Raw genomic sequence first — 57671 nt, forward strand, 5'->3', positions numbered from 1 at the left:
CGTTCGCGTTCATCGGCGCTCGGCAGATCGGGCACTTGGGGCGCTTGTCAACACTCACCCGCTCATATAGGCCCCACCCCTATGGGGAACGCGACTTTACGCGGTCAGATCAACGAAAAGTCCGGGTCGATGCCACACTTCCTTGCCGGTATCCCTGGAATGTCGCTCTTGGTCAAGCACTCATGCACGACATCGCACACTTTGAAATCGCGCTGCGGAATGCCTACGACGCAGCTATAGGAACACGCTGGTCAGGCGGTGTTCATTGGTTGCTGGATTCTAATTCACCGGCGGTGATGCCGATCTGGAGGATCAAGAAGGATAGATCGGGTCTCAAGCGCGGAAGCGACGTGAACTATCGGAATCGTCGTGCCGTTGACGACGCGATACGGAAGTGTGGTGGTGCAAAGGCGACAGCAGGGAAGGTGATGGCAGAGTTGAGCTTCGGTTTTTGGAGACACCTAACTTCTGCATCACATGAGAAGACCGTATGGGTTCCGTATCTCCATCACGCGTACCCACTGCGAACCGACCGTGCCACTATCGACATGATCATTGGCGACATCAATGATGTAAGAAACCGGATTGCTCACCATGAACCGATTTTCGATCGGTGGAAGAAACCTAGTCAGGAGCCGGACATTATTCATGAGAGCCTAATGGAAGTCTTCAAGATGATTGCTCCTGATGCGGCGGACTATGTCAAGCAATCATCAACCGTAACCAAGGTATTCGGACAGCGGCCTTGATTTGAGTGTTGTTCCTCGGATTTGCTGTAGACCGTACTACTCGGTTGGGGCTTTGTAGCCACAGAATACGGCAAGCAGCGACGCACGGCTAAGTTCGGCACGCAGGAGTTTGTCCTTAACTTCGTTGAAGGTTACGACAGCGAGGTTCCCATCTGGGTAGCAACGGAGTTCATGACGATGGGCTGCCTGGTCAGTCTCCTGGATCTCGTGGCTCCTACGGACCAGCGCAGGATCGTTCGCGAGCTGAGCGTGAAAAACCAGGAGGTCCTCTGAGGGTGGCTGCGAGCCTTGAATGTGTTGCGCAATCACTGTGCCCATGGCGATCGCGTGTGGAATCGTAAGGCTGTCTTCCAGTCGGATCGACTCAACCTTGCCATGTTGGAGTTCCCAAATCTTCTTGCACACCTCCAAGCTTCCACGAAAGCGCCGGTGGACCACCGCGTGTGTTTCCATGCGGCTACCTCCGCCTACCTTCTGAGAGCGTTTGACCCGAAGACTTCCTGACCTGCCCGCTTCGTTGATGGCATGGCAACCTTTCCTCAGTCGGTTGAAGCGCTTGGTCTGAGCGCGCAGAGCACGATGGGTTTCTCTAAAGACTGGCGCAGTCAGAATCTCTGGCGATAACGAACTCGCTTATGTTCATCGCTGTTTGAACAGCCCTACTTCTCTGGAGATGGCGAATCTTAGATTTCAAATATGGCGGATTATCGATCTCGCGTGGCAGACAGCGAGTTGCAGCAGCGGATGTCGGCAACTGGTGCCGTACTGATCAACGGACCGAAGGCCGGCGGATAGACGAGAACAGCGCAACGCGTAGCGAAGACCGTCCTTCGGATGGATATAGACCGTGCCGCCCGTGCCACCGCTCAGATCCAGCCCGAGCAACTGTTCATGGAGACTCCGCCGATTGTCTTCGATGAATGGCAGGAGGTCCCAGAGTTGTGGAATCTCGTGCGTCGTGCCGTGGATGACCATGAAGGAAAGGGGCTCTAGATCCTGACGGGCTCTGCGCGCCCACGGGACAACGCACGCATGCACTCAGGGGCCGACCGGATCGGGCGCCTCCGAATGCGGCCGATGAGTCTGTTCGAGACACGACACTCCAGTGGACAGATCAGCCTTAAGAGATTTCTGATTGGTGAGGATCCGAGTGGACGGGCAGAGCGGCTGACAATTCATAATCTGCTTGAACGAATCGTTATTGGTGGTTGGCCGGATCTTCTGGACGCTACTGAACGTGCAGCCCGAACTTGGTTGCGCGACTACCTTCGCAATGTCGCCGAGGTCGATGTGCCTGGAATGGGACTGCGTAGGAATCCCGCCAACATCGAAAGACTCCTGACCTCTCTGGGACGATCCGCGGCGACGCCGCTCAACCTTACGGCCCTAACCCGCGATGTGGGGAGGGCCACGGGGAGCGGTCGCATCAGAAACGCTGTCCAACTACCTCGACGCTTTGGACAGACTGATGCTGGTCGAAGCGATTCCAGCCTGGCAGCCGCACATGAGATCTCGAACCCGACTCCGCACAACACCGGTCAATCACTTCGTGGATCCTTCGCTCGGGGCATCGGCACTCGGTCTGGGAGTTGACGAGTTGTCGAAAGACCTCGAAGCGGCGGGACTGCACTTCGAATCACTCGTCGCCCGAGACCTTCGGGTCTATTCACAACCGCTCGGAGCGGCGCTCTCATCTTGGCGTGACTCTCGGACCGGTGCGAAAGTCGATATCGTCCTCGAGCTTCCCGACGGTACGTGGGCTGGCATTGAGGTCAAACTGGGGGAGAACGCTGCAGATGAAGCCGCTGCCTCCCTGTTACGCATGGCCGCCAAGATCGACCATGACCGACACGGCTACAAGCGAGCGGACGGCGTCTGCGTCGTTCCCATTACCGCATTGGGCCCATGATCGGAGTGAATGACAGGGAAGGTTTCCATGCGGATCATCCCGGACGCGCCTAAGAATGCTGAGACGCCCCGCTGAGACCCTCGTCGTGGTCGGGCATGGAGAATTCCGCTTTTCGACATGAGTGGGCCGATTTCCTGCCATAACTCGCCCTCTTCGGCGTCAGACAGAAGGATGCGGCGAAGGGATGCGATGGTCATGACGGGCATGTGCATACGGCGGACGTTGATGATCATCGTGGAGTCCTGAAAGTAGGTGTTCATACGGTCGAACGCTGCGCTCATCTCATCCAGCCGTGCACGCTCGCAGGACAGGCGCTCGCGATGATTGGACGTGGTGATGCGCAGACCCTCAGGATCACCACGGTTCGCCATGATCTCTCCGATCTCATCGAGCGGAAGCCCCGACGCTTCGACACGGGGCTGGGTTCGATGAGCACGCGTGCTACCGTGACGGCATGATCGCGTGAATCCCCTCGGCCCAGTCCGACACCTTCCCCGTCCGCATCGATGCACCCAGGAGCACCCGTGCCCGCGATCACCCTGACTGACCTCACCTTCTCCTACACCGCTGACCCCCTTCTTGAGGCCGTGTCCTTTTCCGTCGTCAACGGGGAGCGCGCGTGTCTCATCGGGCCGAACGGCTGCGGCAAGTCGACTCTCCTCTCTCTCGTCACCGGCGACCTCGTCCCCAGGTGCGGCAGCGCTGAGATCACGGGAATCAAGGGCGGGGCCGCGGGCCTGCGACGCGCCCCGGACGTCCACGCGATGACCGGTACCGTCGGAGACTGCCTCGATGCGGCGACCGCGCCGATCCGCGCGCTCTCCGCACGATTCGAGGAGGTGAACGCGGCGCTCGCCTCAGGTCCGTCCCCGGCCGAGGAACGGCGCCTCAGCCGTGAGTTCGACGAGCTCCTCGTTCACATGGAGACTGCCGAGGCGTGGAGCCTCGACGTTCGCATCGAAACGACCCTCGCCGGTCTCGGCCTTTCCATCATCGCCGGAAAAACGGGGCGAGCCCGTGATCTTGCGACCCTGTCCCCCGGCCAGCGAGGTCGACTCGAACTCGCCGCCACCCTCCTCGCCTCGCCCTCCGTCCTCGTCCTCGACGAGCCGACGAACCATCTCGACGCCGAAGCGGCCCGGTACCTGTCGGCCCTCCTCAAAGCCTTCGAGGGGCCGATCCTATTCGCGAGCCACGACCGCGCCTTCATCGATGAGACCGCGACCGTCCTCCTCGACCTCGACACCGCACCCTGGCAGGCGCTCCTCACTGCGACCGGTCAGGCTCCGCTTGCGGGCGTGCACCGCTGCGCAGGAGGCTACGCCGACTACCTCGAGCGCAAGGCGAAGGCTCGCGCCGGACATGCCAAGCTCCACGCCGCCCAGCAGGAGGAGAAGAAGTTAATCCGCGTGCACCGGCGTTCCGCCGAGGACATTCAGAAGGGTGGGATCCGACTCAAAGAGGCAACACCCTCCCAAAGGAAATTCTTCGCAGACCGAGCCTCAAAGACGATGACGCGCAGGACCCGAAACGACGACAGGAAGATGGAGGCCCTGGAGTCGCGCGAGGTCCGCAAGCCCCGCGAATACCTCCTCTCAATGGACCTGCCGCCAGTCAGGGAGGCGAACGCTTCCGTCGCTGTCGCGATCCGACACGCAACCGTTCCCGGCAGACTCGCGCCCATCACTTTCGACGTGCGCACGGGCGAGCACCTGCTCCTCACCGGCCCGAACGGCGCCGGCAAATCGACGCTCCTGCGGTGGATCGCAAGAGGCACTGCTCCGACCGCCGATTCGACCGGCTCCATCGACCTCGACGGGCGACTCGCCCTCGTCCCCCAGCGGCTCCCCGAAATGGGTGACCCCGGCCTGGATGCCAAGACCTGGGAGTCGGGCATCGGCGAAATCGGTGCGGGAATCCTCCACCCCTCGATGTGGGCCCGCCCGGTCGGTGAGCTCTCGGCGGGGAATCAGCGGCGCGTTCAGCTCGCCCTTGCTGTGGCCGCAGCTCCCGAAATCCTTATTGTCGACGAGCCGACGAACTACCTCGACCTCGATTCGATCGAAGCCCTGGAAAAGGCTCTCGCCGAATGGAACGGCACGCTCCTCGTCGCGAGCCACGACCGCTGGCTCCTCGAGCATTGGGCAAGGGAGAAGATCGAGTTGGAGCCTGCGGTGGGAACACGGAGTCCCAATCGTTCCGATTCGTGAGACGGCGGGTCGCCGATTTCAGGAATGATGGATCGTCCACTTCGTGTAGTGGACGACACACCGCAGTAGCGCATGTCGTCCATTGGCTCTACTTCTTGTGACCGCACGACAGCTCTTTCAAATGTCAAGCGCTGAATCCACACTGTCGTACAAAGAGGAACCGATGAGCACGGTGGACTGTACATGTGGATGATGAAACGAAGAAGCGTACTGCAACGATCGCTGAGGACTTCGGGTTCGATCTGTCTTCGGTCACTCGGGCGTTTTATCGGCAAATCGTGCGTGAAAACAGGATCCTTCACCTAGAGTTACGGCGAGCTAAATCGGGAATCGCGTGCTGCACTCGCGAAAGCCAGGAGAATCGCTGCGCGGCACATCTCGCTATGCCGACGCCGAGGAGAGGCTCGACGCGCTCGACATCTGAAGTGCCCACGTGTTGCGTCCGGAGCACGCCTCGCAGTTCGAACCTGACATCAAGCGATTGAAGAAGAAGTGCGTTGACCTCACCTGCTCAAGGGTGTTGTGCGTTTGCTCCTCCTATTCCCATTCTCTTTTCGAAACAGGCGAGCCTACACCGCGACTACACCATCAAATTGGAGGAGCGAGTAGCCACAGGTCCACGGCAACTGCCTGAGAGTCCGAGTTTTCGTTTCTGTCCACAGCTTGTGGGAAGTGGTGGAGTTTCTCTGGTGGCTGCTTTAGCGTGTAAAGATGACACGCTCATTCCACGCTGCCCGGCTGCTTGTGTTCGTCTTGGTGTTCTCGGGCCTCGCGATGCTCTCTGGCTGCTCGCTAGTCTCACCCAGCGGTGCTCAGTCAGAGTCTGCCGCACAGTCCGCCGATGTCGTGATGTCGGGCGATTACATCCTCAACGAGGACGGCACCCTGAGGAAACCGCATGTCACTCCCTCAGTGCCGACGATGGACAAGGCGGCTTTGCAGTTCAACGAAATCGGAGCAGCTCAAGCCGCATACCAGTTCGTTGAACTCGTCGAATACGCGTGGACCACGGGGGACACACAACCACTAAGCGACTTTTCCGAAGAGCGCTGCACCTTCTGTCAGTCAACGATCGAGCAGATACAGACTCTCTACGAGCAAGGCGGATGGGTGAACGGAATGAGACTCACCGTCACAGAGAAGACACTCAACGCTCCCATTGACGAGAGCACTCCTAAGGGAAGTGAATACGCGAACTCATATGCCGTCTCTCAGGTCGTCGAGACCAGCGAATTCGACTTCTTTGCTTCCGGACGCCTCAACCACAATCCTGCAGCTCGGAACACGATGGAGCTCTTCATTCATTGGACCGGCTCCGATTGGAAAGTGGCCGCAGGAAGAATCCTGGATGAATCTGAGTGACGCAATGAGCAGAATCCCCAAGCCCCAGCATCTCGCGATAGTCGTGAGTCTCGCATGGATTGTTTTCTCACCTTCAGTGGCATATGCAAACGACGGAATTAATCTCAACGTATGGGGACAAGGCGATGAAATCTCCGCCGAGGGAAACGTTCGACACTATCAAGCGACCCCTGTACCCGATTCCACCCCCGCTGTGCAGGGTCCTGTTTTCAGTGTGGGTGATGGCATTGAGGTGGATGTTTCTTCGGCGGATGAGTGGAATCGGGCTCTTGAAGAGTGCCTCGCCCACGCCGCAAACGGGCCGATCCTTCTTCAACAATGCCGAATCATCCTCGGACTCGAACACCCCCAAACAAGCGAAACCCCAGACTCTGACCCTGCCACGAGTACTACTCCCAGCGTTGAATCCCTCTCCCCCCCCGCCAGATCATCAACTACGCGCACGCCCAACACACCATCAATGGTGCAGGGCTTGCCTGGCAACCCAAAACAAACGCCCTCGTCGGACTACCCACCCTCGTGCACGTCACCTCACCCACACAAAACACCACACTCAGCCTCTTTGGCCAAGCAATCTCCATCGCTTTGGAAGCCTCACACTTCTCCTACGACTTCGGAGATGGCTCCCCCACCCTAGAAACCACCGACCCGTCGGCTCCCTATCCTGTTCAAACCCTCAACCACGTCTACACCCAAACATCACCCGGGCGCATCATCACCCTGACAACAACATGGAATGCGACCATCACCTACCCTTCTGGGCGCAGCGCCTACCTCGCCAACGCCCTGACCAGTACGGAAGCCTCTACCCCCATCACAATCCTTAGAGCGACAATCAACCTCATCCCCTCCGACAAATAACCACACCACACCACCACACCACCAGACACATACCCACACCACAAATAGTCGGGAAGCGCGCTTACTTCTGGAGGAAGGAAACACTTTCACCCGTGATCACCGGAGGCTTCGCGAAAGCACCAGGCACCCCGCGAGGCTGAAGCGACGCCCTCTTCATGGAGAAGGACAAGACCTTAGCGTCGCAAGAAACACCCGAGCGAGCAGAAGCATTGGCTTCGGAAGAGACACTGACCTCAGGAGACGTATGAGCGGGTACATACCTCGGGTTCACCTCTCCACCCCGCACACCCACATTTCCGCTCTGCGCACCCACGCTCTGCCTACCCTCACCACCGCCCAGCACACCCTCACCGCCACCCTGCACGCTCTCATTTCTGATCTGCACACCCCCACCGCTGAGCCACGCGTCCTCGTCTCTGCGCTGCGTGTCCTCGTTTCCGATCCGCGCACCCGTGCCTCCGCCCTGGGCAGCTTCACCGCTGCACTGCTCACTCGGTATCGCCCGACTCTATTCCCAGCTCAGGACTCATTAGATGCGTGTGAATGACTTTTCTCTTCGCGACCCTGGCGACGAGCTATCGCTAGCCCCTCGTGTGCCCGCTGTTCCTTCTTCCGCCCCGAGCCACGCAGGCCCGAGGTCGCAAGACTCTTCAGCATGTCGAGGATCGCGGCCCGCACCTCTGGATCGAGGGCGGCAATGCGATCCCGGACTGCCGGGATGCTCTGCTGCCAGGACTCCACGAGATCGGTGACGGTTTCGACCTCGGGAAGCGTAATGATCGAATAGATCGCGTCGACGAGGAGCTCGCGCTGCTCGGGAGAATGGTCGAGGAGCCAGGACGAGAGGATCGCATCAATGCGGCGCGCATCGAAGCTCAGCCCGTTCGCCCTCGCAAAATCCTTCCCCTCCACGACCCAGGAGAAGGGATCATGCTGGAGAGGTCCCAGATTCGTGGACTTCACGACCGTGTACGCATAGGACTGGTCGAGGAACATCCCGACGATCGAAGACTGCGGAACGGTCCTGTCGACGCGCTCCTCGATCGCGCGAAACCCCGGTTCGGCGAGGATCTCCGGCACAAAGCCCGGTCCGTCGTGGGAGTAGACGCGAAGAAGTCGATCGCCCAGCAGCTCGGCATTGCGAGCTGCCGCATAGATTGCGAGATTCCCGCCCTTCGAATGACCTCCGACCAGGAGCTTCGCATCCGTCCTTGACGCGAGGGCCGTGAGGTAGTCGGCGGCGCATTCCTGGGCGGGCACGGGTGCCGCGAAAGTCATATTGAAGTCTTCCTTCCACCCGACCAGGGTCCGGTCGGTCCCACGGAAGGCGACATACAGAAGATCGGGGCCGAGGACGTAGGCGCAGGCGGCGAACTGCTTCTGCTCCGCATCGTCAATATCGTCAACGCAAAAGCATTGGCGGATCGAGCGGAAGCGTGGGCTCGCCGCCATTGCGAAGAGGAGCCGCTTGCACTTCTCCGGGTCCCACACGGTCCAGAAGAAACGGGGAAAGCACTCGGCGCGCAGGAGATCGCGAAGCTCGACGCCTCTTTCGGTGGCCGCTTCGGGAAGGTCGGGCAGGATGCGGAAGTAGGAAGCCCAGGACAGGATCAGCGAATCCACGGGTGTGAAATCTTCGGCCGCGATGGGCGTGAGGGAGCGTTCCACGTAGTCGACGATGTCTTCGTTCGCAGCCACGGTGTCTCCGATCTTCCTCGGCCGGGTTGATTCTTCAGCCTATCGCCGAGGGCGGGCTGTGAGCGTGGTGAAAGGCCGAGGGCCGGGGGACGGGTGCGGTGAAAGGCCGGGGGTGTGGGTGCGGATGCGGGAAAAACCGAGGCTAGGGAACCGGTGTGGGTTTGGGGAAAGGCCGAAGCTGGGGTTCCGGGCTGCTGAAATGTCGAGGTCAGGATGCGGGGCGTTGAGAGGCTTGAGCCGGGGTGGGGGTAGTGAAAGGCTGGGGTGCGGAGGTGTGGCAAGGAGGAAAGAGCATGAGATTCGCTCCTCCCGATTCAGGTGTTGCCCACAAGCAGTTCCGCGACGATAAGTGAGGACGCCGTCCCGACTAAGGCACCCGCGACCACATCGGAAAACCAATGCGCCCCCAGATACAGGCGCGTGAAAGCAATGAGGACGATCAGAGCGATCGCGCCCGCAATGACGAAGCCTGTGATCACTCGGCCCTTGAGCCTGGGGACGGGCCCGCCCTCGTCGTTCGGAAGACGATTCCCAAGGTGACGAAGTATGAGGATCACCCCCGCAACACAGGCCGCAGCGACAGCAGTTGTATGCCCGGAAGGGAAGGAGTAGGAACCTTCCACAACGAGGCGCTCGGGAATGGCTGGGCGGATGCGTTCGATGAACTCCTTGATGAGCGCAGTGATCGCCGAGGAGGACACCATCGCCGCAGGAATGACGAATCCTTCCCGCCAAGAACCGCTGAGCACACGAATCACACAACCTAAGACGATCGTCCACGAAACCGCAAGCAGTGGTGCGAACACATTCGTCACAACCAGCATCACCTGTGTCAGTGCAGGAGTACGCACGGCGACCAGCGCATCCAGGATGCTCCGGTCGAGATGGGCGACTTGGGGAAAATGAACGACGAAACCGAATAAGGGGACGGTCAGCAGCATGAGGATTCCCCAAAGGAAAAAGCGGGGAGTGGTCGTGCTCGCCGGGACAGCGAAGGACTCCGCAGAGTCCGGGCACTGCTCTTCTGTCTCGTTCATCGGACATCCCCATCGACGTAGACCCATCTGCCCGCGCGACGAAGGAAGCGCGAGCGCTCGCGCATCGACTCCACAGCAAAGGAGGAGAAGACAGGATCGAACGGGGGCTCGTTATCTGAAGGTGAAGAGCCCTTTCCCGAAGCCGAGGAGTCGGATTCGGCGGGCGAAAAGGCAGCACCGGAAGCTGAGGATGCGGTCCCGGCGGTACCCTGCAAAGCCCCGGAAGCCGGCACAACCCGGGAAGAATCCACAGATTTGGCGAAAGAGCGCCACGAGGCGATGAACTCGACAATCCCCTCTGAATCGTTCTCGCCACCCCCGCTGAGGTCCACGATCTGCAAGCCGAGCCACTCAATCTTCGGATCACAAAAGGGCGGGGCCGGCCTCGTCTTCGGATGCCAGGAGCGGAACAGGTGATCCTCGTCGCCAAGCACATACGCCGAATACCGTGACCTCATGAGGGCGAGGGCGCTCGGCGCCGCCTCACCTGCGAGGATCGGAGAACAGCACCCTCCAAACGACGCGCCCGAGCAGCAGGGGCAAGGATCGCGCGGCGAAGGCAGAGTCGTCATGCGTGCCAGGGTATCGCGCCGCTACGAAAGCGGCGGATTCCAGCTCATGACCAGTAATCCTCACAACCATTCGTCTGCACAACTACTCGTCTTCGCAAGCAATGGCCGTTTGCCCTCGTCTTCACAAGCCGTGGCCGTTGGCCCTGCTTTCGCCTTTACCCTCCTCCTCGCCCGGAGCCACCGCCCTTCAAAAAATGCGGCGAGATGCAGCGCGACGCTTCGCGGGCACCTCCAAGGCACCCAAGAGGTCAAAGCCCTGAAGCCGACTCCCCGGTGGAGCCGAAAGAACTCAATCGTTCAAAGCCGCCAGCCAACGCTCCGCATCAAGGGCCGCGCGGCAACCGGAACCCGCCGCCGTGATCGCCTGACGGTAGCTGTGATCAACGGCGTCACCACAGGCGAAAACACCTTCAACGCTCGTGCGGGTCGAAGGCTCCTCAACTGTGATGTACCCGGCCTCGTCCAAGGCGACATCCTCGGCGAGGAAACCCGTACGCGGCAGGTGGCCGATCGCGACGAACACGCCATCAACGCCGATCTCGCGCATCGACTCATCCACAGTCGACTGCAAACGCAGGCCCGTCACGGCCTCGTCACCGAGAACCTCATCGACAACCGCGTTCCACTCGAACTCGATCTTCGGATTCGCCATCGCCCGATCCGCCATCGACTTCGAAGCGCGCAGCGCATCACGGCGGTGCACAACAATGACCTTCGAGGCGAAATTCGTCAGGAAGGTCGCCTCCTCCATCGCAGAGTCGCCTCCGCCGATCACCGCGAGAACCTTGTCTTTGAAGAAGAAGCCATCGCAGGTCGCGCAATAGGAGACGCCGCGGCCAGACAGGCGATCCTCGCCCTCGACATTCATATGACGGTACTCGGAACCGGTCGCGAGGATCACGGAGCGCGCATACAGGAGCTCATCATCAAGGGCGAGGACCTTCACATCCCCCGAAAGGTTCACGGCGGTGACATCCTCGTAGCGGATCTCAGCACCGAACTTCTCGGCCTGCTCGCGCATCTTGTCCATGAGTTCGGGCCCCTGAACACCTTCGGGGAAGCCCGGGAAGTTCTCAACCTCAGTCGTGTTCATGAGGGCACCGCCCGCGCTAATAGCACCCGCGAGGACAAGCGGATTCAAGCCCGCACGCGCCGTGTAGATCGCAGCCGTGTAGCCCGCTGGGCCAGAGCCCACGATGATGACATCGTGGACCTTCGCGCCCTCGGGGAGTTCGGAGGAGGGACGAGGCGCGGGAAGCGAGGCCTCTTCAGAGGGCTCAACGACGGGCGCGGTGACAAGACCGGGAACGAGATTGAAGGACATATCAATCCCTTTCTCCGCCTGAAGGCGGACTACCTGAGGGGCGGGCACCTGAGAAAAAGTGCCTGCCTGCAGGGACTATTGGACGGACAGTTCAGAGACCCACGCCCACTCGTTCCCGTCGACCGAGGTCGGCATGGACCTGAAGGACAATGCGAGCATCGAGGTCTCAACGGGCTGGGGGAGCTTAATCTCCGTTGAAGGAGACAACGCTGAAGTCGTGAGTTGTGTTCCGTTCCGAGGATTCGAAGGGTCAGTGACATTGCGCACGACAAGTTGTCCGCCCGAAGTCGAAGGATCCATCTCAAGGGTCACGGATGAGACTGTCGCAGTGCGTTCAAGCTTCACAACAAGAGTCACAGCAGATTCGTCAAGGAACTGATTGTTCTCGAACCAGCGCGAATGCCAAGAGGTCGAGGAGTCGCCGTCAATCATCGCGACGGCCTGCTCGGGGTGATCCCCCTGATCGTCCGACCAGGACAGGACCGAAACGGAGCTGATCTTCGGAGCGAGTCCCTCTGCAGAATCGCCATCTTCCTCCGAGCCGTCCCCAGCGCCATGAGCCGCCGATTGAGCATCGGCGAGCGACTGTGCGAAATCAATACTGTTCACGGGTGCGAAGGCTGTGGTGAAGGACCAGAACGCGGCAAGGATGGTGAGAACAACGGCAAAAATGAGGGTCGGTTTCGTCGGGTCGATTAAATGTCCCTGCCCGGGAATCTTCGAAGAGCCACCCGACGCACCTGCGATGGTCGGGATGGCGCTCGTCTCTTCGAGGGCACCGGAAATCAGCGTGGGGGTCGTGTTGTGGCGTTTCGAGGACTGCCCCTTCGAGGGATCCTTGCTGCCAGATTCTGTCTCGAAGACCATGGGCTCCTCGAACTTCTCTTCTTGGACGGGCTCTTGCGCAATCGGAGCTGGGATACCAGTGCCCTTCGTTGTGGCGCCGCTGGAAGCGTTTTCCTCGTCTCCTCCGGCAGGGGCGCTGGCGGGGTGGGGAGGGGCAGTGGTGGGATGGGCAGGGGCAGTGTCGGGAGGGGAGAGCGGGTCTCCATCTGCGGTCCCAGCCTGCGAGTTCGCTCCTTGCATCTCAGCTCCCCCATCCTCGGGGGCGGGCGGCATCGGGGGAAGCGAGGAGTCGGGTGGAGGTGGAGGCTGGGGAAGATCCTCAGCAGGCTTGTCCAGTTGCGAGGAGCGAAGCGAGTCCTTCGCCGACACGATCTTCTCGCGCATCTTTGATGTCCAAGCAGAAGCGCTGGAGACCACTGTCGAGGCCCACGCCTCCTTCTTTGACGCAGGAGAAGCAGCCTCCTCAATCCCCTCGTGCACAGGAGAAGAAGACTCCTTCACTTCATCTTCTAAAGAGTGGAGGACCTGTTCAAAGCTCGGCAGGGGTTCTTCAGGGCAGGAGCCTTCCCCTGCGCTGTGCATCGCGTCCTCGTCCATGAATCCCCCAATGTCGTTGCGGTGGTCGTCAGCCATTATCCTCGACCTTCCTCGGACTCGTCTGAAGCGGCGCGGCGAGGAGGATGCGCACCCCGTTGGGAACCTTGAAGCGGGCGAGCAATGGGGCGATCGTGCGAGCCGACTCACCTGGGGCGATGAAGCGAAGCGCGATCAGATATCCGAAGGAGGCGATCAGGGTCACGAGAAGCATCTTCCCGCTCGCAATGCCGATGCGCGCCGAGGTCGATTCCACGATCGTGTGAACGCCCACAGCCCACAAAGCCCCAAACGCGAGCAAACCGGCGATAAGAGCGGAAGCGAAGAAGGAGGAGTACGAGCGCAGCAGTGACGCCTTGTCGACGAATGCGTTGCGCTTCGACACCCAAGCCACGGCGATGACACCCTGCACGAGGCGGCATGCCGTTTCACCGAGGGCGGCGCCGACAACCCACCAGGTGGCGCCCGTCATGAAATACATGCCCCAGCCGACGATCACCTGAATGATCGTCGGACCGATGCCCATGAGGAACACAGGTTTCACATCCTCGTAGGCGAAGAAGACTCTCTGGCTCATGAGGACCATGCCCGTAGAGGCAACGCCCGGCATGAGTGCCGCAAGGATCCACGCATACCCGGCGATGATCTCCTGATTCGAATAGGAGGGCAAAACCATTTGCGTCATCGGAACCGAACCCGCGATAAGGATCGCGGCGGCCAGCAGAGTCAGCGAGGTGATCGTGCGGACGCCCATCGTGTACTGTGCGGCAACACCCCGATCATCGCCATCGGCCACGGCCTCGGCCATTCGGGTGAATATCGCGGTCGTGAGGGACACGGTGATGAGCGACTGGGGGAGCATGAAGATCATGAAAGCCGTCGCGTAGGCGCTGATCCCCGCGAATACTCCGTCATGGGTTTTCGCATAGGCATCCGCGAGGGCCGCCAGGTTATTCGTCGATAAGACACCGACCTGGCTGACCCCAAGAGTCGCGAAAGTCCATCCAGCGACCTTCGAGGTGGAGCCGAAGCGAGTGCCGCGGAAGTGGAAGTCCGGCGTGAAACGGATTCCCGCGCGTTTCATCGGCACGAGAAGGATCAGCGCCTGCGCGATCACGCCGAGAGTCGCCGAACCTCCCAAAAGCCAGAACTGTGCGGAGGTGAAGTCCGCGACCTCAATACGGTCCTCCGAACTGCCCCAGATCGCAAGGAAAGCGCCCAGGCCCGCAATCCCGACAAGGTTATTGACGACCGGCGCCCACATGTACGGGCCGAAGACGCGGCGAGCGTTGAGCAGCTCACCGAGCAGGTTGTACAAGCCGTAGAAGAACAACTGCGGCAGGCACAAAAGCGCGAAAAGGATCGCGAGGGTGCGGATCTCCGAGTCATAGCCCGCGGCCGTGATGACGACGAGAAGAGGCGCGGCGACCATCGACAGGATCGTCACAATGAAAAGCAGGGTCCCTGCGAGAGTGAGGAGACGGTTCACATAGGTTTCACCATCGTGCTTGCGCTTCAAGGCGCCCACGATCTGGGGGACGAGGACGGCGTCGAAAACACCGGAGGCGAGGAGATTGAACACCGTGTTCGGCAAAGTGTTCGCCGTCTGGAACGCGGCTGACACGCCACCGCCAGCAGCGCCGATCGCGGCGAGCAGCATGATCGAACGGACGAACCCGAGGATGCGCGACACCATCGTGCCGGAGGCCATGATCGCACTGGCACGCAGAATCGACGAGCGCTTCGCAGAGGGGCTTCGCTCGGGGGCCGTTTCAGAGGTCATCAGCTTCCCATCTGCTGGTCGATTGTGTTGGAGTCCCCGTCGGGGGTGGAGTCGGTTTCCAGGGGATCATGCTCTTCGGTAGCTTGAGGCGAGCCCGGGCTCGCAGTACTCTCCTCGTTTCTCTTGTCGAGACGTTGACGAAGTGTTCTCACAAGGCCAAAGATGAAGAGGAGGGCGAAAGCTGCCGCTGCGCTGATCGTGATCGCATCCTCCCAGCCTGCGCGCAAACGCACGAGGACCTTCCGTGAATCCTCAAGGACCGAACCATCGGGAGTCGTAATCCGATACGTCACTTCCACATCGCCTGAACCGATAGCTTCAACGGGAACAGTGACGGTCGAGACTGCGCCTGCGAGGAGCGTCACTTCAGAGGAGTGGGCGATCCTCAGTCGCGCATCGGAGGGCAGGAGAGTCACCTTCACGGTGACATCCAAAGGCAGATCATTACGGACCCGCACGGGAAAATCCGCGGACTTGTTGATGAGGTTCACGGCCCCCGCAGGTTCTGTGGCGACACGTGAACGCAAACCCGAGACTCTCGCAGAGAACTGGGAGGCTGCGGTGAGCTGCTCGTCGGGTGAGAATCGTGCTGAGATGACTGGGAGGATCTCACCCTCGATCTCCGCAAGAGCTTCCTTCGGGTCGCTCGTCGCATTCGCGAAAGAATACGCCGAGATGAGGGCGTCGCTCAGAGTGGAAACGGCTGTAGCTCCCTCCCAGGACAGTGCACCCGGCTCAACGATCATGCGTTCCACGTCGGTCGGCTCAGACTCCGCGATATCTGAAAAGCTGATTCCCGTTACCCACGGCGAGTCGAAAAGAGCACGGACCCTGACCGCAAGATCCGCGTTCGGAGCGGTGGAACGATCGGAGGTGAGGAACACGGTTCGCGAAGAAGACGGACGATCATGGGCGATGATCGCGGTGATCGCCTGGAGGGCCTGTTCGGCATCAAGCTCATCGGCAGTGTTCGTCGTTTGCCAATCGAGGATCTGCGAGAGTGAAACGTTTGGGATGAGGACCCTCGCGCTCTGCTCACTCGCCCCTCTCATGGAGATTTCCCCTGTGGTCGTGTCCACTTCTGCGAGGGCAAGTGAGGTGAAGTCCAAGTCCTCATCGGGTTCGAGTCGCCCGAGTGGTGCGATGCTCACCCCATTCTTCGCGGCTTCGAGTTGCCAGGTCCCGAAGGTGTAGGCAGAGGGCCAGGCGACATGACGAATGATTGAAGCCGGAGCCGCGTCCTCGTCCTCGGTGTCCTGCGAATCCTGTGAAGGAGAAGCGGGGGGCATCTGCTTGTCGTTGTGCACTCCGTTGCCCTGGCCGTTTGCGTTGACGTTGCCTCCTTGTGATTCGCTGGAATCAGAGGAAGAGGAGGATTGCGCCCCGGACTGAGAGCTTTGCGAGCCTTCGGGGGAGGCCTCGTCATCGGAGTTCTTGGCCGAAAGTTTGCGCAGCTCCGCGATAGATGCAGGGAAGCTTTCAATCGATTCTGTCAAGCGCGTGCTCAACTCTGAATTCCCCGCCAGAGTGACAGTTCCCGGGTCGGCGTCCCCCCTCGGCAGGGCAACGATCTCACGACCGGGGGTGAGAAGGGAGCGGAGGAAAGCCTCATCGGTTTTCACCTTCTCACGAGTCTTCTGCTCAGTTATCTCCTCATCCTTTTGAGGAAGGGAGGGTAGGAGCGCAGCATCCATCGCGAGAGTCGCCCCCGGGATTGAGGCGATGGCAAGCGCTGCGCGGCGTTCCTCCTCCTCTCCCTCAGTGTTGACCGAAGTCCAAGGAATAAGAGCGCTGAGGCGCGAGGGAGCGAAATCAGCCCCGGAGTCCCAAAGTGCGATCGTTGCATCCCGGCCCGAAGCGCCATCTGAGAAGACCTCAACGGTGAGGGCCCGCGGACCCCACGCGGATTCGTCGTCGAAAGGCAAGTTCTCAGCGGAAATACGTAGTTCGAAACGATGAGAAGCGTCCGCCTCAAGGTTCATTTCAAGATTCGTCGCACTGATCGTCGACCCGATCTGCGCATCCACATCGAGTTCCTCTTCGAGATCCATCACGGACGAGGGGGGTGTCGTCGACATGGATACGAGGATCGCGGGAGTTGTGAGGGTGCGTCCTGAAGTGTTTCTCAAGGCACCCGAGATGACCAGGTCCTCATTGTTTTTCATCACTCTCGGCGAGAGTGAATTGATCGACACTTCAATGCCATGAGATGAGGAGGCTTTCGCAAAAAGTGAGGGGCGCGATTGAGGATCCGAGACCCCTGGCAGGGACGCCTCTTCATCGGCGAGGGCGGGCGCTGGAGCGAACACGCTGATGATGAGCAGGCTCATGGAGATCAGCACTGTGATGAGAGCAGGACGAGCGCGCCGCATTTACAGTCCCCGATACAAAAGGTCGAGGGCGATCGCCACGATTCGCCTCTCATTGGGGTATGCGAGTCGATGGGAGCTGTCCTTCAAAGGAATCCAGGCGGCTTCCTCGGCCTCGTGATCCGGGTCGTGCTCAACGGTGATGAGACCGGACTCGTAGCCCATCAGATAGTGGTGGACAACCTTGTGGACGCGGTGGTCTGCTCCGGAGAACCAGTAGTCGATGCTCGCGAGGTGACGGATGATCCTTCCATGAATACCGGTCTCTTCGGCGACCTCGCGCAGGGCGGCCTGCTCGGGAGTTTCACCCGCTTCGAGGTGGCCTTTTGGCAAGCACCATTCAATCCGGCCTGCGCGGTTGCGCCGGGCGATCAAGGCGGCGTAGGGGATCCCGTCAACGACATCGACGACGATGCCTCCTGCTGAAGTCTCGGAAGAAACGGGAAGGTGAGGCGAATGAGAGTGGGATGCGTGCGAAGAGGGACGACGACGCGGGGGGCTGGGAACCCCCTGTCGAAAGTTCGTCGGTCTGGCAGGCATGAGTCCACTCTAGTCGGCGAGAGGCAGGGAGGCGCTTTGCCCACGCCAAGTCGGATTCGCCACGCCCGTTCGGAGCATTCCGTCACCTCAGCACGCTGTTCCTGCGCCGAGTCGGATTCGCCACGCCCCTGTGGGATGCTTCGATCAGGGAGACGCAGACGAGATGAGGCTTCGAGTGTGTCCTCGGGTGCGCGTCTCCTCAGGCGCCTCTCGCCCTCCTAGCTCATACTCCCACCTCGACCAGCGCTAAATGCTCCCGCTTCGAGTGGCGCCAGCTCTGGCCGTTGAGGCACTCTCTCGCCCTCGTTCCCGATACTCCCACTTAGGGGCAATTGAGGAATTCGTGTACGGGCAGTGGGTGACTTCATGCTCCATTCGCCCTCGAGCTCGTGGCCTGCGGGCATCAGGTCATGGCATCCTGAGAGGTGATGAGCCCGAAAAACCACGTTCCCCTCGACTTAGATATTCCGACACTGCTGGCGAATGCGCAGCGAACCTTTGGCGCATTGCCGGAGGAGATCTTCGACCTCGGCCGCGTTTTCGAGGCCGCAGGCGAAGAGATCGCCCTAGTCGGAGGTCCCGTTCGCGATGCCTTCCTCGGTGTTACGCCGAACGATTTCGACCTGACGACTTCAGCAAAGCCTGAACGCACCGAGGAGCTCCTGGCGCAGTGGGGTGCGGCAGTATGGGACATCGGCAAAGAGTTCGGCACGATCGGCGGGCGAAAGAAAGACCTGGTCGTCGAGGTGACGACCTACCGCAGTGACTCCTACGAGGTCGGCTCGCGCAAGCCCGAGGTCGTTTTCGGAGACACCCTTGAAGGGGACCTCACGCGCCGCGATTTCACGGTGAACGCCATGGCCATGCGCTTGCCGGGGATGGTCCTAGTGGATCCGCATCATGGTCTTGAGGACTTGGCTAAGGCTCGTCTGCGCACCCCCGTCACCGCCGAGCAGTCCTTCGATGATGACCCCTTGCGCATCATGAGGGCTGCACGTTTCACGGCTCAGCTCGGCATTGATGTCGACCTCGATGTCATGGAGGCGATGGAGGTGATGGCCCCGCGACTGCAGATCGTGTCAGCGGAGCGGATACGCACCGAATTGGAGCGTCTCATCGTCTCGCCCTACCCGCGTCGCGGCCTCGAACTCATGGTCCACACTGGTGTGTGTCAGATCGTTCTTCCCGAATTGTCTGAACTGGTGTCCACAGTCGATGAGCACAGGCGCCATAAGGATGTGTACGAGCACACGCTCACCGTCCTCGAGCAGGCCATGGATCTTGAGACAGACGAGGACGGGCCCGTCCCCGCCCCCGACTTCATCTTGCGTTTCGCGGCGATCATGCATGATGTGGGCAAGCCGATGACTCGGCGCTTCGAGCCGAACGGCACAGTGTCCTTCCACCATCATGAGATCGTCGGTGCGAAACTCACGCGCAAGCGCATGAAGGCCCTCAAGTTCGATAAGGCCACGACTGAGGCCGTGTCGACTCTTGTCGCCCTGCATTTGCGTTTCCATGGGTACGGGGAATCCGCGTGGACGGATTCAGCGGTGCGTCGTTATGTCGCTGACGCCGGTGAGCTCCTCGAACGTCTCCACCGCCTCACTCGCGCCGATTGCACGACCCGCAACCGACGTAAGGCGAATATGCTCTCCGCCGCTTACGACGACCTCGAATCCCGGATCGCGACCCTGCGCGAGCAAGAGGAGCTGGATGCGATCCGACCTGATCTTGACGGTCAGGAAGTCATGGAGATCCTGGGCCTTCGTCCCTCACGCGCGGTGAAGATGGCGCTTGAGTTCCTCATGGGCATGCGTATGGAGAAGGGGCCGATGGGGAAGGAAGCGGCCCGTGAGGCTCTCCTCGAGTGGTGGTCTTCGGAGGAGGTACGAGAGATTGCTCGCGAGTACGAGGAGCAGCAGGCGCACTGGGAGGCGATGGTCGCCCAGAAGCGCCAGAAGAAGGCTGCGGCGAAGGCGAAGCGCGCGGCTCAGGCTCCTGAACATGTGAAAAACGGCGCCCAAGACTGAAACTCACAGTGTCAAATTTGCAGTGATATCTGCAGTCTGAGGGAAGAATTTTCAGTGATGCGTGAAATCTGAGGGGAAACACTTTCAGTCTTGCAGTGTCAGTGAGAGTCCGCCTCCACGAGGACCAGTGCACCTCGAGATAATGAGGACTACCGCACCTCGGGATAATGAGGACTACCGCACCTTTGCACGCTCACGATTCTCGCTCCCGCCACTTCTCGGGCCACGGGCCAGGCAATGGGCCTAGTCCCACTTTTGCGCTCCCGCCACATTTTGAGTCGGGGTGGTCCAGGTGATGAAGGCTTACCCATCTTCGTCTTCCCACCGACTCTTGGGCCGTGGGGTATGTGACGGGGGAGAAGCAAGGAGGGTTGGCGAGAGAAGACCGTGGAAGATACAGGCGCGCGGACCACAAGACCCGGGCCGTGCTGCGCGAGGGTGACCTCGGCCGTAGGGTGGTGACAAGCCGAAACCGAGGAGCAACACGCATGAGCGCATTCACCCCACAACCAGCCTCAGCTGATATCGGAGTCTTCGGACTGGGAGTGATGGGAGCGAACCTCGCCCGCAATCTCGCTCGCAACGGCTACGCAACCGCGATCTTCAACAGAACTCCCGCGCGAACCGAAAGGCTCATGGCCGCGCACGGCGACGGCTCAGAAGGCGTCTTCGTCCCTGCGAGCGAACTCGACGACTTCGTCGCCTCCCTTTCCCGCCCGCGCGTCGCGATCATCATGGTGAAGGCCGGCCCGGACACGGACATCGTCATGGAGCAGCTCGCCTTGCGCATGGAAGAAGGCGACATCATCGTCGACTGCGGCAACTCCCTCTTCTCCGACACGATCCGACGCGAGCGCCGCGCCCGCGAACTCGGCCTCCACTTCGTTGGCGCAGGAGTCTCCGGAGGTGAAGAAGGTGCCCTATGGGGACCCTCGATCATGCCCGGAGGCACGATTGAGTCCTACACGCGCCTGGGCCCCATGTTCGAAAAGATCAGCGCCCACTACGAGGGCGAACCCTGCTGCGCCCACGTCGGAGCCGACGGCGCAGGCCACTTCGTGAAAATGGTCCACAACGGCATCGAATACGCCGACATGCAGGTCATCGCCGAAGCCTATGACCTTCTTCGCAAGGGACTGGGCCTGAGCCCCGCGCAAATCGCCGAGGTGTTCTCAACATGGAACGAGGGCGAACTCGACTCCTATCTCATCGAAATCACCGCCGAGGTCCTGCGTCAAAATGACTCTCATAGCGGCTGCGCCCTCGTCGATGTCATCGTCGACCAGGCCTCCCAGAAGGGCACAGGCAAGTGGACGGTACAAACGGCACTGGATCTGGCCGTGCCCGTGACGGGAATCGGGGAGGCGACATTCGCGCGCGGAGCATCTTGCGCCACTCCTCAGCGTGAGGCTGCCCGCGGTCTTGACGCCGCAGCACTCCCACTGACGATCAGTGAGCCCGATACTTTCATCGACGATGTGCGCCGCGCCTTGTTCGCCTCGAAACTCGTGGCCTATTCGCAAGGATTCGACGAGATCACCGCTGGAGCCCAGGTTCATGAGTGGAGCATCGACAAGGCCGCGATCGCACGGATCTGGAGAGCAGGATGCATCATCCGGGCGGGATTCCTCGACGACATCGCCTCCGCCTACGAGGCGGATCCTGAACTTCCCCTCCTACTCGCCGCCCCTCCTTTCGCACAGCGCTTCGAGCACTGCCTGCCCTCTTTGCGTCGGATCGTTGCGCTCGCGGCCACATCCGGAGTGCCGATCCCCGTGTTTGCATCCTCCCTGTCGTACTTCGATCAGATTCGCGCTGAGCGTCTTCCGGCCGCGCTCATTCAAGGGCAGCGCGACTTCTTCGGCGCGCACACCTATCAGCGCATCGACAAGCCGGGAACCTTCCACACCCTGTGGGCTGAAGAAGGTCGTCCCGAGGAGCAATGGGACTGATCCCGAGGAAGAGGCTCCAGAGCGGGGCTGGGCCAGTGAGTGTGGATTCTGATGCTCCGCACGGTCACAAGCAGGGGGGAGATGTCCAGGTCCCTCAGTGTGAGCCGGGATGCTCCGCTTGCAGTGTTTCGTTCTCTCAAGGCCAGACGATCCCGATTGCGAGCGTGGGTGAGCCGTCATTCATCTGCTGTGAATAACGATTCCTAACGTTGGAACTGTCACGAAATCGGCAGATTCACGGCTTCTGGCCCTACGCTGGAGTGCAGACCCAGCTGAAAGGTTGAATTCGTGGCGAGAAACGATGGGAAGAAGAACTGGGACGAGATCATGGGATCTGATCCTTCGAGCTCTCTCCCGCCTAAACCCTCCAATGTCCGGCGCTCAATCATCAATGGGGGCCAGACAGCCCCCTCAAGTGCTCTGCCCGGCGGCGTCCCCGAGTTGAGTCTTCCTCCTCTGCCCCCCGAATCATTCGGTGCATCCCAGGAACGGGGTGCCTCAGCTGTAGCGAACTCAGGGAAGGCTGCAGGCAGAACAGCGAAGAAGGCCCCGGCCTCGGCGAAGAAAAAGAGAGGTCTGGGCAAGAAGATCGGCCTCGGTCTTTCCTTCACTTTTCTTCTCGCTTTGATCTCAGCCCTGGCGGCGTTCCTCTACATGTACACGAGCTTGACCGTTCCGGCGGCCTCGGACTTGGCGCTCGCTCAAAAGTCGACGCTGTACTATTCCGACGGCTCGACTGAGATGGGCTCACTCGGTGACGTCAACCGAGAAATCATCGACCCCTCGACTCTGCCCGACTACGTCGGCAAGGCGGTTGTCGCATCGGAGGACCGCACTTTCTACAAGAACTCTGGCATCGACTTCAAGGGTATTTTCCGTGCACTCTTCACCAATGTGGTGACGGGGTCGCGTCAGGGCGGCTCGACCCTCACCCAGCAGTACGTCGAACGATATTACGTCGGTGAAACCACCTCTTCTTACAGGGGAAAAGCTGAAGAAGCGGTCCTCGCGATCAAAATCAACCGCGAACAGTCCAAGGATGAGATCCTCGGCAATTATCTCAATACGATCTACTTCGGTCGCGGCTCCTACGGCATCGAAGCCGCTTCTCAGGCATACTTCGGACACCCGGCCAGCGAACTGAGCCTCAGCGAAGCCGCGATGCTTTCAGGAATCATCCCCGCGCCCTCGGCTTGGGATCCGGCTGAGGATCCGGACAAGGCGAAAGACAGGTGGGCGCGCGTCCTCAGCCTCATGGTCGAGGACGGGTGGATCAGCCAGTCGGAAGCGGATGCTGCTTCTTTCCCCGAGACGATTGATCCTCTTCAGGTGGAGAGTGAGACTTTCGCCGGTCCGAACGGTTACCTCATTGAGCAAGCTCGTTCGGAACTCATCGCCTCCGGAGCTATCGACGAGACTCAGATCGCCAATGGTGGCCTGAAGATCGTCACGACGATTGACCGGGCGAAGCAGGATGCGGCAGTGGCGGCCGCTGAAAGCATGAAACAGGTCGAGGGCTGGAACCCCGACACCATGCATGTGGCATTGTCTTCAATCGATCCGAATACGGGGGAGATCGTCGCCGAATACGCGGGTTCGGATTACTTGGAGCGCCAGCAAAACGCCGTGACTCAGGACATCGCGATGGCGGGCTCGACTTTCAAGCCTTTCGCTCTGCTTGCGAATGCGCGTGCCGGCGGCTCAGTGAATGACACCTATTCGGGTCGTTCCCCTCAGCGTTTCGACGGTCTGTCGGAGCTTGTAGAGAATGACGGCGGATACTCCTTCGGGAATGTCGACCTCATCAAGGCGACGAGCTACTCGATCAACACCTCCTATGTCGCCTTGAACAAAGACATTGGACCAGCAGCGACCATGCAGGCGGCGATTGACGCGGGAATCCCGGAGGAGACCCTCGGCCTCGATCGAACTCTCCTCAACGTTCTCGGATACGCTTCGCCCCACAATATTGACCTCGCGACCGCCTATTCGACGATCGCGAACGGCGGTGAACGCGTCAACGCGCACATTATCCGCTCGGTAACCGGTCCAAGAGGCAACGTCATCTACACGGCTCCCACGGACAAAAATCGAGTGTTCTCCGTCGAGGAGGTCTCTTCGATCATGCCTGCCCTTGAGGCGGTGACGAAGGGGGATGGCACCGCATCATCGGTTTCGCAGGACCTTCGGGGCTTCACAACGGCAGGCAAGACCGGTACCGCACAAGAGCAGCGCGCCGCTCAATTCGTGGCTTTTGTCCCCGGCCTCGTGTCCGCCGTGTCGATGTACGGGTCCGACGAGGACGGGAACTCCGCCCCTCTGCCGAACATCGGGGGACTCGACCAATTCCACGGCGGCGACTGGCCGGTTGATGTGTGGACCCAGTACATGCAGACAGCTGTTGAGGGAATGCCTACTGGTGGTTTCGACTGGTATGTGAAGACGAACAGGAACTCGAAGTCTCGTAACGATTCCCAAGATGATGCGCAGTCGGCAGCCTCCGCAGGAGATTCTTCTGGGCAGCGATCCTCAGAGCAGGGCTCCGATTCCGGCAGGCCGCAGGAAGGCCAACAGCCTTCACAAGGTTCGAATCAGGGGTCTCAGAACCCTGGTCAGAACGGCCCGAATAACCCAGGTGGGAACACTCAGCCTGGACATGATGGGCACGGCGGGCATGACGGGCACGACGATGGCGCGGATAACCCTGGGCACAATGAGGGTGGTGGAAACGGCGGCGGAGGCGCAGCAGTCGAACCCTAGGGTGTGCACCGGGCAGACCTGAGGCTTGTGTGCCTACGAGCCTCAGGAGCTGCTGGGCTCGGTTGATGCTGAGGGCCGGTTGAGGAGCCTTCTGTTCACGAGAACCCGGAGCTGTTGCGCTGTGCGGTCTGCACGTGTGTGCTCTTGAGCCTTGTGATGAGGAGGTTGTCGTTTGGTTTCAGTCGGTGTTTCGCCCAGGCTCCTGGTTTTTCGTCAGATTCCTGTCGCAGGGCATCTACTCGCACCTGGAAAAGTGGAGCTGATGCCGACCATGACTTTTCGTTTGGTTGCGGCGTTTGCTTGCACTCGGATAGGTGGAATCGGAGGCAGTTTTCGTGGCGCTCGCTTTGTCTGGTTTCAGGAGTGGCAGTGTCCATTCCTTGTGCTTCTAGCACCCTTGGGGTTCTGGCCTCTTTGCCCGCTGAGCATGTGGGGAAGCCTCTAAGGGTGTCGAAGGCTATTTGCGCGTGGTTCCTCAAGATCCTGACTGCCGAGACCAAGGACAGTGCTGCGTCGTTTTGCAAGCATGCAGCTGTGTTCTTTAGGTTCCTGGGTGCCTGCGTGCGGTGGTTGAGGAGAGGCAATGGTGTCTGCCACTTACTGCTCGGGTCTCTTCGCACTAGTCCTGGACGAGGGTGTCAATCACAGGCGCACTGGCCGCTGCCGACCTTAGAGCAGTGGCACGGTTGATTGTTTCACCCCACCCCTTAATGGCGAGTAATTCCCGCTCCCGTAGACCAACGTTCGTCCGTGTTTTATCCCGACCCCTGCATGGTGAGCGGAGCTACGCGCGCACGTGGTCCAGCAAAAGCTGAACATGGTTGCCTAGGGGCTGCGGCTCCGGCACGAATCGTCGCGATCCCCCACGCAGCCTTCGAGGGCTAAATCCTCACCGACGGTGTTCACAATCGCACTGGCAGGTACGCGAATACCTGCCTGAGGGTGCTTTCATAGAGTTTTGGTGCAGAAACATGAGCGGAAGTGGAAGTCAAGGCACGCTTGTATGAGTGAAGGATCTTGAGAGTGAGGGATTCCTTAAGTTCTGCTTGCGTGGGCGAAGGGATCATGAGTGGAGGGTAGAGTCGCGGCAGCGTGAGTGGAGGGGATATAGCCCCTCCACACATCGCCAAAACCTCCTTTTATGGGTGAGTCCCGCTGTCAGGCGACCTTACTCCCTCCCCTTGCTCAGCTATTTAGAACAGCAAAGCCAGAAACAGCCCTCATCGGAAGATCCCTCCTCTGAGCAACAGACCACACCAGATTCTCTAGCGTCACACCCTGATCTGTTCCAGTCAGGCTCATGAAAAGTGGGGGGGGGGGGGGGGGGGGGGGGGGGGGGGGGGGGGGGCCCCCCCCCCCCCCCCCCCCCCCCCCGCCCCCCCCGCCCCCCCCCCCCCCCCCCCCCCCACTGCGATCAGGGAACTATGCTCGCACTCGTCGACGCACAAGCGCACCCAGACCAACGAGACTCATGAGACTTGCAGCAAAGAGGACGGGAAGACTATCTGCGCCGGTCCTCGCAAGCTCTTTCGTGGCCTTTCCGGAGGCTGACGAGAAGGAGGCGTTGTCAGTGTTCGAAGAAGCGTCAGTGCCTGCGGGCGATGACGAGCTCGCCTTCTCAGCTGTCGTTTTGTTCTTCACAGTGATGGGCGTTTGAGCGGTCTTCTTCGAGGTCGTCCCAATGAACTTCACCGTGTGGCTGCCAGCGGGTACATTATCGGGCACCACGAAAGTTCCGGAGGCGTTACCGGAGGCATCAGCTCTGATCGTGCCAAGTCTGATCGGGTCGGAGTGAAGCCAGACTTCGACCTCTTCATCAGGATCGAAGCCGCTGGCGGAAAGCTCGAGGGGAGCCCCGATCTCAACATCAGACTGAGTGAGCGTGATTCTCGGTTCTGCAGGAGGATCCGAGGGTGTTTCCGGTGTGGGCGGTTCCTCTTGTGAGGTTTGAGGTGTAGACGGTTCCTCTTGTGAATTCGGAAGAACATTCACTCTGGAGTACAGCCGCAGGCGACTGGAACTGCGGGCCTCAAAAAACGATTCGACAGATGAGCACGTGAAATGAAATGACACCGGAATCGTGCCGGGCTCATCAGGCAAAGTGAAGGTCGCGGTCCAAGAACCGGTATCGACATCATGCGTCACATGAGTGGGAGACGGGAGATCGCTTCGACGTGCGGGTTCTTCAAAGAGCATCCACGCTTCGAACTTTGTTGGGAAGTCGGCAATACATCCGGTTCCACTCAATGTCAGAGTTTCCCCTGGGTTCACTGCGTATTCTTCTTGAGGATCAGTGATGGCGAAATGTGGAATCTCGCATGGCCCCTCACTGAGGGAACCGGAGGAGCAGGATTGATCAATATGAGAAGAAATCGGGTCGATTGTGGCTGCGGAGGCGGCACCTGAGAAGAGGAGGCCGAGCGTCAGCGCAGAACCGAGCATAAAACGTAAGGACGAAGCGAGTGGCATCAAGACAATCTTTCAGAAAACGCGTACAAGAATACTGTCAATCTACAATAAAGCAGGCCCTAAGGGAATGTGCTCAATGGTGAACCGCTCAAAGTATCAGTCGGATTCGCCAGCGGAGGTAGCTTGTGCTCGCGTGCCTTGCATCATGGTAAGAGTATTCGACCCCTGGGCCTGTGTGGCACGCTTCGAGTGGTGGTTGCAAGGGAGTTTTTGTGAAGGGGCGCAGCCCACTGCTCAGCAATGAGGATGAAAATATGACGTTTTCCGGCAGTCGGCTCGCTTTGAAATGGAAGAAGCGTGCGCTGTGGCATCGTGTAGATTTGAAAGGAATGTAAGGGGCCCTCGATCCTTGCGGATCGAGGGCCCCTCATAAGGTTCAGCGACTCGAGGTCATCCCCTTCAAGTCCAGCACGCAGCCTCGTCCTCGACCACTGAGGCGCAGACGAGACTGTGACGCGGGCGAGGAATCACTCGGCGATGACGCGAACCTTGAGCTTCGCAGTGACCTCCGGGTGGAGATTCACGACGACGGTGTGATCGCCGGTGGACTTGATCGGCGAAGCGATCATGACGCGACGACGATCAATGACCTTGTCGAGCTGAGCCTTGACGGCCTCGGCGATCTGGGCGCCGGAAACAGCGCCGAAGAGACGACCGGAGGTGCCGACCTTGCCGGAGATGACGACAGGAGCGGCGGCCTGGAGGGCGTCGCGCAACTCGCGGGCGTCATCAATGGACTCGATCTCGTGACGACGACGGGCGGCAGCGATCTCGTCGATCTGCTTTTGCGCGCCCTTCGTCCACTTGGTCGCAAAACCGCGGGGCACGAGGTAGTTGCGGGCGTAGCCGGACTTGACCTCAACGACCTCGCCGGCGTTGCCGAGGTTGGCGACGTCGCGGGTGAGGATGAGCTTAGTGGTAGCCATGCGAATTTCCTTCCCCGATCAGCGGCCGGTCGACGAGTAGGGCAGGAGCGCCATCTCGCGGGCGTTCTTCACCGCACGGGCAATGCGACGCTGCTCCTGGACGGAGACGCCAGTGACGCGACGAGCACGGATCTTGCCGCGATCGGAAATGAACTTGCGCAGGAGCGCAGTGTCCTTGTAGTCGATGGTCTCAATCTTGGCCGACTTGAGGGGGTTGGCCTTCTTCTTGATGGGCTTGTTGCGAAGTTGAGGCTTCGCCATGGTGGTCTCCTTGGATCCGGGTGGACTATTCATCCACCCCAAGATGTGATGTCAGTACGTGCTCGGGTCGGCCGTGGCCGACACCGATCAGAACGGCGGTTCGCCGAAGGCAGCGTCACCCTGTGAGGATGCGCGCCACGGATCGTCGACGGTGCCGCCGGCAGGAGCGCCGTAACCGGCATTCGAACCCCCGTAGGAGCCGCCCGCAGGGGCGCCTCCACGGTTTCCACCCTGATATCCGCCTCGGCCCTGGTCGGAACGCTCATTGCGTGAAACCTGGGCGCGCGCCCAACGGAGAGAAGGGCCGACCTCTTCGACGCGAAGTTCGATGACGGTGCGGTTCTGGCCGTCCTTGGTTTCGTAGGAGCGTTGGACAAGGTTGCCCTGCACGATCACGCGCATGCCTTTGCGGAGGGTTTCACTGATGTTCTCAGCGAAATCATTCCATGCACTGCAACGCATGAAGAGGGCGTTTCCGTCGCGCCACTGTCCGGACTTCGAGTCATACTGGCGAGGCGTCGAAGCGACGGTGAAGTCGACAACAGCCTGACCGCTCGGCGTGAAGCGAAGCTCAGGGTCAGCGGTGAGGTTACCGACGATCGTGATCTGGGTATCTCCGGCCATTTCAACTCCTCGGGCTAAAGGGTGGGTGGGTTTGAGTGAATGCTCAGTGGGCGTCGGGACGCAGGAGCTTGGTGCGCAAGATGGTCTCGTCGAGACCCATGCGACGGTTGAGCTCGAGCGCGACATCAGGGGTCGTCGTCATGTTGATGACAACGTAGATGCCTTCGGAGCGCTTGAGGATGTCGTAAGCGAGGCGACGCTTGCCCCAGATGTCAACCTTGTCGACCGAGCCGCCGTTGGCGGACACGGGCGCGAGGTACTTGTCCATCGTGGGGGCGACGGTGCGCTCATCGATCGAGGGATCGAGGATCACCATCAGTTCGTAGTTACGCACGGTGAGTACCCACCTCCTATGGTCTTTGCGGTCACGGACGGTCCGTGACAGGAGGGTCATGCGTTCACAGACGAGGGTTCGTCTGCGGTGGAATGCCCTTGCGGGAGCTTGGACAATCCAGGGATCCAGCTTAGTCGTCGCCCAGTGGAGTGCGCCACCCTGTCCGGAGAGTTCTGGGCCACGTCCTGTCGGGGAAGCTTCTGTTTCTCAGACTCGTGGAGTGCTCGAGGCGGGTCGGTGGCGTGTTGAAGGAGTTCTTGCTCGCGCGCTTTGAGGGTGCTCGTGCTTTTGGTGCACTAGTGGAGGGGGCGGCGGGGTCTTCTCGGTGTGCGGGTTCTGACTTTGCGTTAGTGGAGGCGATGGCGTGTTTTGGAGGGGTTATATCCCCTCCACTTGTCGCGAACCCCTCCACTTGTCGCGAAGCCCTCGATCGAGAACGCACGACCCGGGGTTGGCGGTCGATGAAGGCAAGGTCGGACTCCCGGGCTTCATACAAGGCCTCGGGTTGGCGCTCAATGAACGCGAAGCCCAAGGCGATCAGCCCTCCCTCAGGGATGAATCCATGGATCCGAGCAGGCCGGAGCGCGACCACCAGGTCCTCCACATATTCGTCGCCAGGCGGGCACCCATGTAGACCAGGGCGTACGCGCCCCATGCTGCCGCGACCACTTCGATACTGCCCGCACCTTCGAGGCGCCACAGCTCGATGAGCCCGAGAACCGGCAAGAATACGAGAAGCTGCCCGATTCCTGCGATCGCGAAATAGCGGTTGTCGCCAGCGCCGAGAAGCACACCATCGAGCGTGAAGACGACGCCCCCCAAAGGCATGCCGACGCAGCAGGCGATGAGTCCCCATCTCGCGATCGGGCTTACCGAGGAACTCGCGTCGAAGAGGAAGGGGATCCACGGCGAAAGAACAGTGATGACAATGCCGAGTACGACCCCGGCTCCCGCACCCCAGATCGCCAGGACTCTTAAGAGTTCTCGGAGTTCGTTGAGCTTCCCGCGCCCGAGGGCGAGGCCCACCATTGACTGGGCGGCGATCGCCAGCGCATCCAAGACGAAGCAGATGAGAGTCCAGATGGCCAGAACGATCTGATAACCCGCAAGAGCCTCAGATCCGAGCTGCGATGCCGACCAGATCGTTGCAAGGCCTGCGAGGCGTAGTGCCAAGCCGCGCACGATCAGAGGCGCACCGTCGAGCGCGGAACGCGCGATGCCGCTGCCGCTCGGACGCAGGGGTGCGCCGACCGATACGGCTTCACGCCTAAGGATCGCCAGGTACACGGCCGCCATGAGGAGTTGAACGATCGACGTGCCCAAGCCGGAGCCGATGACGCCGAGGCCGAGGCCGAACATCAAGACGGCGTTGAGCCCAATGTTGAGGATGGCGCCGATGCCGGTGATGAGCAGGGGAGTGCGGGTGTCTTGCAGTCCGCGCAGTGTCCCGACAGTCGAATAGCCGATCAGCATGCCGATCAGGCCAGGTGCGCTCGCCCGCAGATAGGCGACGGCCTCGTGCGCGACGGAAGAATCTGTCGTCATGAGTTTGACGAGGGCGGGGGCGAGTGCGGCGAGAAGGACGGCGACGATGAGGCCGAGCAGTGCGGCGAGCCAGGAGGCGTCGATTCCGGCGCGGATCGCGCCTCGTCGGTCCTTGGCGCCGAGTGCTCGAGCTGTGAGCGAGGTTGTGGAATACGCGAGGAAGATGAACAGGATGGTGAGAGTTTGGAGGATCTGGGAGGCGAGGGACAGGCCTGCGAGTGAGGCTGTTCCCAGGTGGCCGATCATCGCGGAGTCGATGAGAGTGAAGAGAGGTTCGGCGACGAGTGCACCGAGAGCTGGGACCGCCAGTGTGAGAATTTTCCTGGTCAACCCAGGTTTAGCTTGTGTGTTGGAGGTGCTCTCAGGAGCAGGAAGCGAAGCTTCAAGCTTCACTTGAGAGTTAGGGGATGGGCTATCGGTTCCGTCCACGAATGTGGCCTCCAATTTCAATCCACAATCTGTGTACACACTTGTGGACAAGTCTGTCATCGGGGGAATGGCATGAATCTGCCGTGAAAAGTCCGAGGGGTTTTCACGGACGCAGCGCAACACACACCGAGCGTCCACAGGGGATGTGGACGACGCGCCATGTTATCCACACGCCATCCCCAGGTTATCCCCATTCGAGTTCAGATCGAGAGTGGGAGTTCTCGCGTCGAGACGATACCCTCGCGTGTGCGCGTGACCATGGATTCAGGGTCTGACGCGGACTCGCACTGAGGAAAGGCGCTCAAGCCACGCCCCTTTCCTCAAGGTGGTGAGCCGCATTCTCGCGTGCGTCGACTGTAGAGAGGATCATCGTGGCGGAAGATTTTGATCGCACACCACCACAGGACATCGACGCGGAAATGTCGGTCCTCGGATCGATGATGCTCACCACTGATGCGATCGTTACTGTCACAGAGGAGATTCGCGGTTCCGACTTCTACATGCCGAATCACGAGATCATCTTCGATGCGATCGTGGACCTCTTCGGTCAAAACGAACCCGCCGACGCGATCACTGTTGCAGGGTATCTGCAGCGCGAAGGCACTTTGTCCAGGGTCGGTGGCGCCCCCTACTTGCATACCCTCATCGCTTCGGTGCCGACTGCGGCGAACGCTGGTTACTACGCGCGCATCGTTCGTGAGCGCGCGATCATGCGTCGCCTTGTCACTGCGGGCACGCGCATCGTCCAACTCGGTTACGCCGAGGCCGGTGGCGAGGTCGAAGAGATCGTCGAACAGGCGCAGTCCGAGATTTATGCGGTCTCTTCGGAACGCACCGCAAGGGACTACGTCGCCGTAGGCTCTATGACTCATGAGCTGCTCGAACACCTTGAAGACATTGAGAAGTCCAAAGGCAAGCTGCAAGGTGTTCCCACGGGATTCAAGGAGCTTGACGACCTGACACAAGGGCTTCGTGGCGGTCAGATGATTATCGTTGCCGCCAGACCCGCTATGGGCAAGTCCACTCTCGCCCTCGACTTTTGCCGCTCGGCCTCGATCAAGCATGGGATCACATCCCTGGTCTTCTCCCTTGAGATGAGTCAGCAGGAGATTGCGATGCGAATGCTCGCTGCAGAATCAGGAGTGTTCCTGTCCAAGATGCAGGCGGGCTCGATGAATGACACCGACTGGAAGCGTGTCGCCAGAACGATGGAGAGAGTCTCCGACGCCCCCTTGTATATCGACGATTCACCGAATATGACGATTACGGAGATTCGTGCGAAGTGTCGACAGCTCAAGCAGCAGCACAACCTCGGCCTCGTGGTGATCGACTACCTGCAGCTCATGACGAGCGGCCGACAGGTCGAGTCTCGTCAGCAGGAAGTCTCAGCCATGTCGCGTAATCTCAAACTCCTCGCGAAGGATATTGGAGTTCCGGTGGTTGCCGTCGCGCAGCTCAACCGAAACTCCGAGTCGCGCAATGACCGCAAGCCGATGATGTCTGACCTGCGTGAATCTGGTTCGCTGGAGCAGGATGCGGACATCATTATGCTGCTGCATCGTCCCGATTATTACGACAAGGAAGACCGTCCAGGAGAAGGCGACATCATTGTCGCGAAGCACCGTAATGGTGAGACTGCAGTAATCCGCACCCTCTTCCAGGGTCACCTCTCGCGTTTCGTCAACTACAGCGGTCGCGAAGAGCCGCACAATACGCGACAAGACTGAGCGTCGCGCGCCTCTGCGTGTGCCGATCCGCTGAGGGGTAGGAGGGGCGTGAGGCTTGGCGTGCGATGGGGGCTGTGGTGCTGAGTGGAGGCTGTGACGACAAGTGGAGGGGTGATATCCCCTCCACAATTCGTCAACCCCTCCACTGATGAGACTATCCCCATCAGGGTTTTGGCTTGTGTGGAGAGAGTCGGATCGACTGTGTCGATTGAGGAGTCTTCTCTTCCGATGTCTTGCTTGAGGATTCTCCTGTTCCAATTTCGGGGCTGAGACCTGAAGGAGGATGAGGGTGGCACGGGTTCCACATCGATAGGAGAAAAATGGCAGAGCGAAAGGCTGCAATGGGACTAGCGGCAGAAATGTCTCTACAGGATCGACGTTTTGGGCGCAAATGGGGTGGATGTCATGGGGTGAAAAGGCAAAAGAAAAAGCGCGACGTCACAGGCGTCGCGCTCGTCATGCGGGGGCGCGCTGCGTGGCGCGCCCCGGATTATCGGTTCAGTTCTTCTCGTTGCGAATCGCGTAAGCGGCGGGAGCGAAGAGAACAGCGGTGAGGCCAACGAGAGCAGCGATGACAGCCGAAATGGTCGAGGAGGCGTTGACGGCGGCGAAAACACCGAGAACGGCGAGGAGGACAACGGCGATGATGACGCCCGCAGCGTTCGCCTCGCCTTGCCAGCTGGCGACGGCGATTTCAGACTTCACGATGTTGTTCATGGGGTTCTTCTTTCGAGTCAGTGCGCGAAGCACTGACTGTGCCCCGCACAGCAGTGTGTCAGTGTTGCATCCCCGATTCCGGAAACGTTTCCATCCCCTCGGATCAGCGGTTATAACGTTACCAGCAGCACCAATTCCCTATCCATCTTTGCGCCTGATTTCACATGCTCACATTCACTGATCCGAGCCTGTGATGAGGCTCGTTACGGCTTTGGAGTTTCGAGGCCCATGATGCACCGTGATCCGAGTGCCTGGGTACCTCTTTGCGAGTCGCAATCGTCGCTCTGAATGGAGTCGCAATCGCCGCTCCGAAGAGGAAAATCCCCTCGGCGCGCGGCGCGAGGGGATGGTGATCCTGTTTTCTGCCGTCAAAAGGCCGATGAGACTAGGCCTTGGTCGGCACTGGGCCTTGGTCGACACGGAGCCTGTTTGACAGGGACCTTGATCGACACACATGCCTGCCAATGGGATCTGACGCTTGTCAGCACAGGCGCGTGCAGCCTGGAGCCCTTGCCGAATCAGACGCGGACGGCATCAGAACTGGAAGAGATACTCAGGCGAGACGCTGGATGTTCTCCGCCTGAAGACCCTTGGGGCCCTGAGTGATGTCGAACTCGACCTGCTCGCCCTCGAAGAGGGTACGGCGGCCAGATTCTTGAACAATGTTGGAGAAGTGAGCGAAAACGTCGGCGGAGCCATCGCTGGGGGTGATGAAGCCGTAGCCCTTTTCGTCGTTGAACCATTTCACGACACCAGAAGTCATGGTGTTTCCAATCTGCAGGCCCATTCGGGCGTTTCCCCGGCCCAAGTCGGGTTCCGGGATAGTGATCGAAGCTCCTGCAAACACCGACGAGCGAGTATCGCAATGAATCCGAGTTACTACGGCGTCAACGCTACAGCATGGGGGAGACTCTCACGTCATCACTACGGGCCGATCAGGACACACTTGCACGACCTACCTGTGCTCCACGTCGCGGATATCACCGAGGATGATCCGATCAACGAGGCCGGGGGTGGAATCTTTGACTCGTGTAGGGCTTGCTGAAAGAGATTACCGACGAATCCCAAAGGCTCTCTCGAGGGTCTTAAGCGAGGGATCGCTTGAACTGAGTCCATGCGCTGTTGAAAAGCTCGAGATTGTGGTGTTGGGGAGCGAGTGATCCGGAAAGAGACCGGAGGTGAATAAGACCGGTGCGAGCAAAGAATGGTGCGGGCTAGGCCCAGTGTGAACTGAGATGGAGACGGGTGAAGGCCTGTGTGAACTTGGGACCGCGGGGACGAAGATCATTGCGAGTTGAGGGTGAGGTGGGTGAAAGCCTGTACCAAGGAGAGTCGAGGTAAAGGAAAGGGGAGTGGGCTCAGGCCATGTGAAAAAGGCGACCCACAGGTTCAACCATGAAGAATTATCATGAGTAGCTCAATGCCGCCGCTTCATCGCGCATAATGCACTGAGTTTCCCGCAGAATCTTGCGGGAAAACTGGTGCGCGAGGGGGGAGTTGAACCCCCACCCCATCACTGGGACACGGACCTGAACCGTGCGCGTCTGCCTATTCCGCCACTCGCGCGTGCGTTGAAAGGTTACGGGGGAGGAGGTGAGCACGTCAAATGAGAACGCGTTTTCGGACGGATCTGCGCTCAGGAGCCGCCAAGATCAACGAGGACGTGGGCGGCGATGATCCCGGCGAGTGCGAGGGCACTCAGCACGGCAGCGACCCCGTCATTGAGACCCAGACGCACAGGCTCCTGGGGTAGGGGATCAAGGCCTCCGCGCATCGACATTGCTCTACCGGTGTCGCGGGCAGAACGAGAAGCCGCTGAAAGGACCGCGGTCGTCACGTCAACACCAAGACGGAGGGAAGAACGAAAGCCCATGCGCGTCCATTCACCGCCCATGCGGAGTTTCGCCGCGTCAACGACTGCTTGTGACTGCTCTGCGAGGACGGGCATCGCCGTGAGTGCAAGCCCCATGATGCGCGCCCATTCATCGACAGGAGCTCCCAAGAACCGCAAAGGTGAGATGAGGCGACGCAGAGCCTGAGCGATCCTCGCGGTCGAAAAAGTCCACAAGAGCAGGGCGCTTCCCCATAGGAGCACGAGTGAGAGCGCAATGAGACGAACGAAGATGAGGATCCCACCATCAATCGATGCGCCGATCATGCCGCCGATGAGCCCCGACCAGAACCATATGGGTGGAATCGGGACCGCCGAGAGGGGAACGCGCCCGAAGATGCTGGCAAGAAGGAGGAGGAGCGCAACGATCCCGAGGGTCGGCCATTTCGGCCACACCAGCACGAAGGTGGTGAGGAGTGTCCACGCGAGGATCAACACTTCGGGTTGGACCCTCGACAGGGGTGAGGACCAGGGCAGGAGGCGCGGCATGAAGAAGCCGATTCGGCGACGCTCCTTGGGTTTCGGGCGTTTTGCGAAGTCCCTGGCCCTTGTGGGTCGGCTCCCCCCACTCGCTCCTCCCTCGGTCCCGGCCTCAGCCTTGTTGGGCGCGACTTGGGCGCTTCCAGCCTCGGCCTGAGCCTTGTTGGGTGCGACTTGGGTGCTTCCAGCCCTGACCTGAGCCCTGTTGGGCGCGACTTGGGCCCCTCCAGCCCCGGCCTCGGCCCTGTCGGGTACGACCTGGAATCTGGAGCCGACGTTCTCGCCCTCGGATCGGCCTTCCCCTGTGACGCGGCTTCCCTTCCGACTCAGAGGCGATTCTTGAGGTTCCTCGTGGCTCATGAGAGAACCCCCTTGTCCAGGTGAAGCCTGCGATCGCACAGGGCTTCCAAGCCTTCGGTGTCGTGTGAGATAACGACGATCCCAAGCCCCCGAGCTTTCCTCTGGTCCAACACGCGCACGAGAGTTTCCCGAGAATCCGCGTCCAGGCCGGCCATGGGCTCATCGAGGACGATCGCCTTCGGGCGAGCAGCGAGAAGACCCGCGAGGGCAACCCTGCGCTGTTGCCCACCGGAAAGCTCATCAACGCTCCTCGAAGACAAAGAAGGATCGAGGCCGACCTCCGCGAGAGCTGAAGCGAGGAGATACTCCGCTTCCACAGGATTGAGGAAAGCCCCTTTCCTTGCGCTTGCGCCTCGATGAGGATGTCCCGAAGGGCTCGTGCCGACCAAGGGGCCGAAGCCCGCGGCGGAGAGAATATCGAGGCCAACGCTCGGGCGTTGCAATTGGAGGCGGGCGAATTGGCGAGACAGGGCGACCTCGCCGACGCGCAAGTGCACCGGCTGTGAACCGAGAGTGCATCGGCCTCGAGACGGCCTCATCAGGCCGGTGAGGATTCTCGCGAGGGTCGACTTGCCCGAACCATTCTCGCCGGTGATGAGGATCGATTGGCCGGGGGAGACGAAGAAGGAAACTTCGGAAAGGACCTCGCGCTCCCAGGGCGTGCCGGGGTTGTAGGCATGTCCGAGGCCGCGCGCCCACAGGTGCTCGACCTCCCCATGATCAGAGGGGGAACGAGGGCTGAGGCGAAGGCTTGGAGGTGCTTGAGTCTCTGGCATGTGTGCGCGCGAGGGCTCTTTCGCATCGCCCCTGCTCGCAGGATCACGGTGACCCTGTGTGTAGGCGCGCGCCGGCTCTTGAGAGGCAAGCGCTCCGAAACGAGGACGATGGGGAACGCTGGGAGATCCAGCTTTTGCGGCCTGCACATCTGCCATGGCATCGGCATCTACCGTGGCTTGCGCATCTGCGCCTCGCACTGAGGCCTCCCGCGCAGCCTCGGTTCTTGAGGCTGCTAGTGGCGCAGAAGGAAGGGGAAAGGCTGAGGGGAGCGGAGGCGCAGAAGGAAGCGAATCCGCAGAGACAAGTGAATCAACAGAGGCAAGCGAATTCGCAGAGACAAGTGAATCAACAGAAGCAAGCGAATCCGTTGACGGGAGCGGAGGCGCAGAAGGAACAGACGAGGCTGAAACAGGCGCAGAGGAATCCTCAACGACTCGTCCCCCTTCCAAACGGATCACACGCTCGGCACAAGCGGACTCAAGCGGATCGTGGGTGATGTGCACGACTGCGGTCCCCTCAGCTGCCAATCCCCGAAGAATCCCCAAAAGCTGGACCCGCCCGGCCGGGTCGATCATCGCGGTTGACTCATCGGAGATGAGGAGCTTCGGTCGTCTTGCGAGAGCACCCGCGAGAGCAAGACGCTGCAATTGCCCACCAGAAAGGCGACGCGTCTCCGAGTCTTCCAATCCCGATAAACCGACCCTGGCAAGAAGCCCGGGAAGATCAACAGAGCTGCGCTCTTCGGGACTCATCCCCCAGTAGATGTCCTCAACGACAGTGGTGCCCAGGAACTGCAACTCACTCCTTTGAGCGACGAGGGCGGTGCCGCCGAACTCCCCAAGCCCTGCCCGTCCCGGGCGAATCACCCTTCCTGAACTCGGTTCTGCGCCTGCGAGCACCAGCGCCAGAGTCGACTTCCCGGAGCCGTTCGGCCCGAGGACGACGGTGAAACCCTCGTCGATCTGCACGGAAAGATCAGTCAAGGCGGCTTTGTCGGCGCCCGGATAGGTGAAACCCACGCCCTCCAACTTCAAAGGAAGGGGCGCGATCTGTGAGGCTGTGGCCGTGGAGCCTGAGCCTTCGGGCGCGAAGAGAGGATCCCATTCTCGAACAATGTCAATGCGCCTCAAAACCCTCGTGAGAAGCCAATATGCGGCGAGCGCGAGCAGGAAGACCCACAGGCCCGAGGATGCGGGGATCCACGTCCACCAGTATTCGAGCATGAGCTCGACCCATGAGCGCGCCAATTCGACTGAGGGCGCGAGCGCGGGCACACCCTCCAGCACAGTGAAGTAGCCGTTCATTGAGGTGCGCGTCGAGTCAAGAAGGAGGGTGCGTGACTCTTCGAGGACGCTGAGCACACCCCAGGTGATTGCGGCGCCTATAACCCCGATGCCGAAAGCCGTGAGGAACACAAGGAAACTGCCCGCACCCTTGCGGTGAAGAAAACCGACGACCCAGCCGACGAGGACGGTCTTCGTCACCGCCCACGCCGTCGGCAATCCCCCCACGCCCGCTGACATGAGGATCGAAACGATGAGGGCTGCGAGGCTCGCCCTCGTACGCAAACGAGAGCTGATCATCGCGATCGGAATGGCAGCGGCGACCTGGAAGAGAAGAGTGAAGATGGGGAGCGCAGATCCGAGGAGCCCGAGGACGACCGTCAAGCCTGAGAGGATGCCTGCGGTCGCGATCTCCACGGGCTCAAGGGGGGATCGTCGTTTCGCCATACTCCCAGTGTGCCGGGTCGACCCGGGATCGGCACATCCTCGCTCAGGAGCACACGGCCCCTCCTAGCAGATGAAGCAGAGCTGCGCCGTCCTCGCCGCCAAGTGGGCTGAGAAAGTTGAAGAAGCCCCCAAGCCTGTGAGGAGTGACATACCCTGGTGGGCGTCAGTGACAGAAGAGACAACGAGGTCTTGACCAGTGCCCCGCACCAAACGCTCGCACATTCAGGTGAACCCGCGCTCCGCGCAGAACATGACGACTCGTCAGAAGAAGCCGCACGGGCCAAGCCCCGTGAAACTCTTCGGACAGATCGGCGCACTCGGCGCAATCATCATCTTCCTCTTCGTTCAACTCCCCGGCCTGGGAGTCGAAGGTTCGAGGATGTTCGGAATCTTCATTGCCGCGATCCTCCTGTGGGTCACCGAAGCGGTCCCATTGGCCGCAACCGCGACCCTCGTGATCTTCCTCGAAGTTCTCTTCGTTTCCGACCATGCGATCCTCCATGTCGCTGAAGATGCCCCCAAGTACACGAGCTTCTTCGGAGCCCTCGCGAACCCGGTCATCATCTTGTTCCTCGGCGGCTTCATGGTGGCCGATGGTGCAGCGAAGTACAAGGTCGACCGGGCCCTGTCCGCCGTCCTGCTCCGCCCCTTCCTCGGCAAACCCCGATCAACGGTCATGGGAGTCATGCTCATCACCGCTGTCATGAGCATGTTCATGTCGAACACGGCAACAACCGCGACCATGTTCGCCGTCATGATGCCCGTCATCATGGGCCTGCCCGAAGGGCGGGCCCGCACCGGCATCGCCCTGTCGATCCCCGTCGCCGCGAACGTCGGCGGTATGGGCACGCCCGTCGGCACTCCGCCCAACGCGATCGCCCTCGGAGCTTTACAAAGCGCCGGAATCTCCGTCACCTTCCTCGACTGGATGCTCGCCGCCGTACCCCTCATGCTCATCACCCTCGCGATCTCTTGGGGATTCATCGCCTGGCGCTACATCCCCAAGGACGCCGTCTTCAGCATCGACACGAGCGCGAAGTTCGACACGAGCCGCAACGCGAAGATCTTCTACGCGACCGCACTCGTCACGATCCTCCTGTGGATGACCGAGGCCCTCCACGGGGTTTCGGCGAACATCATCGGCTTCCTTCCCGTCGTCGTCCTCATGCTCACGAAAGTCATGAGCGGCGACGACCTGCGCGCCCTCGACTGGCCGGTCCTCTGGCTCGTCGCCGGAGGCATCGCCCTCGGTTCGGGTGTCGGCGCGACCGGCCTCGACAAGTGGCTCCTCGGTTCAATCCAATGGGGCGCGATCCCGACGATCGTCCTCGTCCTCGTTCTCGCCCTCGTCGGCTGGGTGACCTCGAATGTCATCTCCCACTCCGCATCCGCGAACCTCCTCGTCCCCATGGGCATGGGCCTAGCCGCAACGATCTCCACTCCCGCTGCGGAGATCGCGATCGTCCTCGCTCTGGGATGCTCACTCGGCATGTGCCTGCCGATCTCGACCCCGCCGAACGCGATCGCCTACTCGACGGGCACGACCCCGACTCGTGAAATGGTCATCGTCGGCGTCATCGTCGGCATCATCGGCGTCCTGCTCCTCTCCTTCGTCGCACCCCTCACCTGGGGTCCGCTCGGGGTGATCTGAGATGAACGAGGAACGGGGGCTCGCTCCCCCTGAGGATCGGCACGAGCGCGTGTGGGAGAAGACGAATGTCCGCCACGGCGGGCACCGGGTCGGCCACAGCCTCCACATCCTCGTGATGGGAGACGACTCGCGGGGCTTGGCCCGAGCGCTCAGCGAAGACATGGCACTCGCATTCCCGAACCTGTGCCTCGACCGGATCGACGGACCCGAGGACCTCATCCACTACGACTCGACCCTCAAAGCCGACGACCACGTCGTCCTCGGGCTCGTCACCTCCGAGGTTGAAGACATTGACGCCGCCCTCGAACTCGTTGAGGAGCGGCCGATTCTTGCGCCGACGAATTGGCTCGTCGTCACCGATGAAACCACCCACTCCGATCTTGCGCGCTCAACGACCTCCGGTCGGCTCGCCTCCCTCGTGTCGGTCCCCTGGACGGTCGAACTGCTCATCGGCCAGTCCTATTCGGCGATGGTCAACCACCTCAAAGGAGAGGGGCGCACGCCAGAAGAGATCCTCGAACTCATCGGTGAAGCCCCTGCGAACGCCATCCAAGGTCCGATCCTTGAAGGCCTCGATTTGAAGGAAGAACAGGTCGTGCGCCTCCTTTTGGAAGGTGTTGAACGGGTCTTAGGGCATCGCCCTCGACTTGTGATCCCTACGGGCACAGAACTTGCCGTCCAGGGTCAGCCCGTGCGCGCAGTTCACCTCGTTCTCGCTGGCGACGTGTCCTTGCACCGTGACGGGTTGCGAGGAGAGGTCCTCGCGCACCATGCGACATCCGGGCCGTTGATCGGTCTCGTGTCTCTGGCCCGCGGCGAAAACGCGTTCTTCACAGCTGTGACGACCTCGACCGCGAGAGTCGTTCGCCTGACGAACGAACAATTGGAAATCGCGCTGCTCAGAGAGCCCGCGCTCGCAGCGCCCCTGGCGGCCCTCGCCATCCAATCCCTCACTCGCCGACTTATGCGCGCCGAAGACCTCCACTTGGAGAACGCCCTCCTCGCCGCCGATCTTGAAGCGCAACGCACAGCCTTGGAGAAGGCACTCGAGGACCTGCGGGCAACGCGCGAGCAACTCGTCGAGAAAACCCGATTCGCGATGCTCGGCGAACTGTCCGCAGGGATCGCACACGAACTCAACAACCCCGTGACCGCCCTCGCACGCGCAGCTGAACACTTAAGCGAGGACGTAGACAGGGTCCTTGCCGCCGTGGCCTCACTCTCACAGGCCCGCGAGGCCATGCATCGGGCACTCGAATCCTCGCCGCGACCCACCTCCGAGGAGCGCGAACTCGTGAAACTCCTCCTCCCCGAGGTCGGCGGCGACAGGCGCCTGGCCAGGCGGCTCGTCCTCGCGGGAGTCGTTGACCCTGTGCGCGCCCGAAGTTTAGCCCAAGTCGGCGAGTCCACCGTTGAGGTCCTCGAATCGGGGGCGAGGATCGGCTCCTCCCTCCGCTCCGTCCTCGCTGCCGCTGAGCGGGTCATCGACTTGACTCGTTCCCTGAAGGGATATGCGCGTCCAGATGCTGCAGATTTTGAAGCCGTTGACGTGTCCGCAGGTATTGACGATGTTCTGCGCCTGACCGACTACCGGCTCCGCGGGGTCGAGGTCATCCGAGAGGGCGGGCCCCTTCCCCCTGTTCTCGCTCACCCCTCGAAGCTTCAACAAGTGTGGACGAACCTCATTGTGAATGCGGCAGAGGCGATTGAGGACGAATGCGAAGACCTGGAGAAGCGGAGAAAGGCCGGAGAAGAGGCGCTTTTCGCCCGTGGAACCGCCCCCGCGCAGATCCGGATCCTCCTTGAAGACGAAGGGACGTTCATCCGCGTCACCATTGAAGACAATGGCCCGGGAATCGCCCCCGAGATCGTTGAGAAGATCTTCGAACCGCATTTCACGACGAAAGCCGGTCGAGTCCGCTACGGGCTCGGCATGGGAATGTCCATCGTCCACTCGATTATCTCCGACCACGGCGGCCGCCTCACGGTCGAATCCCAACCCGGGAGGACGCGCATGATCGTCCGCCTTCCCGCGATGAAGCACGAGAAAACGCCCAAGGAGGAAACACGATGACCCTTGCGATCCTGTCACTCGAAGACGAGGCGAACGTCCGCGAAGCCCTCGAACGCGACCTCGATGACTTCTGGAGACACGTGCGCCTCGAAGTTGCTGATGATGCTGATGATGCGTGGAGCGCCGTCGAGGACATTGTTGCCGACGGGGATGAGCTCGCCCTCGTCCTCTCTGACCATCGCCTGCCCGGAAAGTCCGGCGTCGACTTCCTCGTAGAGCTTGTGAAGGACCCGCGTTTTTCCTCGACGAGGACGGTACTCGTCACGGGCCAGGCGGACCAGGATGACACGATCCGCGCACTCAACGAGGCGGGACTGGACCATTACATTGCCAAGCCCTGGGACCCGGTGAATCTGCAGGAGGTCGTTCGACACCAGCTCACGGATTTCGTCCTTGAAGCGGGGATCAATCCGCTGCCCTACCTTCCGGTCCTTGACGGTGTGCGTGTCATGGAGGCGATCCGCTAGGCGCGACGCGGAGGCCTTGGGCGCGACGGGTGCGAAGAGCGAGGCGACCCGCCAGGCGGGACACATCACTGTGCGTTTTGATCGAAACAGAAAGCCGGGCCCTCAAAACCAGAAGCACCGAGGATCGCGAAGATCTCATCCATGAGCCTGACCGGGGTCGTCTGACCGGAGGCGACCTCCTCGTGGCGAACTTCGATCGCCGCCATCCCATTGAGATCGTGCACTGGCTCCGTGTCGAAACGCGAACCCAGGAGGATGTTCGCCTCTTCCAGGTCCTCGGGCGAGCCGAAGAACCAGGTTGTTGCCGTGCGCCGACCCTCGACCTCGCCAACCCACATGTGCGTTAAAAGGATGCGCCGGCCTTCGCGGGGGAAAACCGAGCCGACGCGGGAGAATAAGGCGATTGAGCCCGAGCCCGGACCGAGGGAGTCCTCGAGCAGCGCATAAGCGTAGGCGCCGATGCCCCGCAGAGTGAGCGCGTCAGCGAGCCGGCCGAGAACCTCATCACCGAAGGGCTCGTCTTGAAAAAAGATGCCCTCACCGCGAATCGGATCGCCAGAACCGAGGATGGAGATCTCGAATCCGGCGGCGGCGAGTGCCTCGCGCACCGCTTCAACATCGTGCTCGGGGAAGGGATGGAGCACAGCCGCGTTGGAGCTGTGACGCTCGATGAAGACGTAGGTGGGAAAGCCGGGGGAGCGAGGCATGACTCCATCGTAAAGCGATGTCCGTCAAGCGACGCTCCCCGGCCTCGAACTCCGGGGTGTCCCCTGTGAACACCCCGGGCTCATTGAGCTTCACTTCACTCCAATGCGAAACCCTGCTCATTGAGGACCTCAAGGATCGGGGAGACATGAGCGCCGGCCACACCGATCGTGGTGCGCACCAAAGTGGAGAAGGACTCGGTGCGCTTCGAGGTGTCGCGCATGTCGTAGTAGTCGGTGATGATCTCGTCATAGTCGGCGATCAGCTCCGAGTAGGAGTCGACCTTCGGGTAGGAGTTCTCAGCGACGATGACCGACAGCGGCAGACGCGGCTTGAACTGCGGCTCCTGATCCGGGTGCCCCACGAGGAGGCCGAGGACGGGGAAGGTGAGTTCGGGCAGGCCGAGGGCTTCGATTACGGCTCGCGGATCGGCGTGGATGGAGCCGAGATAGCAGGTGCCCAGGCCCATGGACTCTGCGGCGACGACGACGTTCTGCGCGGCGAGGAGCGCGTCATGCAGCGCGGTCAGCAGCAGGTTCGTGCGATGCAGGGGCGCATTGTCGACTCCGCCTTCTTCTCGGATGCGCGAGTTGCGGTACTGGTCGGCCACGAAAACGAGGAGTTCACCGCGGGTGCCGCCCACGTAGGGCTGTCCCGATGCGGCGTGCAGGCGCTCGCGGACGACGGGGTCGGTGACGCGGATGATTGTGGTCTGCTGCAAGAAAGAGGAGGAGGCGGTGTGTCGGGCGACCTCGTAGAGAGTCGTGAGCTCATCTTCGGTGAGGGGCTCATCCGTGAAGGCGCGGATCGTGCGGTGGCCCATCTGGGCTTCGATCGTTGAGTTCTCGATAGGTGCGCTTTCGCGCTTGTTCAGGGAGTTCACGCGTCTTGTCCTTTCCATCGGGCTGGCGCCCGATACGCAGTATGGGAGATGTGATGCGGGGTGTGTGGATGCGGGTGCGGCCACCCCTGGGTAGCTCCATTGTCACCCCCAGCATGGGCCTTTGGGGCCTCTCGGGCGAGATGGCTTCGACACGAAGGGGCTGAGCTCAGAGTCCGTCGTATCCACAAGGAGATGAAGTTATCCCCAGGTGTGTACACACCTGGGGATAAACAACAGACGTGTAATTCACAGCTTTCTCGCGCCATGAAAACCGCCTAAAACAACCGAAAATTAGCTGAGCACACCGAACAGCACCTTGTAGATCAGTGTGATGAATGCACACATGCCAAGGAAAACTGCCCCGGTCATCAACATGGCCTGAGACTCTTGCTCCCTCGCCGTTATCCCCCCTTTCGCCCGACCCTGGCGGATCAAGAGGAAAGCGACGAAAGCACCGACGATCAGGCCGCCAAGGTGGGACTGCCAGGACACATTCGACGCAATGAAGCCATACGCCAGGTTGGCCGCCACGAGCACAAGGACCGCCCTCGTATCCATGCCCGCCTCACGCTGGACAACGAAAAGTGCGCCGAACAGGCCGAACACCGCGCCCGAAGCTCCGACCGTCGCCGTGTAAACCGTGGAGGGCTGGACCAACACCCACATGAGGACGAATGCGGAACCGCCGATCGCAGAGAGCAGATAGATCGCCGCGAAACGCCAATGCCCGAAGATCTTCTCAAGGGGAGAACCCACCCAGTACAGGGCCAACATATTGAGGAGGAGATGGACGATTCCGCTGTGCAAGAAGGCCGTGGTGAGGAAACGCCAGGGCTGAATAGCTGCAAATGCCGGACTGAAGAGAAACAGACGTTCAACACTGGGGAGCATGAAGCCCACGAGCGCGAAGAAGGCGCACAGTCCGATCAGAGTCTTCGTCACGCCAGGAGTGGCCGAAGAGCGCGAAAAGGTCGGCGTACCTGCGCAGTCCACGCACAGGGCACGTACCTCCGTCGGAACCAGGCAGGCCACGCACATCGGTCGATTGCACCTCTTGCAGTAATCGACCGATCTCACGCCGGGATGGCGCGGGCATTGAGGCGCGGAGGAGGGATCGGAACGTTGACCGTACTGGGGTACCGACATGGCGTTCTCCTTGCGGGGAATGATTCGACACAACACATCGACGAGGACGATGCCGGGGCGAGGCGCAGGCCTCGCCCCGTGGATCGCGCTCTGCGAAAGATCACTCGGAGATGGTCACCGATTCGATGACGACATCTTCGACAGGACGATCATTAGCGCCGGTCACAACTGCGGCAATCGTATCGACGACATCCTTCGAAGCCTGGTCGACAACCTTGCCGAAGATCGTGTGCTTGCCGAAAAGCCACTGAGTCGGGGCGACGGTGATGAAAAACTGAGAGCCGTTCGTACCGCGACCCATGCGCTTGCCCGCGTTCGCCATCGCGAGAACATAGGGGGAATCGAAGGTGAGCTCAGGGTGGATCTCATCATCGAACTGGTAGCCGGGGCCACCGGTGCCAGTGCCGAGGGGATCGCCGCCCTGGATCATGAAACCGGAGATCACGCGGTGGAAGATCGTGCCGTCGAAGAGCGGACGGGAGGTCTTCTGACGGGTGTTCGGATCAACCCATTCGCGTTCGCCACGGGCAAGGGTCACGAAATTATGGACCGTCTTGGGAGCGTGGTTCGGGAAAAGTTCGACGAGGATATCGCCCTTATTCGTATGCAGTGTTGCTTCCATGCCTCTCATCGTCCCAGATTCACTCTTATCGGGCACGAGCTCGGCGCACCGAGAGTGCTTCAGTGGGCTGCAGATCACACAGCTTCGTAGCACAATAGGACAAGACGGCGCATCCGCGCCGAACCCCATCTGACGGATTCGGAGACATCATGGCCAATACGCCGAACTTCGATGCGGACAAGCTGCGCACCGAGGCGCTTCAGCTTCGCGACGCCGTTGCCGTTACGGCTGGTCGCATGGCCGTTAAGGCCGCCGACCTCGCTGAGCAGGGAGTCGACTGGGCGGCACCTCGCGCCCAGGCCGCCCTGGAGACCGCGATCGAAAAAGCCACACCCGTCGTCGAGGACGCAAGCGAGCGAGCTCAGGCCGCCGTTGAGCGCGCTCGTCCTGCTCTTGAGCACGCGCGCGCCGAGCTTGTTGACGACTATCTTCCGCGCATCAACCGTGCAGTCCACGAGGGCGCCGAAGCACTCAACACTGAGGGAGCACTCGTTGATCGCGCCCGTCGCGCCACGAAGGTTTCGCAGGCAGCGCTCCTTACCCCGACGAAGGCGCTTCGTCCGAAGAGGCGCTTCCTTCGCGCTATCGGATGGACTGCTCTCGCGGGCACTGTCGCCGGCGTCGGTTATGTCCTGTGGAAGCGCAGTCAGCCGATCGAGGACCCCTGGGCTGAAGAGTACTGGGCCGACCTTGAGACTGATTCCTTCGTCCCAGCTATTGAGGCTGAGGAGATCGGCGACTTCCCCAAGGAGTAGGTCGAGGAGTATCACGACGAGCGTGAATGCTGCGTTTGGTGAGCTCTCCCTCGTGTGAATCGCATCGTGCCCGGGCGTTGAGCCCGCAGACGCTGGAGGCCCTGACGGTTCCGTCAGGGCCTCCAGCATGTGTTCAGCCATGTGAGGTGAAGACCCGATGTGACTCGGAACTCGGGGGAGGCTGCGCTGAAAACCAACGCAGCCTCCCCTCGAATCCTTTAGCCCTGAAGAATCGTCCGCTTAGCCGTTAAGGAGCGTCCGCAGGACCTGGCCGACGCCGTCCTCGTTATTCGAAGGAGCCACGAAACGCGCGGCCTCGATAACATCGGCGTGAGCGTTGGCCATCGCGAAAGACCACTCGGCCTGAGCCAACATTGAAAGATCATTGTGGAAGTCGCCGAAAGCGGCAGTCTGCGCGGGAGAAACGCCGATCGTTTCTTGCAAAGCCCTGAGGGCGCGCCCCTTGTCAACGCCGCGAAGCTGCAGATCCGCCCAGTTCAGACCCGAAATCGCGAACTGGTGAGTATCGGCGAAGAGCCCCAGAGTCTTCTCGGCGATCGGAGTGACTTCCTCAAGGTCGAGGACTGCGAGCTTGATGACATCGTCATCGATAGCGCCCGATTCCATCTTCGCCACGACCTCGTGCTGGTCTGAGACCTTGAGGACCCGGTGATAGTAGGGGTCGACCTGGGAGGTGAATGGCTCATCATGTCGTTCGATGTAGGCGAATTGCTTGCCGCACAAAAGCAGGCCCGCATTGCGCCCAGCCTTGACCTCTGTGCGGACGAGATCGATTGCGCGACTCACGGTCTCATGATCGAGAGGGCTTGAGGAGACCTCAACTCCATCCTTCATGACGATCGCCCCATTCTCGGCGATGACTGTCATTCCGGGGCGGTTCGGGAACATGTCGAGAAGGGTCCACACCTGCCTGCCAGAGGCGGGCGCGAAGACGATGCCCCGCGAGTCGAGTTCATCGAGCAACTCATCGAGCTTGGGTGGGAATCGCTTCTGGTCGTCGAGGAGGGTTCCATCCATGTCGACACCCACGAGCCGAAGCTCGCAAAGCCCGGCGTAGGCGGACAAGTCGCTGGGAAATGGCTCGGTCATGCCGTGATTCTCGCTGATTCTCATATCGTGCGCGCAGCTTTGGCGCTCTAGATGTGCAGTGCCTTTTGAGAGCATCTCGGGCGCTGTGGCAAGGATTGCTGTGACGCCTGAGGTATGCGGCGCCTCTGGTCTCTCCGTCGAAAGAGTACAGGGACCCTTCGTGTGCTGGCATGCACGGAGAAGGCCCCCGCAGGTTCACAGAGAAGAAAAGGGGAAGAAGATGCGAATCGTCGAATGGGTGAAGGTCCGCAGGTCGAAGCTTCAAGGCCCGGAGTGTCCGTGGTGTGAGGAGATCCCGCTCGAAGCGTGCCCATCGTGCAGCTCCAATCCGAAAGGGCTTCACTGTCCAAACTGCTTCCGCTCACTCATCTGCCCGGTCCATCGTCAGTACTGGTGGGTGTGATCCCCAAGGGACTGGGCGAGCATGGTGCCACTCTCCACTGAGTAGTTGGTGATTCGCCTCGTGATCCCCGGCTGTGAAAGGAAGACAGGAACCGAGAGAGACAGGGGAGTGAGGCGAGTATCGGCCCCTCCTGTGGGAATTCTTCAGCGCGGGGCCAGCCGGAGACGAGGATGAGGCGCCCGGGTGTGAAAAGACCCGCCTGCGTAACAATCGCAGGCGGGTCATCGAAATCAATCCGAGAAGCCTAAGGGGCGATCAGCGCCACTTCAGTGTCATGAGGAATCCGACCATCATGATGCCCAGGCCGATCACCATGTTCCACCACGAGATATTCGGGATCGGATAAGCGCCTGAGGAGATGTAGTAGACCATCAGCCACACGAGGCCGAGCAATAGCAATGTCACGAAGGCCGGTGCCCACCAGCGGGGGCTCAGCGGAATGCCTTCGGTCCACGAGTGGATCTCGGTGTCGTCCGAGACCTCACGCCCATCCTTCTTGCGCTTCTTCGACTCGGCCACGTCACTCCTCAATACTCGGGGCGTCCCTGTGATGCGTTGCGGGAACGACACTGCTCGTAGCGTAGTCTTCCCCATAAGACATGTGAAAGCGCGACACGGGAGAGGCCATGAGCGGCGAAGAGCACAGGGATGAAAATCTCCTCGGCTCTCCCGTGCCCTCCGGTGACAAAACCCCTCTCCAAATATCGCCTGAACAGGCTGAACAAGCGGATGCGCAGCATCTCAAGGCTGAAAACGACACCCGGGGAAACGCGGCCGTAGAAGAAACAGCTCGTGGGAAGACCCCCGTCCCAAAGTCGCAAAAGGCTTCTGCTCGCCACAACTCCGCCCCTCACTCATCTTCCCTCGCTCCACACAAGCCCTCCTCGGCTCGCCAGCATGGCGGCGCTCATTCGCGCCCCTCAGCCCGCCACAGCTCCTCTTCTGACGCGCGCACATTCCCTTTTTTCTCCAAGAGGCCCAAGCTTCTCACAAACCTCACCTCCTCTTCGCTGCGAAAAGGGATCTCCGTCCTCGTAGTGACACTCGCATCGGGACTCCTCTTCACGATTTCCGCTTCGCTTGCGAAGACAGCCCCCCACTCCGACTCGGACCTGATCGGCCTCGTGCGAACCTCCCAAGCAGAGGTCGGGGCCCTCGAGGAGCAAGTCCTCGGGCTCAAAGCAGAAATCGATAGCTACACGAAAGCCTCCGAACAGCCAGCAGCCACCGTCCCCGCCCTCGCATCCCAAGCGGTGCGCGGGCCCGGGGTCACGATCACACTGACCGACGCCCCACCCGACTCCCTCTCCAGAGGGGCTGCGCCAAACGACCTCGTCATCCACCAGCAGGACATCGAGGACGTCATGAACGCGCTGTGGAATGGTGGCGCGGAAGCGATGACTGTGCAGGACATCCGAGTAACCGGCAGGACCGTGATCCGCTGCATTGGGAATGTGATCCTCGTGGACGGCGACTCCTTCTCACCCCCGTATGTGATCAAAGCAATCGGTGACCCGGCACAACTGCGCAGGAAGGTTGACGAGAATCCCCGTATCGTCAACTACAAGACCTATGTGACGCTCTACGGCCTCGGTTGGGAAATGACGACCGAGGACGAGCTGCGCCTCCCTGCGGCGAGCGCAGATTCGACGAACTCTTACGCACAGGTGGTGGATTGATATGACGGTACCGCAGCATGTCGCACGGCGGGTGACTCGAGAAAGCTCCTCCCCCTCCATAACGCTCGTGGGAGTACTGGGGGAACTTTTCATCACCGCCGCTCTCGTGCTCGTCGGTTTCGTGTTCTGGCAGCTCTACTGGACGAGCTATCAGGTCGCTGGACCCGTCAATGAAGCGATTCACTCCTACTCTGAGGCGCACGCCCCCGCGACGAGTAACGTCGGTGAGCGTCGCACGAGCGCCCCTCCGGCATTCACACAATCACCGGGAATGAACGAGGTGTACGGACTCGTGCATGTGCCCAGCTGGAATTGGATGCGGATCCCGCTCGCAGAGACGACTTCCCACGCGGTCCTCGACCAGGGATTCGCCGGCCACTACAAGGAAACCGCCCAGCCGGGAGAGATTGGTAATTTCTCCATCGCCGGTCACCGCCGGACCTACGGCAACAACTTCCGCTGGATCGACCGTCTACAGGACGAGGACAAGGTCGTCGTCGAATTGGACAACTACTACATTGTGTACTCCGTGAAATCCCGGGAAATCGTTGAAGCCGATGATGAGACGAATACTCGTGTCATCGCGCCTGTCATTGGGGATGTCTCCTGGACGCAGGCCCCCACACAACGGTGGATGACGATGACGACCTGCCACCCCGAATATGGCAATTCACAGCGCTTCATTGTCCATTTGAGTTTCGAGTCGTGGACCCCGAAGGACACTGGTGTGCCCGCCGAACTCGCCGAAGAGCCGGCCGCCTGATCGCCTAGGAGAGGAATCGAATCGTGTACGCGTGGATCTTCCGCCATCTGCCCGGTCCGAAGTGGCTGAAAGTACTTGAGTCTGCTGCGCTGATTGCGCTGATCGTCTGGGTGCTCTTCACCTATGTGTACCCCTGGGTCCAGCTGTTCTTCGGCCTGGGTGGCGCCGACCTTTGAGTTCCCTCATGAGAGGTACGCTCCTCCTTCGCCCTCGATCCTGATGACCGAGGGCGAAGGAGGAGCGAGTCGAGAGCACTGAACTCGAGGGGTGCGCCTCCGTGGCGGCGCACTTCGAGATCAGCCCTTCGGGCCTTTCATAGGTGGGAATTCATAGGTGACCTAGCCGTTGTTGTTCTGTCCCGGCTGATTCTGGTTCTTCGGCTTGGGGCCCTTCGACACGGTGAGAGACACATTCGAGTTCTGAGCGACAGGGGAACCCTCCGCCGGGTTCACCGCGATGACAGTACCGGCGGGCTGATCCTCGGAGTACTCCTCGGTGACGGTGACGCTGAGTGTCAGCCCCTGGAGCGCTGCGATGACGGAGGACTTGTCGTAGCCGACGATGGTATCGGGGATGGTGACCTTCCCGGAGGAAAGAGTGATGGACACGGACTCGCCCTTGTTCACGCTTGTCCCGGCCTCGGGTGAGCTGAAGAGGACGAGGCCCTCGCGCTGGGATGCGTCGTCGGAGGTGAGGACGGAACCGACTTTCAGGCCCTTCGCAGCCAATGCCTCACGCGCCTGATCCTGCGTCATACCCGTGAGATCAGGGACCGCAACAGACTTCGTGCCGGAGGAAACGGTACCGGTGATCGTCTGCCCCTTCTTCACCTTGCTGCCGGGTGAAGGATTGACCTGTGCGATCTTGCCGTTTTCCACGGTGTCTGAAGCGACTTGGTCGGAGGAGAGCTGCCAGACTAGGCCAAGGGCTTCAACCGCTTGTTTCGCCTCTTCAGGACTCATGTTGATGAGGTTGTCGGGAACGATCACGGAATCGGAACCGCTGGAGATTTTCGCTTTGACCGTGGAACCGGGAGCAACCATCGTTCCAGAGGGCGGGTCGGTCTCGACCACGGAGCCCTCCGCGACGGTGTCAGAGGGGACTTTCTTCGGATCGATGGTGAAAACAAGACCCACAGCTTCAACCGCTGCCTGAGCGTCCTGCTGGGTCATATTCACGAGGTTGTCGGGAACTGCGACTGTCGCATTCGACTTCGTCGTTGATTGCAGGGCGTACCAGATGCCGCCGATCAGTGCGAGAGCGACGAGGATGAGAATGGCGAGGACAAGAACCTTCTTCTTCGACTTCTTCTCCTCGACCTCCTCGGGCTCTTCACTCACCGGGGCGATCGACGAGGTCGCCGTAGCGACGGGCTGGAAGGCGGTGGAGGGCAAGGTCTGCGTGGGGGTGCCCTGAGCGGAGCTGCCCTGTGTGGGAGTGAGAGTCTGAGTCTGCGCCCACACTGCTGTTTCAGGAGCGTTCACATTGCCCCCACGTGAAGCTCTCATGAGGTCAACGAGCATTGATCCGGCGGAGGAGTAACGCTGTTCACGGTCCTTCGCAAGGGCCTTCATGACGACACGGTCGAGGGCTTCTGGGATGTCCGGGGTTACAGAGGAGGGGGTGGGTGGCAGCTGCTGAACGTGCTGATAGGCCACGGCCACTGCGGAATCCCCAGTGAAAGGCGGTCGGCCGGTGAGCAGTTCGAAGAGGACGACACCGGTTGAGTACAGGTCTGAGCGCGCATCGACTTGCTCGCCCCTGGCCTGTTCGGGCGAGAGATATTGCGCGGTTCCAACCACGGCGTTCGTCTGCGTCATTGTCGCCTGAGAGTCGGTCAGGGCTCGGGCGATGCCGAAGTCCATGACCTTCACTTTGCCATCGCCGGTGAGCATGATATTGCCCGGTTTGATGTCACGGTGGACAAGGTTTTGGGAGTGAGAGTATTCGAGCGCTGAAAGGATGCCGGAGACGATGGAGATCGCTTCGTTGATCGGGACGGGAGTGCCATCGGAGAGGAGTTCCTTGACGGTATGTCCTTCGACGTACTCCATGACGATGTAGGGCACCGAGATGCTGCGTCCGTCCGGGCCGGTGACGGTTTCTTCACCGGTGTCGTACACGGACACGATATTCGGGTGATTGAGGGAAGCAGCAGACTGCGCCTCCCTGCGGAAGCGCGCCTGGAAAATGGAGTCCCTCGCCAGGTCCGAGCGGAGCATCTTGATCGCGACGATCCTCGACAAGCGCGTGTCGAATCCGAGATGCACCTCGGCCATTCCGCCGTGGCCGATAAGAGAACGCACCTCGTAGCGGCCTGCTAGACGGTGTGCCATGGGCTCAGCCATGTGGGAACCTCCTCGAGGGTGGGGGCTGTGGCGCCGATTATCGACGACAGGGAACCGAGCAAGTGGTAGAGCGCGAATCCGCCGAGGGCAAGAAGCGCGAGGACGAGAAGAAGGACGAGGGCGAGGCGCAGAAGTTTCCGCGTCAAAGGAAGCGGCGGTGCGACCTGTGAACGATTGTACGGCGTTGGCGCGATCGGCCTCGGCACGTGAGAGGCGATGCTGTTGCGGGACACAGAACGCCAAGGCGCGGCTGCGGCTCCTCCGGGCAAAGCCGATGGGTCGGGATAGGTTCTTCTCCTTGAACGTGAACGCCGCAGGGGCGGAAGAGTTGCCGGGTGCTTCTGCGCTTGTTGAGCGGGGGAATGGTGGGAGGAAGCTGGGCGAGCATCGCCCTGGTGCGGGAGACTGGGAGTAGCACCCTGCTGAAGGTAGGTGGGGTGAGCGGCGCCTTCTTCGGGGGAAGGCCTGCCATGAATATCTGCCATCTGGCGCGCACGGGCACGCTCATTCAAACGAGCCATGAGCATGGCGCGGCGTTCCTGTGCAGAAGCCGACCCAGACTCTGAAGCATCCGCGTGGGCGGATGGGGACGAACCTGGAGGAACCTGGGCCGCACGCTCATTCGCAGCAAGCTCATTCGCAGGAAGCGGAGAGGGAACGGGAGCAGTATTACGACTGGTTGAGATCTCAGGGACAGGAGGGGTTGCCGGAGAATCCACAGGCTCATCCAAAGCGGCAGGGACCCGGAGAAGATCCTCGGGAAGAGTCCTGCGCTGAGTGTGAACAACCGGTGACACCGCTGGGAAAGCGGCACGAGGAGTGGATCCAGAAGGATCGGGCAGGGCATGTGGTTCAACGCTGATCCCCATGGCCTTCGCAGCACTCGACAATTCCCGAACCACGGCGAGACCCGAATCGGGGCGCTTTGCAGGGTCCTTTTCCAAAAGATGAAGGATCACATCGGCGAAGGGCCTGGGGACGTCGTTCGGTAGCGGCGGAACAGGATCATTCACATGCGAGAAGGCGATATCAACCTGAGTATCCCCGGTGAATGGCCGATGCCCCGCCGCAGCCTCATATGCGATGACCCCGAGGGCATACAGATCCCCAGAAGAGCTTGCCCTCTCACCCATCGCCTGCTCAGGAGGCAGGTACTGGGCGGTGCCCATCACCATCCCCGCGGCAGTCAGATCAATCTGATTCACGGCCCGTGAAATGCCGAAGTCCGTCAGCTTCACCATCCCATCAGGACGGACAATGATATTCGCCGGCTTGATATCACGATGAACAACCCCAGCTTTCGCTGCTGCCCCGAGGGCCATGGCGATCTGAATGAGAATCGGGAGCAGATCCACCGTCTGGATCCTCGAGCCGCCACGCAGGTAATGAGTGAGCGGCAGTCCCTCCACGAGCTCCATAATGATCCAACCGCGCCCGTTCTCCTCCCCGGAGTCTTGCACATTCGCAATATTCGGATGCTGAACGCTCATCGCGTTCAGAGCTTCAATACGCAGACGCGACAAAGACAATTCCTCGCCGGCGAACTCAGAGCGCAAAACCTTCGCCGCAATGAGCCGACCAGTAACAGAATCGCGCGCCTTCCAGACCTCGCCCATACCACCTTGAGCGATCGGGGAGAGTAGCATGTACCGGCCGCCGAGCAGCTGGCCGACGCTTGCTGTGGGATGAGTGCTCATCGCAGCCCCGCTTCCAAAAGGGAACGGGCGATCGGGCCAGCGACATCGCCGCCATGAGGTGCAGGATCCGCGTCATCGCCCTCGACGATGACCGCGAAAGCGATCTGTGGATCATCAGCGGGCGCAAAACCCACGGCCCAGGCGTTCGCTTTGCCGTCGATCCCGGTTTCTGCAGTGCCGGTCTTCGCGGCGACCTGAATATTCCCCATCGCCATTGACTGGCCGGTACCGTAGGGCGCAGAGACGACACCCTTCATCATTTCAGTGATCGACTGTGCAATCTCCGGCGTCACCGCCTGTCCAGCGGAAACCGGGGAAGTCTGAGAACGGACCACCAGGTCCGCGTCGACGACCTGGGAAATGAGGTAAGGGCGCATCAGCGTCCCCTTATTCGCAATCGCCTGGGCGACGCGCGCCATCTGCATGGGCGTCACCTGAACGGAGAACTGGCCGATCGAGGACATTGCGAGTTGTGCGGCATCGGTCTGCTCGGGGAATACCGAGGGCGTGACCGGCAGGGGGATCGACTCAGCACTGCCGAAGCCGAAACGGGTGGCAACATCCGCGAGTTGCTCATGGGTCAGGCTTTGGGAAGCGATGACGAAGCTCGTGTTGCACGAACGGGCGAAAGCTTCCGACAGGGTCGGCTGCCCATCCCCACAGGTCTGCGACTCAATGTTCGACACGCTTGTCTCCGTGTTCGGCAAGAGCGTCGAAACCGGGGAATCCAAGGGGGTGTCAGGGTTTGCGACGCCGTTTTCCAGGAGCGCTACCGAGGTGAGGATCTTGAAAGCTGAACCCGGAGCGTAACGATTCCCACCGATCGCGCGGTTCACGAGTGGATCATTCGCATCTTCGAGGAGCGCCCTGTGTGCTTCCTCAACGACTGCGGTGTCGAAAGCCGCCAGAGCATTCGGATCGTAGGAAGGTGAAGAATACAGCGCGAGAACGGCTCCGGTCTTCGCGTCGAGGGCGACAACTGCGCCCTTGCGTTCTCCGAGCCCCGCTGCCCCTGCCTCTTGGATCGCAGGATCAATCGTGAGGACAAGGCCTCCGCCCTGACGGTTCGCCCCGCTGAACAGGTTGCGCAGGCGCTGGGCGAGGAGGGCTTGGGCCTGCCCGTCGAGGACGGACTCAGCGGCGGCCTCAAGCCCCGTGGCCTGGGAGAAGGCAGGGGAGAAGTAACCAGTGATGGGCGCATACAGCGGACCATTCGCATAGGAGCGTTGGAAACGCTGAGAGTCCTCCATTTTTGAAGAAGAGGCGATCGCGGTGCCATTGACAATGATGGGGCCGCGATCGGTTTCCGCTGCGTGAAGGATCGTGCGTTCATTACGCCCATCGGCATTGAGACTCGGAGCCTGGAAGAAGTGCGAGTTTGTCGCAGCTAAACCCAAGAAGGCGAACATGACGAGGATGACGATGAAGAGTCTTCGCAGCTGCTGGTTCATTCGCTCGCCTCCGCTGCTTCAAGGGACGGGTGAATACCGGAGTTCCACGGTGCGGGGGATGCGGCGCTTGGACGGCGAGCTGCATCAGACAGGCGGAGTAAAAGGGCGATGGTCAGCCACGATGACACCATCGAAGAACCGCCGGCCGCGAGGAAGGGAGCGGTCAGACCCGTCAAGGGGATGAGGCGCGTGATTCCTCCAAGGACGACGAACACCTGGATCGCCAGGGAGAACGACAAACCTGTTGCGAGCAGTTTTCCAAAGCCGTCACGAACAGAGATCGCTGTGCGCAAGCCGCGTTCAATGAGGATCAAGTAGAGGACGAGGATTGCGAGGAGTCCTGTGAGGCCAAGTTCTTCGGCCAGGGAGGACAGGATGAAATCTGAGTTCGCCAGGGGGACGAGCTGCGGGTAGCCCCGCCCCCACCCGGTTCCCATCAGACCGCCGGAGGCCTGTCCGAAGAGTGATTGCACGAGCTGATAGGAGCCGCCGACCTGCGTATATACATCCTCGTCGAGGGCGTGCAGCCACACGTGGAAGCGGTTCGCAACATGGGGGAAGACCTGGACCGCGACAAGGACTGCAGGGGCGAACATCGCGAAGCCAATGACGAGCCAGGATACGCGATTCGTCGCCACGTACAAGATCGCGACGAAAAGTCCGAAGAAGAGAAGAGAAGTGCCCAGGTCCCGCTGAAGGACGAGGATCAAAATACCGATCAGCCACACCACAAGAATCGGCCCCAGGTCGCGCGCCCTCGGCAATCGCATTCCGAGGAACTTTCGCCCCCCGATCGCAAGATTGTCCCTATTCCTCACCAGGTATCCGGCGAAGAAGATCGCCAAAGTGATCTTCACAAGCTCACCGGGCTGGAAAGACACTCCGGCAATGCGGATCCACACTCGCGCCCCGTAGGTCTCCACTCCCAAGCCGGGGACCATGGGCAAAAGCAGGAGAAGCAGCGACAAAAAACCGAAGGTGTAGGTGAAGCTGCGCAGCCTGCGGTGATCCTTCACGAGGACGAGCACGATCGCAGCGAGGATGATCG

General features: G+C 60.7%; 47 protein-coding genes, 1 tRNA gene and 1 pseudogene (1 of these 49 running past the window's edge). 19 read left to right on the forward strand and 30 right to left on the reverse strand.

The features are described 5' to 3' along the window. From JFX23_RS02325 to JFX23_RS02340, 4 genes and pseudogenes are all read left to right on the forward strand, one after another. Positions 1–749: hypothetical protein (locus JFX23_RS02325; RefSeq protein WP_233050505.1), on the forward strand; the 749-nt coding region annotated here is incomplete at its 5' end. Positions 750–860: 111 nt separating this feature from the next. Beyond that, a pseudogene (locus tag JFX23_RS09635) lies at positions 861–1022 on the forward strand (Abi family protein); the annotation flags it as partial. A gap of 561 nt (positions 1023–1583) precedes the next feature. After that, on the forward strand, positions 1584–1742 hold the full coding sequence (locus JFX23_RS02335; RefSeq protein WP_198775556.1) for a hypothetical protein: 159 nt from the start codon (positions 1584–1586) through the stop codon (positions 1740–1742). A gap of 403 nt (positions 1743–2145) precedes the next feature. Then, positions 2146–2658 carry a DUF4143 domain-containing protein gene (locus JFX23_RS02340; RefSeq protein WP_416153015.1) on the forward strand — a complete coding sequence of 171 codons (513 nt, stop codon included), beginning with the start codon at positions 2146–2148 and terminating at the stop codon, positions 2656–2658. Here the strand turns inward: JFX23_RS02340 and JFX23_RS02345 are convergent. Further along, a complete protein-coding gene (locus JFX23_RS02345; RefSeq protein WP_198775558.1) occupies positions 2604–3029 on the reverse strand; it encodes a hypothetical protein in 426 nt (141 codons plus the stop codon). The genes JFX23_RS02340 and JFX23_RS02345 overlap by 55 nt on opposite strands. Before the next feature lie 153 nt (positions 3030–3182). On the opposite strand from JFX23_RS02345, the gene JFX23_RS02350 reads away from it, so the two are divergent. The 4 genes from JFX23_RS02350 to JFX23_RS02365 all read left to right on the forward strand — a co-directional run bounded on the left by JFX23_RS02350 (position 3183) and on the right by JFX23_RS02365 (position 7638). Continuing rightward, positions 3183–4868, forward strand: a complete 1686-nt coding sequence (locus tag JFX23_RS02350) for an ABC-F family ATP-binding cassette domain-containing protein (protein ID WP_198775559.1) — start codon at positions 3183–3185, stop codon at positions 4866–4868. Positions 4869–5579: 711 nt separating this feature from the next. Next, positions 5580–6230 carry a DUF6318 family protein gene (locus JFX23_RS02355; protein ID WP_198775560.1) on the forward strand — a complete coding sequence of 217 codons (651 nt, stop codon included), beginning with the start codon at positions 5580–5582 and terminating at the stop codon, positions 6228–6230. A gap of 519 nt (positions 6231–6749) precedes the next feature. Continuing rightward, complete coding sequence (locus JFX23_RS02360; RefSeq protein WP_198775561.1) at positions 6750–7091, forward strand: hypothetical protein; 342 nt, start codon at positions 6750–6752, stop codon at positions 7089–7091. A gap of 244 nt (positions 7092–7335) precedes the next feature. Continuing rightward, positions 7336–7638, forward strand: coding sequence for a hypothetical protein (locus JFX23_RS02365; RefSeq protein ID WP_198775562.1), 303 nt, complete (start codon positions 7336–7338; stop codon positions 7636–7638). Here JFX23_RS02365 and JFX23_RS02370 read toward each other — a convergent pair. From JFX23_RS02370 to JFX23_RS02405, 8 genes are all read right to left on the reverse strand, one after another. Beyond that, the gene (locus tag JFX23_RS02370) at positions 7611–8789 is read right to left on the reverse strand and encodes an Mbeg1-like protein (RefSeq protein WP_198775563.1); all 1179 of its coding nucleotides are present in this window, start codon (positions 8787–8789) and stop codon (positions 7611–7613) included. The two genes, JFX23_RS02365 and JFX23_RS02370, sit on opposite strands and share 28 nt — an antisense overlap. Positions 8790–9103: 314 nt before the next feature. Next, complete coding sequence (locus JFX23_RS02375) at positions 9104–9826, reverse strand: phosphatase PAP2 family protein (RefSeq protein ID WP_198775564.1); 723 nt, start codon at positions 9824–9826, stop codon at positions 9104–9106. Further along, on the reverse strand, positions 9823–10398 hold the full coding sequence (locus JFX23_RS02380; protein WP_198775565.1) for a YchJ family protein: 576 nt from the start codon (positions 10396–10398) through the stop codon (positions 9823–9825). Before JFX23_RS02380 ends, JFX23_RS02375 begins: the two co-directional genes overlap by 4 nt. Positions 10399–10687: 289 nt before the next feature. Next, a complete protein-coding gene (gene trxB / locus JFX23_RS02385; protein WP_198775566.1) occupies positions 10688–11722 on the reverse strand; it encodes a thioredoxin-disulfide reductase in 1035 nt (344 codons plus the stop codon). Positions 11723–11797: 75 nt separating this feature from the next. Next, positions 11798–13201: a hypothetical protein gene (locus tag JFX23_RS02390; protein WP_198775567.1), complete on the reverse strand. Its 1404-nt coding sequence runs from the start codon at positions 13199–13201 to the stop codon at positions 11798–11800. Then, positions 13194–14945: a murein biosynthesis integral membrane protein MurJ gene (gene murJ / locus JFX23_RS02395; RefSeq protein ID WP_198775568.1), complete on the reverse strand. Its 1752-nt coding sequence runs from the start codon at positions 14943–14945 to the stop codon at positions 13194–13196. Before murJ ends, JFX23_RS02390 begins: the two co-directional genes overlap by 8 nt. Then, a complete protein-coding gene (locus JFX23_RS02400) occupies positions 14945–17317 on the reverse strand; it encodes a DUF6049 family protein (protein ID WP_198775569.1) in 2373 nt (790 codons plus the stop codon). Before JFX23_RS02400 ends, murJ begins: the two co-directional genes overlap by 1 nt. Next, positions 17318–17854, reverse strand: coding sequence for an NUDIX hydrolase (locus JFX23_RS02405; protein ID WP_005962825.1), 537 nt, complete (start codon positions 17852–17854; stop codon positions 17318–17320). A 428-nt stretch (positions 17855–18282) separates the two neighbouring features. Between JFX23_RS02405 and JFX23_RS02410 the strand changes: the two genes are divergently transcribed. The 3 genes from JFX23_RS02410 (at position 18283) to JFX23_RS02420 (ending at position 24599) form a co-directional block, all read left to right on the forward strand. Then, positions 18283–19887, forward strand: coding sequence for a CCA tRNA nucleotidyltransferase (locus JFX23_RS02410; protein WP_198775570.1), 1605 nt, complete (start codon positions 18283–18285; stop codon positions 19885–19887). A 488-nt stretch (positions 19888–20375) separates the two neighbouring features. Further along, complete coding sequence (gene gndA, locus JFX23_RS02415; protein ID WP_198775571.1) at positions 20376–21839, forward strand: NADP-dependent phosphogluconate dehydrogenase; 1464 nt, start codon at positions 20376–20378, stop codon at positions 21837–21839. Positions 21840–22127: 288 nt separating this feature from the next. Further along, positions 22128–24599, forward strand: coding sequence for a transglycosylase domain-containing protein (locus JFX23_RS02420; RefSeq protein ID WP_198775572.1), 2472 nt, complete (start codon positions 22128–22130; stop codon positions 24597–24599). A 1422-nt stretch (positions 24600–26021) separates the two neighbouring features. Here the strand turns inward: JFX23_RS02420 and JFX23_RS02425 are convergent. From JFX23_RS02425 to JFX23_RS02450, 6 genes are all read right to left on the reverse strand, one after another. Then, positions 26022–27068, reverse strand: a complete 1047-nt coding sequence (locus JFX23_RS02425) for a hypothetical protein (protein WP_198775573.1) — start codon at positions 27066–27068, stop codon at positions 26022–26024. Positions 27069–27535: 467 nt separating this feature from the next. Beyond that, positions 27536–27994, reverse strand: coding sequence for a 50S ribosomal protein L9 (gene rplI, locus JFX23_RS02430; protein ID WP_005962842.1), 459 nt, complete (start codon positions 27992–27994; stop codon positions 27536–27538). Positions 27995–28012: 18 nt separating this feature from the next. Beyond that, a complete protein-coding gene (rpsR, locus tag JFX23_RS02435; protein WP_005962843.1) occupies positions 28013–28255 on the reverse strand; it encodes a 30S ribosomal protein S18 in 243 nt (80 codons plus the stop codon). 87 nt (positions 28256–28342) lie between these two features. Beyond that, positions 28343–28879, reverse strand: coding sequence for a single-stranded DNA-binding protein (locus tag JFX23_RS02440; protein ID WP_005962845.1), 537 nt, complete (start codon positions 28877–28879; stop codon positions 28343–28345). 43 nt (positions 28880–28922) lie between these two features. Next, a complete protein-coding gene (rpsF, locus tag JFX23_RS02445) occupies positions 28923–29213 on the reverse strand; it encodes a 30S ribosomal protein S6 (protein WP_040313584.1) in 291 nt (96 codons plus the stop codon). 537 nt (positions 29214–29750) lie between these two features. Beyond that, positions 29751–31088 carry an MATE family efflux transporter gene (locus JFX23_RS02450; protein ID WP_233050508.1) on the reverse strand — a complete coding sequence of 446 codons (1338 nt, stop codon included), beginning with the start codon at positions 31086–31088 and terminating at the stop codon, positions 29751–29753. A 467-nt stretch (positions 31089–31555) separates the two neighbouring features. Between JFX23_RS02450 and dnaB the strand changes: the two genes are divergently transcribed. After that, positions 31556–32914 carry a replicative DNA helicase gene (gene dnaB / locus JFX23_RS02455; protein ID WP_040313585.1) on the forward strand — a complete coding sequence of 453 codons (1359 nt, stop codon included), beginning with the start codon at positions 31556–31558 and terminating at the stop codon, positions 32912–32914. A 498-nt stretch (positions 32915–33412) separates the two neighbouring features. Here the strand turns inward: dnaB and JFX23_RS02460 are convergent, their stop codons facing one another. From JFX23_RS02460 to JFX23_RS02480, 5 genes are all read right to left on the reverse strand, one after another. Continuing rightward, on the reverse strand, positions 33413–33631 hold the full coding sequence (locus tag JFX23_RS02460) for a hypothetical protein (protein WP_005962859.1): 219 nt from the start codon (positions 33629–33631) through the stop codon (positions 33413–33415). Between the two features lie 553 nt (positions 33632–34184). Then, the gene (locus tag JFX23_RS02465; protein WP_040313902.1) at positions 34185–34394 is read right to left on the reverse strand and encodes a cold-shock protein; all 210 of its coding nucleotides are present in this window, start codon (positions 34392–34394) and stop codon (positions 34185–34187) included. A gap of 716 nt (positions 34395–35110) precedes the next feature. Next, a tRNA-Leu gene (locus tag JFX23_RS02470) sits at positions 35111–35197 on the reverse strand. A gap of 70 nt (positions 35198–35267) precedes the next feature. Continuing rightward, a complete protein-coding gene (locus tag JFX23_RS02475) occupies positions 35268–36362 on the reverse strand; it encodes an energy-coupling factor transporter transmembrane component T family protein (protein ID WP_233050509.1) in 1095 nt (364 codons plus the stop codon). After that, positions 36359–38869 (reverse strand): DUF2232 domain-containing protein, encoded by a 2511-nt coding sequence (locus tag JFX23_RS02480; RefSeq protein ID WP_198775575.1) that lies wholly within the window; start codon positions 38867–38869, stop codon positions 36359–36361. Before JFX23_RS02480 ends, JFX23_RS02475 begins: the two co-directional genes overlap by 4 nt. Positions 38870–39119: 250 nt before the next feature. Here JFX23_RS02480 and JFX23_RS02485 point away from each other — a divergent pair, with 250 nt between their 5' ends. Genes JFX23_RS02485 through JFX23_RS02495 form a run of 3 tightly spaced genes read left to right on the forward strand, consistent with a single transcriptional unit; the run spans position 39120 to position 43061 of the window. Next, positions 39120–40520, forward strand: a complete 1401-nt coding sequence (locus JFX23_RS02485) for an SLC13 family permease (protein WP_198775675.1) — start codon at positions 39120–39122, stop codon at positions 40518–40520. A gap of 1 nt (position 40521) precedes the next feature. Continuing rightward, on the forward strand, positions 40522–42594 hold the full coding sequence (locus tag JFX23_RS02490; protein ID WP_198775576.1) for a sensor histidine kinase: 2073 nt from the start codon (positions 40522–40524) through the stop codon (positions 42592–42594). Further along, complete coding sequence (locus JFX23_RS02495; RefSeq protein ID WP_198775577.1) at positions 42591–43061, forward strand: response regulator; 471 nt, start codon at positions 42591–42593, stop codon at positions 43059–43061. The genes JFX23_RS02490 and JFX23_RS02495 overlap by 4 nt, the downstream gene beginning before the upstream one ends. Positions 43062–43126: 65 nt before the next feature. On the opposite strand, the gene JFX23_RS02500 is transcribed toward JFX23_RS02495, so the two are convergent. The 4 genes from JFX23_RS02500 to JFX23_RS02515 form a co-directional block, all read right to left on the reverse strand. Continuing rightward, positions 43127–43768 (reverse strand): hypothetical protein, encoded by a 642-nt coding sequence (locus JFX23_RS02500; RefSeq protein WP_198775578.1) that lies wholly within the window; start codon positions 43766–43768, stop codon positions 43127–43129. Between the two features lie 95 nt (positions 43769–43863). Further along, positions 43864–44616: an NADPH-dependent oxidoreductase gene (locus tag JFX23_RS02505; protein WP_040313908.1), complete on the reverse strand. Its 753-nt coding sequence runs from the start codon at positions 44614–44616 to the stop codon at positions 43864–43866. A 324-nt stretch (positions 44617–44940) separates the two neighbouring features. Next, positions 44941–45591, reverse strand: a complete 651-nt coding sequence (locus tag JFX23_RS02510) for a rhomboid family intramembrane serine protease (protein WP_277063345.1) — start codon at positions 45589–45591, stop codon at positions 44941–44943. 304 nt (positions 45592–45895) lie between these two features. After that, entirely contained in the window at positions 45896–46417 is a 522-nt protein-coding gene (locus JFX23_RS02515; protein WP_040313587.1) for a peptidylprolyl isomerase, read from the reverse strand. Positions 46418–46566: 149 nt separating this feature from the next. Here JFX23_RS02515 and JFX23_RS02520 point away from each other — a divergent pair, with 149 nt between their 5' ends. Further along, positions 46567–47172 carry a hypothetical protein gene (locus tag JFX23_RS02520; protein WP_198775580.1) on the forward strand — a complete coding sequence of 202 codons (606 nt, stop codon included), beginning with the start codon at positions 46567–46569 and terminating at the stop codon, positions 47170–47172. Positions 47173–47412: 240 nt separating this feature from the next. Here the strand turns inward: JFX23_RS02520 and JFX23_RS02525 are convergent, their stop codons facing one another. Next, the gene (locus JFX23_RS02525) at positions 47413–48282 is read right to left on the reverse strand and encodes an HAD family hydrolase (protein ID WP_198775581.1); all 870 of its coding nucleotides are present in this window, start codon (positions 48280–48282) and stop codon (positions 47413–47415) included. A 658-nt stretch (positions 48283–48940) separates the two neighbouring features. Then, a complete protein-coding gene (locus JFX23_RS02530; RefSeq protein WP_198775582.1) occupies positions 48941–49204 on the reverse strand; it encodes a cell division protein CrgA in 264 nt (87 codons plus the stop codon). A gap of 518 nt (positions 49205–49722) precedes the next feature. Between JFX23_RS02530 and JFX23_RS09300 the strand changes: the two genes are divergently transcribed. Genes JFX23_RS09300 through JFX23_RS02545 form a run of 3 tightly spaced genes read left to right on the forward strand, consistent with a single transcriptional unit; the run spans position 49723 to position 51303 of the window. After that, positions 49723–50364, forward strand: coding sequence for a DUF881 domain-containing protein (locus JFX23_RS09300; RefSeq protein WP_276669864.1), 642 nt, complete (start codon positions 49723–49725; stop codon positions 50362–50364). A 1-nt stretch (position 50365) separates the two neighbouring features. Then, entirely contained in the window at positions 50366–51127 is a 762-nt protein-coding gene (locus tag JFX23_RS02540) for a class E sortase (protein ID WP_198775584.1), read from the forward strand. Positions 51128–51150: 23 nt separating this feature from the next. Further along, positions 51151–51303, forward strand: a complete 153-nt coding sequence (locus JFX23_RS02545) for a hypothetical protein (protein WP_005962908.1) — start codon at positions 51151–51153, stop codon at positions 51301–51303. A 162-nt stretch (positions 51304–51465) separates the two neighbouring features. Here JFX23_RS02545 and pknB read toward each other — a convergent pair whose 3' ends face one another. The 4 genes in view from pknB to JFX23_RS02565 are tightly spaced (each overlapping or abutting the next) and all read right to left on the reverse strand, a layout consistent with a single transcriptional unit that may run on beyond the window. Beyond that, positions 51466–53475 (reverse strand): Stk1 family PASTA domain-containing Ser/Thr kinase, encoded by a 2010-nt coding sequence (gene pknB / locus JFX23_RS02550; protein ID WP_198775585.1) that lies wholly within the window; start codon positions 53473–53475, stop codon positions 51466–51468. Next, complete coding sequence (locus tag JFX23_RS02555) at positions 53448–55172, reverse strand: serine/threonine-protein kinase (RefSeq protein ID WP_198775586.1); 1725 nt, start codon at positions 55170–55172, stop codon at positions 53448–53450. Before JFX23_RS02555 ends, pknB begins: the two co-directional genes overlap by 28 nt. After that, complete coding sequence (locus JFX23_RS02560; RefSeq protein WP_005962914.1) at positions 55169–56623, reverse strand: peptidoglycan D,D-transpeptidase FtsI family protein; 1455 nt, start codon at positions 56621–56623, stop codon at positions 55169–55171. Before JFX23_RS02560 ends, JFX23_RS02555 begins: the two co-directional genes overlap by 4 nt. After that, positions 56620–57671: the 3' portion of an FtsW/RodA/SpoVE family cell cycle protein gene (locus JFX23_RS02565; RefSeq protein WP_198775587.1), read on the reverse strand. It continues 346 nt past the right edge of the window; the window shows 1052 of its 1398 coding nt (coding positions 347–1398); its start codon lies beyond the right edge, outside the window; its stop codon occupies positions 56620–56622. The genes JFX23_RS02560 and JFX23_RS02565 overlap by 4 nt, the downstream gene beginning before the upstream one ends.

This window comes from Schaalia cardiffensis (assembly GCF_016405145.1).
Lineage (GTDB): Bacteria > Actinomycetota > Actinomycetes > Actinomycetales > Actinomycetaceae > Pauljensenia > Pauljensenia cardiffensis.

Coding starts and splice junctions, on each gene's coding strand:
- JFX23_RS02400 (WP_198775569.1), bottom strand. CDS start 17,317: ATGCGGCGCGCTCGTCCTGCTCTCATCACAGTGCTGATCTCCATGAGC.
- JFX23_RS02490 (WP_198775576.1), top strand. CDS start 40,522: ATGAACGAGGAACGGGGGCTCGCTCCCCCTGAGGATCGGCACGAGCGC.
- JFX23_RS02495 (WP_198775577.1), top strand. CDS start 42,591: ATGACCCTTGCGATCCTGTCACTCGAAGACGAGGCGAACGTCCGCGAA.
- JFX23_RS02465 (WP_040313902.1), bottom strand. CDS start 34,394: ATGACTTCTGGTGTCGTGAAATGGTTCAACGACGAAAAGGGCTACGGC.
- JFX23_RS02390 (WP_198775567.1), bottom strand. CDS start 13,201: ATGGCTGACGACCACCGCAACGACATTGGGGGATTCATGGACGAGGAC.
- pknB (WP_198775585.1), bottom strand. CDS start 53,475: ATGGCTGAGCCCATGGCACACCGTCTAGCAGGCCGCTACGAGGTGCGT.
- JFX23_RS02345 (WP_198775558.1), bottom strand. CDS start 3,029: ATGGCGAACCGTGGTGATCCTGAGGGTCTGCGCATCACCACGTCCAAT.
- JFX23_RS02340 (WP_416153015.1), top strand. CDS start 2,146: ATGTGGGGAGGGCCACGGGGAGCGGTCGCATCAGAAACGCTGTCCAAC.
- JFX23_RS02525 (WP_198775581.1), bottom strand. CDS start 48,282: ATGACCGAGCCATTTCCCAGCGACTTGTCCGCCTACGCCGGGCTTTGC.
- JFX23_RS02355 (WP_198775560.1), top strand. CDS start 5,580: ATGACACGCTCATTCCACGCTGCCCGGCTGCTTGTGTTCGTCTTGGTG.
- JFX23_RS02515 (WP_040313587.1), bottom strand. CDS start 46,417: ATGGAAGCAACACTGCATACGAATAAGGGCGATATCCTCGTCGAACTT.
- JFX23_RS02365 (WP_198775562.1), top strand. CDS start 7,336: ATGAGCGGGTACATACCTCGGGTTCACCTCTCCACCCCGCACACCCAC.
- murJ (WP_198775568.1), bottom strand. CDS start 14,945: ATGACCTCTGAAACGGCCCCCGAGCGAAGCCCCTCTGCGAAGCGCTCG.
- JFX23_RS02560 (WP_005962914.1), bottom strand. CDS start 56,623: ATGAACCAGCAGCTGCGAAGACTCTTCATCGTCATCCTCGTCATGTTC.
- JFX23_RS02405 (WP_005962825.1), bottom strand. CDS start 17,854: ATGCCTGCCAGACCGACGAACTTTCGACAGGGGGTTCCCAGCCCCCCG.
- JFX23_RS02475 (WP_233050509.1), bottom strand. CDS start 36,362: ATGAGCCACGAGGAACCTCAAGAATCGCCTCTGAGTCGGAAGGGAAGC.
- JFX23_RS02520 (WP_198775580.1), top strand. CDS start 46,567: ATGGCCAATACGCCGAACTTCGATGCGGACAAGCTGCGCACCGAGGCG.
- JFX23_RS02540 (WP_198775584.1), top strand. CDS start 50,366: ATGACGGTACCGCAGCATGTCGCACGGCGGGTGACTCGAGAAAGCTCC.
- gndA (WP_198775571.1), top strand. CDS start 20,376: ATGAGCGCATTCACCCCACAACCAGCCTCAGCTGATATCGGAGTCTTC.
- JFX23_RS02410 (WP_198775570.1), top strand. CDS start 18,283: ATGAGCCCGAAAAACCACGTTCCCCTCGACTTAGATATTCCGACACTG.
- JFX23_RS02480 (WP_198775575.1), bottom strand. CDS start 38,869: ATGGCGAAACGACGATCCCCCCTTGAGCCCGTGGAGATCGCGACCGCA.
- rpsR (WP_005962843.1), bottom strand. CDS start 28,255: ATGGCGAAGCCTCAACTTCGCAACAAGCCCATCAAGAAGAAGGCCAAC.
- JFX23_RS02335 (WP_198775556.1), top strand. CDS start 1,584: ATGGATATAGACCGTGCCGCCCGTGCCACCGCTCAGATCCAGCCCGAG.
- trxB (WP_198775566.1), bottom strand. CDS start 11,722: ATGTCCTTCAATCTCGTTCCCGGTCTTGTCACCGCGCCCGTCGTTGAG.
- rplI (WP_005962842.1), bottom strand. CDS start 27,994: ATGGCTACCACTAAGCTCATCCTCACCCGCGACGTCGCCAACCTCGGC.
- JFX23_RS02500 (WP_198775578.1), bottom strand. CDS start 43,768: ATGCCTCGCTCCCCCGGCTTTCCCACCTACGTCTTCATCGAGCGTCAC.
- JFX23_RS02440 (WP_005962845.1), bottom strand. CDS start 28,879: ATGGCCGGAGATACCCAGATCACGATCGTCGGTAACCTCACCGCTGAC.
- JFX23_RS02375 (WP_198775564.1), bottom strand. CDS start 9,826: ATGAACGAGACAGAAGAGCAGTGCCCGGACTCTGCGGAGTCCTTCGCT.
- JFX23_RS02485 (WP_198775675.1), top strand. CDS start 39,120: ATGACGACTCGTCAGAAGAAGCCGCACGGGCCAAGCCCCGTGAAACTC.
- JFX23_RS02555 (WP_198775586.1), bottom strand. CDS start 55,172: ATGAGCACTCATCCCACAGCAAGCGTCGGCCAGCTGCTCGGCGGCCGG.
- JFX23_RS02460 (WP_005962859.1), bottom strand. CDS start 33,631: ATGAACAACATCGTGAAGTCTGAAATCGCCGTCGCCAGCTGGCAAGGC.
- JFX23_RS02380 (WP_198775565.1), bottom strand. CDS start 10,398: ATGACGACTCTGCCTTCGCCGCGCGATCCTTGCCCCTGCTGCTCGGGC.
- JFX23_RS02425 (WP_198775573.1), bottom strand. CDS start 27,068: ATGCCACTCGCTTCGTCCTTACGTTTTATGCTCGGTTCTGCGCTGACG.